Below are 57129 nucleotides of genomic sequence, written 5' to 3'. Positions count from 1 at the left end.
GGCGCCCGTGGTGCTCACGCCCAGATTGCTGTCCGTATAGGTGGTCGTGCCGGCGGGCAGTGTCGCGATCTGCTGGCCGTCGCGCAGCACCGTGATCGCGCCAGACGTGGGCGCGCTCCAGGTGAGAACGGTGCTGACGTTATCGCTGCCCGTCACGCCGTTCAGTTGCGAGACTGGCTGCTGGCCCGTCAGCTCGCCGCCGTCGAGTGCATACGACGCCGCGCCCGGTAGCGCGCCTTGCCATGCAAGCAGCGTGGGGGCGATATCGGCGATGCTCGCACGCGTATAAAGGTCCGCGAGCGAGGTGGGCGCGGCGCTACTGCCAAGGCGTCCATTGCTCTGCACGTTGAGGCCGACAAAGCTCGTCGATTCCGGCGCGAGCGGCAGGCCATCGGTGCCGCCGGCTGCGTTCAGGCCGTGGCTTGCGCTCACCATCACGAGCCAGTTTTCGCCGCTGCGCTGGGCCGTTTCGGCGATCAGCGTGCCCACGGCGCTGTCGAGTTGCGCGAGCGTGCTGGCGTAGTTCGACGAATTGAGGCCCCAGTTGAGCGCGGCGTCCTGCGCCGAGTGATATTGCGTGACGACGAGCGCATAGCCCTTGTCGATCATGCTCAGGCCTTGCTTCGTCACGCAGCTGTCCACGGACGCGCAATTGACGACGCTGTCGAGATAGCCCGCGTTCTGATCGGGGGCGAGGATCGCGGCGTAACCCGGCGAATCGACGGCTGCGCCGAGTGTGCCGGCGCCTGCCGCCTTGAGCATCGAAAAGACCGTGGGGGCGTGCAGCGCCTGGCCCGATGCATCGGAATTGACTTGATGACGATCGGCCCATGTGCCGGTGACGAGCGTGGCCCAACCCGGCGTATCGAGATTCGGCTGCTGGCTGAGCGTGCTGTTGACGCCGCCGCTATAGGCCGGTGCGATGTTGAGCTTTGCGAGATTCGGCAGCTTGCCTGCTGCGATGGCAGTCGTGAGCGCGTTGTAGGTGACGCCGTCCAGCTCGATCACGAGCATCTTGTTGACAGGCGCGGCGGTGCCCGTGCTTGAGCTTCCGCTGGCGTTGGAATTCGAGCTTGAGTTTGCGCTTGAACTCGCGCTTGTACCCGCATTCGTCGCGCTCGAATTGACCTGAGCGCCCGACGGTTGCGTCGCCTCTCCGCCGCATCCCGCGAGCGCGCCAGCTAGAGCGAGTCCGCATAGCGCCTGCACGGCTGCCTGTCTTGTCATCGTTTGTCCCCTGCTGATCGTGGCGCCGGACTGTCCGGCGAGTGCAGGGGATCTTAGGGGGCAGCCAAGACGCAGGTATTTCGTTTTACCAAAGATTACCTATGGGCGTATCGGCATTTTTTGGGGCGACGTTGAGCGAGTGATCGCGCGTGCCCGCGAGCGTGTCGTTGAGCGTCGCCATGAACGCGAGGATGAGCCGTGTGTTCGCGCGGCTGCGCAGATGGTAGAGATACTCGTGAACCACGGGGCCCTCGGGCGCGATCGGCACCGCCACGAGCGACGCGCCACGCGGCACCTCGCCCGAAGGCATGAGCGCGCAGCCCAGGCCATGACGGATCGCCTCGCAGATCGCCTCGCGGCCACCGATCTCGATGATCGCAGCGGGTTCGATGCCGTGTCGCGCGAGCGCGGCTTCGGTGGCATCGCGCGTGCGCGAGCCGGGTTCGCGCAGCAGCAGCGTTTCACTCCTGAGCGCGACGAGTTCGACTTGCTGCTTGCCCGCAAGCGCGTGTTCCGGCGCGACCACCAGCACGAGTTTGTCGTCGGCGATGCGATGGCACACGAGATTCGGATCGTCCACGGCATTCGACGACACAGCCACGTCGACGCGAAACTCCATGAGCGCATCGAGCACGCCTTGCGAGTTGTCGATCTCGATGCCGAGCTGAACGTGCGGATAGCGGCGGCGAAACGCGGCGATGGTGGGGAGGATGTAGTAGGGACCCGTCGCGCCGAGCCTGAAGCTGCCCGCAAAGAGTTCACGCTCGTTGCGCAGCGCGAAGTCGATGTCGTGCTCGGTCTGCATCATCCGGTCGATGAGAGGCATGAGCGCCACACCGGTCTGCGTGAGATCCAGACGGCTGCCGCGCCGATAGAACAACTCGACGCCGTATTGCTTTTCGAGTTGCTGGATGCGCGAGGTGACGGTGGGCTGGCTGACGTCGAGGCGCCGGGCGGCAGCGGTGATGCTGCCCTGCCGGACGGTCTCGTAAAAGGCCGCGAGTAACGAGGCAAGCATGTCGGGGTGTAAAAAGGCCGACACTCTACTGGGTTATTGCGACGGTTTTGTTACGGTGGGGATGGCGGTTGCGGCGGGCTGTGTTCGATGAAAGCCATGAGCGCCCCAGCTTCATTGATGAGTTGGGGCGCTACATTGCCATACTGTTTGCAGGCACAGGCCGATACTGCGATCACTCGGCAGGCAGAAACCCGATGATCGCATTTGCGATTTCCTGCGCGTGCGTTTCGAGCGCGAAGTGGCCAGTATCGAGGAACCGCACATCGGCGTTCGGCAGATCGCGCTTGTAGGCTTCGGCGCCCGGCGGCAGGAAGAACGGATCGTTCTTGCCCCAGATCGCCAGCAGCGCAGGCTGGTGTTCGCGGAAGTACGCCTGGAAGGCTGGATACAGTTCGACGTTGCTGGCGTAGTCGAGGAACAGGTCGAGCTGTACCTCATCGCGTTCCGGCCGCGCAATATAGAGCGCGTCCAGACCGTAGCCGTCGGGCGCAACCTGCGTCGTATCGGCCACGCCGTGCTCGTATTGCCAGCGGATCGACGCAGGCGTGAGCAACTCGCGCAATGCCTGGCGGTTCGCGTCGCTCGGGTCTTGCCAGTAACGCTGGATCGGATTCCAGCCTTCGCTCAAGCCTTCCTCGTACGCGTTGCCGTTCTGCGAAATGATTGCCGTGACACGCTCCGGATGCGACATCGCCACACGGAAGCCGGTCGGCGCGCCGTAGTCGAACACATACAGCGCGTAATGTTCCAGACCGATCACTTCGGTGAAGCGTCCGATCACCTTCGCCAGGTTGTCGAACGTGTACGCGAATTCCGTGCGCGAAGGCTGCGCCGAAGAGCCGAAGCCAGGCAGATCCGGTGCGACCACATGAAACCGGTCGGCCAGCAACGGGATCAGATCGCGATACATGTGGCTGGAACTCGGGAAACCGTGCAGCAGAAGCAGCGTGGGCCGCGAGCGGTCACCGGCTTCACGATAGAACACTTCGAAACCGTCGACGTCTGCGGTGCGATAGGTGGTGCGGGTCATGGTCATTCTCCTGAATGGCTTGCGCTGCGTTATTGAGCGGTGTAGCCGCCATCGACAGCGATGGACTGGCCAGTGAGGTAGCGGGCCTTGTCGCTGGCGAGGAACAGGATGGTTTCCGCGATTTCATCGGGCGCGGCGGCGCGGCGTGCCGGAACCGTCGCGAGGAAGCCCGCCTTGTTTTCGTCACTGCCACCGACGAAGCGGTCAAGCATGTTGGTCGCGACCGGGCCGGGGGCAACGGCGTTGACGCGCACGCCGCCTGCTGCGCCTTCGAGCGCCGCGCTTTTCGTGATGCCGTCGACCGCATGCTTGCTGGCGGCGTACACCGAGGCACCGGCGATGCCAATCTGCCCTGCAATCGACGACAGATTGATGATCGAGCCCGAGCCTTGCTCCAGCATCACGCGCATTTCGTGCTTCACCGACAGCAGGGTGCCGAGCACGTTCACCGAGAACGTCTCCTCATAATTCGCCGCCGATTGTTCGACGATTGGCGCAAGCTGGCCTTCGGTCCCGGCGTTATTGACAGCAACGTCGAGGCGGCCAAAGCGCTGCACGGTCTGTTCGACGAGATGGCGGACATCGGTCTCATAGCGCACGTCGGCGCGGACGAATTCCGCTTCGGCGCCCAGGTTGCGTAGTTCGGCGGCGAGCGCATGACCTTCTTCTTCGCGGCGGCCGCTGACGACAATGCGGGCGCCTTCGCGAGCGAAAGCCAGGGCAGTGGCGCGGCCGATGCCGGTGAGTGCGCCGGTGATGAGGACGACGGGCTGGTTCATGGTGGTGCTCCTTGAGGTGGGTTTCAATCGCGTTGGCGATGGAGCTACTTTGATTGATTCCGTCTCATTGCAGTAGATGGCCAGCGCGCCTATCATCTAGTCCAATCTGGAATAAATAAGCGGAAAAATGGACAAACTGCAAGCGATGGCAACCTTCGTTCGTGTGGTCGAGGCGGGGAGTTTTTCCGCGGTTGCGCACGAGTCGGATAGCACGCAGAGCGCGATCAGCAAGCAGGTCGCCGCGCTGGAGCGGGCGCTGGACGTCAAGCTGCTGACACGCACCACGCGCTCGCTCGCGCTGACCGAGGAGGGCGAGCGCTATTTCGAGCAGGCACGACGCCTCGTGGCGGAGATCGCGGAGGCCGAAAGCGCGTTAAAGCGCGGCGAGCAGCAACTGACCGGCTGGTTGCGGATCGCGGCGTCGGTGGGGTTCGGGCGGCTCAAGCTCATGCCGATCATCCAGTCGTTCCTGGCCGCCCATCCGACGGTGAAGATCGACCTGCGCCTGCACGACAGCTTTGTCGATCTCGTCGAGCAGGGCATCGACGCGGCCGTGCGCATCGGCGATCTTGCAGATAGCAGCCTGGTGGCGCGGCGCATCGGGACGTCTCACCGCCAGATCGTGGCGCATCGGCGCTATTTGCGCTCGCTACCGAAGGGGCTGTCGATGCCGCGCAAGCCTGAGGATTTGCCGTTGCACAACTGCATCGTCTATACGGAGCTGGCGATGCGCAACAACTGGCCATTTACAGCAGGCGCGGGCGCGCCGGAGCCTGAAGGGACGACGCGAATCGTGCGCGTCGAGGGCAATTTGCAAACCAACAGCAGCGAGGTGATTCGTGCAGCGACGCTCTCGGGGATGGGGATTGCCTACGCGCCAGACTGGCTGTTCGACGACGAAATCGCCAGTGGCGAGGTCCAGCCGCTCTTGACGGACTGGCAGCCGCCGCCCATTCCGGTTCACCTCGTCAGTCCGCGCGAGCGGCGCAATTCGGCGAAAGTGAAAGCCTTCGCGCAGCACGTTGCCGCGGCGATGGCCGAAGACGAGTCATCGCGCTGACCCCGCATCTACACCCCGCACCCTCGCCGGAAAGCATTCCATCAACCAGTCGATAAACACCCGCAGCCGATGCGTCACATAACGGTTCTGGGGATAAACGACATGAAACGGATAGGCTGGCGGCCGCCACTTCGCGAGGATTTCGACGAGCGCGCCATCGCGCAGCGCGGGGCCGGCTGTATGCATGAAGGTCTGCACGATGCCAAGCCCCGCCATGCCGGCAGCAAAATGCCCATTACTTTCATTTACGCCGATGCGGTGTTCGACCTTGATCTCAATACTGGCGCCGTCCTGCTCGAAGCGAAACGGCATGGCCCGGCCGCTTTGCGACAACAGATAGCTGACGAGGCGGTGTCCGTTCTTCAATTCGTCCGGATACGCGGGCACGCCATATTGCTTCAAATAGGCTGGCGTGGCGCAGGTGATCATCCCGGCATCGCCGATGTGGCGCGCGATGAGCGACGAGTTGTCCAGCGCCCCCCCGCGAATCACACAGTCCACGTTATCGCTGATCAGGTCGACCGAACGATCCGCCACGCCCAGGTCGATCCGGATGTCCGGGTACCGCGCCATGAAGTCGGGTAGCAGTGGAATCAGCACATCGCGCGCCGTCAGGCCGCCCACGTCGATGCGCAGATTGCCGCGCGGCCGGCTGCGCGCGACGTTGAACGACGAATCGATATCTTCGAGGTCGTTGAGGATGCGCGTGGCCTTCGCGTAGTAGTCCTGGCCCTCGGGCGTCACGGTGACCTTGCGGGTCGTGCGCTGCAATAGCCGCACGCCCAGGTGCGCTTCGAGCTCCTGGACCAGCTTGCTCATGGTGGCGTTAGGCATTTCCAGTGAATCGGCCGCGCGTGTGAAGCTGCCTGCTTCCACTACGCGGGTAAAGGCGCGCATTGCCAGCAACTGGTCCATTCAGCCCATGCTCCCCTGCATAAAGTTCGGTCCGATTATACACATGCGTGGATAGTCATTTCGTATTTGAGATATTTATCAACAATCGACCGGTCAGTAAAGTGACGTTCATGCACTGCACGACGGCGGCACGAAAGACGAAAGCAGCACGCGAATGCAGGCATTTTCCGATTCATTCACTCAAGAACTGGAGCAAGCCATGAACAAGCAACTCGAAGGGAAGATCGCACTCGTCACCGGCGGCACCACGGGCATTGGCCTCGCCGCGGCGGAAGAACTCGCCGCCCAGGGCGCGCGCGTTTTCATCACGGGCCGCCGTCAGGCGGAACTGGACGCGGCCGTTGAGGCAATCGGCTCGGCAGCCACGGGTATTCGCGCCGACGCATCCGTGCTGTCGGAACTCGACGAGGTCTACGCGCAGATCGCCAGGAAGGCGGGCAAGCTGGACATTCTGTTCGCCAATGCCGGCGGCGGAGACATGCTGCCGCTCGGCGCGATTACGGAAGAACACTTCGACCGCATCTTCGGCACCAACGTGCGCGGTGTGCTGTTCACGGTTCAGAAGGCGCTGCCGCTGTTGACCGATGGCGCTTCGGTGATCCTGACTTCGTCGATTACGTCGATCACGGGCACGCCCAATTTCAGCGTCTACAGCGCGAGTAAGGCAGCAGTCCGAAACTTTGCGCGTTCGTGGGCACTGGACCTGAAGGATCGCGGCATTCGCGTCAATGCGGTGAGCCCCGGCCCGATCCGCACGCCGGGTCTTGGCGGCCTCGTGCCTGAGGAAGCCCGCCAGGGCTTGTTCGATGCGCTCGCCTCGCAGGTGCCGCTCGGCCGTCTGGGCGAAGCTTCGGAAATCGGCAAGGTCGTTGCCTTCCTCGCCTCTGATGCGGCCAGCTACATCAACGGCACCGAACTGTTCGTGGACGGCGGCATGGCCCAGGTGTGACCGGAGCGTTCAGCGACTCGCGCCGAGCTGATCGGCGGAGTCGAGATCGCGCGCGTAACGGCGCGGCGGCAAGCCTGCCCAGCGGTGAAACGCGCGCGCGAACGACTTCTCCGAGGTGTAGCCGACTTTCTCGGCGATCTCGATCAGCGTGCAGCGTCCGCGCTTGAGTTCGCCGCTCGCGAGATACATGCGATAGGCGGTGAGGTGGCCGATGGGTGTGTCGCCGACGACGTCCATGAAACGCTCGCTGAAACGCGAGCGCGACATGCCCGAGGCCGCCGCGAGTCCCGCCACGGTCCAGTTCGTGCGCGGCTCGCGGTGCATCAGCGCGAGTGCGCGGCCGATCTGCGGGTCGGCGAGGCCGCGCAGCCAGCCGGGATCGTTGGCGGTCGATTGTAGATGCGCGCGCAACAATTGCACGAACAGCACGTCCGCGAGTCGCGAAGCCGCCACGGCCCAGCCGGGCTGACACGACATCGACTCCTCGATAAAGCTTTGCAGCGTGCTCACGAGCCACGGCGCGACGGCCGGATCGTTGGCGCGCACGTGAATGAGCGGCGGCAGCACGGAAAAAAGCGGGCTGCGCAGGCGGTCGCGATGCATGACGATGCCGGTATAGAGTTCGGTCGTCGCGCCGCCGCCGCCCGCCGCGAATTCGAGCGGCGTATCGAAGCGCGGCCGGATGCCTTTGTCGGCCATGAGATCGTCGAAGGGCACGGGCGCTTCGTTCATCGACGAGGCCATCACGTGTTCGTGGCCGTGCGGCATCAGCACGAAGTCGCCGGGTTCCACGCGCACGGGCGCTTCACCCGCCACGGTGATCCAGAAGGGGCTCCCCGCGGCCGTGCGAAACGTTGCGCCCGTGACGGCCGGTTTGCGGATGGCCCACGGCGCGCTGAGCGTGAAGCGTCCGGTGACGACGGCATCCGCGCGCAGGTCCGCGAGAATGTCGCTCAGTAGATCGGTGGCCATCGTATTCTCCGTGTATTGCCTTGTTGCGCGACGGTCTGCGCCGTCTGCGGGGGTGTTCGAAGCGGCGTTGCGCGCTCGTTCATTCATCATCACGAGCGCGCTATTGCACGTGCGCCTAGAAACGCTGCTGGATGCCCGCCATTACACCCAACTGATCCGAACCCGTGGCGACCGAGCCACCCGCCGCTACCGCCGCCGTGCCGCGCGAGCTGTTCGTGACGTAGCCGATCGAGCTGTAAATCAGGGTGCGTTTCGTGAGCTGATAATTTACGCGGCCAACAAAAAGGTTCGAATCCGAAGTAGAGCGCAGGATGTAGCGCAGCGCCTGTGCATCGAATGATAAGGCGGGCGTGGCGTAATACGTCGCACCGAGAAAATAAATGTCCGACTGGCTGTGCGTTGCCGCTGCCGTATTGCGGCGAATCCAGCCGCCGCCGACCTTCGCCTGACCAAACTTCACATAACCGTCGACGATCGTGCGCGTGTCCGTGTAAGCAGGATTCGAGAGCGGCGCGGAAGCTCCCGTACCACCGCGCATCACGTCGTACGATGCGGCCACGCCGTATTGCGCGGCGTCGTAGGCGAGCATCATGGTGTACTGGCGGCAGGCCACCGGGTCGCCCGCCACGTTGCCGCCGCAGTTGGTGGCCGAGGGGCCGGCCGGGCCTGCCGCGTCGCGCCCGGTGCTATACGTGCCGCCAACCGTCAAGCCGCCGAACTTGCCGAGATAGCCTGCTGCGTTGTCGCTGCGCGCGTTGGGCAGATAGCTGTCGAAGCTCGCCATCGAATGAATCGACGGGCCGATCACGTCGGCGTTGAGCAGCACGTACATCGACATGTTCATCTGGCGGCCCAGCGTGAGCGCGCCATACGGTGAACTGATGCCGAGATTGGCCTGGCGTCCGAACAGACGGCCGCCGTAATTGAGGGCGCCGCTATTCATCGCGAAGCCGTTTTCCAGCACGAAGAAGGCCTTGTAGCCGTTGCCGAGGTCCTCGTTGCCGCGCAGCCCGAAGCGCGACGGCACCTCGCCCGTGAGCGTGGGCATGCCCACGAACGAGCCGCCGTTCGAGGCGTGGTTGTAGTACTCGACGCCGGTATCCACGATGCCGTAGAGCGTCACGCTGCTCTGCGCATGGGCGCCGCCGCTCGCAAGCGCACCGAGGGCGGCGAGCGCGGCCGCCGTCGTCCTGATCTTTCGTACCTTGCCTGCCGTGCGTTTGACCTTCATGTTCTCCGAACCTCTGCTGGGGATTTATATTGGATGCCTAAGTATTCGTTCGCGTGAGCCACGCGCGCGCCCGGGGAGCATCGGGCGTCAGGCTTGCTCGGGTGCAACGCTCACTGCTGCGTCTCGCTCGTCGCGCGGGTTGCGGTGCGGTGAGCGGACGGTTTGATTCTTGGCGACCCAAAAAAGCGCGCCAAGGACCACGCTTCCCGGAAAAGTTGCCGATCGTCCCAAGTTCGATGGCGTTTCACGGGTGGATTGGAGCGAACGGGGGCAGGCTGGAGAACGGGGCTACTGGCGACCTAGAAACTCGCGCGGGAGAGCGTGTCGGCGGCGGCCTTCACGCTGGCTTCCACGCGCGCGCGCAAGGTTTCGTCGGAAGAAAAAGCGCTATTGGGCCCGGCGACGCTGAGCGCCGCGAGCACCTCGCCGCGCGCGTCGCAGACCGCCGCGGCGCAGGAGTCGATCCCCGCTTCGAGTCCCGAAAAGCTCCACGCACAACCATTCGTGCGCACGGCATCAAGCGTGGCGGCGAGCGCCGCCCAGTCGGCTGGGCGTTCGCTGGCGGGATGCTGGGCGTAGCGTGCGTGCAGCGCATCGTCGGGTAGCTGCGCGAGCATCGCGAGGCCCGGCGTCGCGCGATGCGCGGGCAAGCGGCTGCCTGTGCGGATGCGCGTGACGAGCGGCGTGTCGGGCGTCTCGCAAAGCAGATAGACGATCTCGGCGCCTTCGAGCACGGCGAGAAAGGCCGAGAGCCCGGTGCGCGCGACGAGGTCCGGCAGGACCTGGCGCGCGCGCGCCGTGAGATCCGATGCCCCCAGCGCGCTCGCCGCGAGCGTGAGGAACGGCAATGCCAGCCGATGCGCGCCGCCGCCCGGCTGCGGCTCGATCAGTTGCGCCGCCTCGAGCGATTCGAGCAGGCGCATCAGCGTCACGCGGTTTACGCCGATCTGGCGCGCGACGTCGCTGAGGTTGGCGGTCGAGCCGCCTTCAGCAACGTAACGCAGCAGACGGAACGCACGCTCGACGGGCGAGGTGGCGTCGGAGGCTTTCGCCGATTTCGCGGTGTGCGCGGGGTTTGCAGTGTCGTCGATCATCGGTTCTCGTTTTCGGGCCGCGTCCGCTTCAGGCGAGCGGCACGGTCCACGCATCGTAGCCATAGACCCAGTCGGCGTTGCCGCCGCTCTTGAGCCAGTTGTTGCCGCGCGAGCCGATCTGGATGCGCGCCGTGCGCTCCTGACGCGCCTGCGTGTAGCGCGCGAGCGCGGTCTGCAGCGCTGCGGGCGCGTCGGCTTTCACGTCGGCGAGCGCGCGGGCGAGCACGACCGCATCTTCGATCGCCATGCCCGCGCCCTGCGCCATGAACGGCATCATCGGGTGGCAGGCGTCGCCCAGCAGCGCCATGCGCGCGCCGGTCCATTGCGGCAACGGATCGCGAATATACAACGCCGAGGCCAGCACCGTGTCACAGGCATCGAGCAGCGCCCGCGCCTCAGGATGGAACGCGGCATAGGCGCGGCGCAGCGCGTCGGGGTCGCCGGGCATCGTCCAGGACTCGTGGGTCCAGTCGCTTTGCGCCGTGGTCGCGAAGATGAATACGTCGCGGCCGCGATTGAGCGGGAAGGTGACGATCTGCAAATCGTCGGTCGGTCCCCACCATTTGACGAATGCGCCGGTGTCCCCGCTGAGCACGCGCTCGACCGGCACCACCGCGCGATACGACACGATGCCCGTGAACTGCGGATGCTCCGCGCCGAACAGATGGCGTCGCACGCCCGAGTGAATGCCATCGGAGCCGATCAGCAGATCGAACGCATGCGCGCTGCCATCGGCGAGCGTGACGGTCGCGGCCTGTTCGTCCTGCGTGAACGCCTCGGTACGCTTGCCCAGTTGCAGTACGCCCGGCGCGAGTGCGGTTTCAAGCGCGCTCATCACGTCGGCGCGATGCATCGTCAGTTGCGGCGCGCCGTACTTGCGCTCGGCCTCGGCGGACATCGCGAGCCGCGAGGTTTCCTCGCCGGTGTCCCACATGCGGCTCACGCGTGCGCTCGGCCGCGCCGCCGTCTCGCGCAGCAATTCGCCGATGCCCAGACCGTCGAGCGCGCGCACCGCGTTGGGCGTGAGGTTGATATCCGCGCCCACACGCCCGAACCGCTCCGCCTGCTCGAACACCGTGACTTCGTGTCCCGTGCGGCCCAGCGCGATCGCCGCTGCCAGTCCGCCAATCCCGCCACCGATCACACCAATTTTCAGCATCGCTGTCTTGCCTCTCGTCAACAAGGTTGAATCGCCGCTTCGTTTAACTGAATGTTCAAAAATGAACACAACGTACGAAAATGAACTTAAATTGTGAGGCCGGTTTATTTTGACGGCAAGCCCTAAACGATCCGAACCGCATCGGTTGAAACCCGCATAGGCGCCAGACGAGGGCTGTGCGCAGGCAGAACGACGTGGACGATCGGCGACTTTTTTGGATTTTGAGGCGGTTGTGCACGGGGGAGGCGTCGCCAAAAATGTGCTCCATCGACGGCCGTGCCGCAGCCCGTGCACGACGCCGCGTTTCCAGACTGCGAGGACACACACCATGCTGAGCCATGAAAAAAACCGCTTGCTGACCGAGGTTGGCCCCGGCACCCAGATGGGCGACTATCTGCGCCGTTATTGGCACCCGATCGCGGGCGTCGCCGAATTCGATGACAAGGCCGTCCGGCCGATCCGCCTCTTCGGCGAGGATCTGGTGCTGTACAAGGACTTGAGCGGAAACTTTGGACTGGTGCAGCGCCGCTGCCCGCATCGCAACGCCGACCTCGCGTTCGGCTTCGTCGAGCAGTGCGGCCTGCGCTGCGCGTATCACGGCTGGGAATTCGACAAGAGCGGTCAATGCACGCATCAGCCCTTTGAGGAAATCGTCGATGTCGAGGCGCGGCTGCGTCAGAAGACGAAAATCACTGCCTATCCGGTGCGTGCGAAGGCGGGCATGTTGTGGGCCTATATGGGTCCCGCACCCGCGCCGGAATTGCCCGACTGGGAACCGTTCAGTTATGCGAATGGTTTCGCACAGGTGGTGATGGCCGAGATTCCCTGCAACTGGTTCCAGTGCCAGGAAAATTCGATCGACCCGATTCACTTCGAGTGGACCCACAACAACTGGACCGGGCGTCAGCAGGACAGCCACGCCGAACACGTACCCACGCACCTGCGCACGCTCTACGAAGAGTTCGAATTTGGCTTCGTCTACAAGCGCCTGCGCGCGCATGAGAGCGAAGAGAATCCGATGTGGACCACCGGCCGCGTGACGCTCTGGCCGAACGGCTTCTATCTGGGCCACCACTTCGAATGGCGCGTGCCTATCGACGATCACCACACGCTCAGCATCCTGTGGGTCTTGAACAAGGTGCCGAAGGAGCGCGAGCCCTACGTGCAGGAGCATATTCCGGCATGGTACGGGCCGCTGCGCGACGAAAACGGCGAATGGATCACGACGCATGTGGCGAACCAGGATTTCGCCGCGTGGGTCGGGCAGGGCACCATCACCGACCGCACGAAAGAGACGCTCGGCGCGAGCGATCGCGGCATCGTCATGTTGCGCCGGCGCTTTTTCGAGGAACTCGAAGCGGTCGCGGCGGGCAAGACGCCCAAGGGGCTCATCACCGACGCCGAAGCGAATCGCAACGTGTTCCTGCCTTCAGCGTGCCGCGACGAGATGATGCACGGGCTCACGCTCGATGAATTGGCGGCGCATCCGCTGCTCGGCGCGTATCTGCGCGACTTCTTTGGCCAATATGGCCAGCCTGACGATGTGCGCGCGGCCTATGAGGCGGCGATTGGGCAGAAGACCGAGGGCGCGCGTTTCTTCTCGGTACACGGCGGGCGTCCCACGGACGATGCCGAGAGCGAAGCGGCGTGAGGCGCGCATGAACGAGCCTAACAACCCGTCGGGCGGCACGCGCTTGCAGGCGCGCGTGCGCACGCTGCGCCACGAAGCGGAGCGCATCGCGAGTATCGAACTCGTGCCGCTGGACGGCGTGATGTTTCCGGCCTTCACGCCGGGTGCGCATCTCGATGTGCATCTTCCGAATGGCCTCGTGCGCAGCTATTCGCTCGTCAATGCGCCCGAGGAAAGCGGGCGCTACGTGATCGGCGTGCTCAACGATCCGAATAGCCGGGGCGGCTCGAGCTGGCTGCACGAGCAGTTGCGCTGCGGCGCGGCGCTGACGATCGGCGCGCCGCGCAACAACTTCGCGCTCGACGAGACGGCGGCCGCGACGTTGCTGGTGGCGGGCGGCATTGGCGTGACGCCCATGCTCTGCATGTATCGCCGACTGCGCGAGCAAGGACGCGCGGTGCAATTCGTGTATTGCGCGCGCAGCCGTGCGCAGGCCGCGTTTCTCGACGAACTCGCGGCGCTGGGCGGCGATGTCGTGCTGCATTTCGACGATGAGAACGGCGGTCGACCTTTCGATCTGGCGGCCTGTCTCGCGCGCCAACCGCACGACGTACACGCGTACTGTTGCGGGCCGGGCGCGATGCTGGCCGCGTTCGAGACGGCGTGCGCGAACGCGGGCGTGCGTCACGTTCACATCGAGCGCTTCGCGGCCAGCACACCGGCCGCGCCGGTCGAGCACGCGGGCTACACGGTGGAGCTTGCACGTAGCGGTCGCGCGCTGTTCGTGCCGGCGGGCAAGGCGTTGCTCGATACGCTCATCGAAGCGGGCGTCGACGTCGAATATAGCTGCCGAGAAGGTCTGTGCGGCGCGTGCCAGACACGCGTGCTCGGCGGTTGTGTGGAGCATCGCGACGAGGTGCTCACGCAATCGGAGCGCGACGCCAATGACGCGATGATGATCTGCGTGTCCGGCGCGAAGAGCGGCACGCTGGTGCTCGATCTCGCCTGAGATGGGCTGCCGCGCCAACGCGGCGGCCCAACTTCTTCAATCAATATTTTGCATTCCAAACTAAAAATCACGCGAAGCCTACGCTTCATCCCCACAGCCTTCCTTTCGAGGACACGATGGAACTGACCCGCCAGGCGCAAGACTACGAGGCGAGCAGCGTTGCGCGCGCCGCCGACCGACACGAAGCCGCGCTGATCTCGGCGCGAATCGAGCGACTGCCGTTCACGCGCTGGCACGCGCGCGTGCTGGGCATCGTCGGCTTCGTTCATATGACCGATGCGTTCGACGCGCTCACGATCGCCTTTGTGATGCCGGTGCTGATCGGCCTCTGGCATCTCACGCCCACCGAAGCAGGCTTGCTGGTGTCGGGCGGCTATGTCGGGCAGACGCTCGGCGCCTTGTTCTTCAGCGCGGCCGCCGAACGTTTCGGCCGGTTGCGCGTGTTGCGCTGGCTGCTCGTTGTGCTCGCCCTGGGCAGCGTGGCGTCGGCGTATGCGAGCGCGTATGCGGTGTTCATCGCGCTGCGCTTCCTGCAAGGCATAGGTCTGGGCGGCGAGTCGCCGGTGTCGGCCACCTATATGAACGAAGTGTGCCCCGCGCGCATTCGCGGACGCGTGATCTTCGTGCTGCAATCGACTTTCGCGCTCGGCAATCTGGTGGCCGCCGTCACCGCGCTGTGGTTGATCCCGGCCTTCGGCTGGCAGGCGATGTTCCTCGTCGGCGGCTTGCCGATCGTGCTGGCGGCACTCTTGCCGTATGCCGCGCCGGAATCGCCGCGCTGGCTCGCGATCAACGGACGCGCCGACGAAGCCCACGCCATTGTCGAGACGATGGAGCGCAGCGCAGGCGGGTCGCAATGGGGCGAGGCTAACGTGCCTGAGCTTGCCACCACCGCTTTGCACGAGCCGCGCAAGGAGTCGTTTCGCGCGCTGTTTGCACGCGGCTTCGCGCTACGCACGCTGGTTGTCTGGGTGATGGCTGGCTGCGGCAGCCTCACGACATACGGCATCCTCGTGTGGCTGCCGTCGCTCTATCGCACCGTCTACCATCTGCCGCTCCAGACCGCGCTGCGCTACGGCACCGTGAGCATGATCGCAACGCTGATCGGCACCATCGCAGGAACCTTTGCGATCGACTGGCTCGGTCGCCGCAAGACCTTCACGCTCGCCTTTCTCGGCGCGGCGCTGCCGATGCTCTGGCTGGCGGCAAGCGGCACGCGCGTGAGCGCGGAACACGTGCTCGTGCTCGCGTCGATCAGCGTGGCGATGATCGCCATCGTTCAATGCGGCATCTACGTCTATGCGCCCGAGGTGTATCCCACGCGCATACGCGCAACCGGCGCGGGCGCGGCTTCGGCGATCACGCGTGTTGCGTCCGTGGTCGGGCCGCTTGTGATCGGCACCTTGCTGACGTGGTGGCGTGTGGAGGCGGTGTTCGCGTACTTTGCGATCGTCTCGCTGCTGGGTGCAATCGTGATCGGCGTGTTCGCGATGGAGACGCGTGGCCGCACGCTCGATGAAATCGCGCGATAAGCGCGCGGTCGTTGCATGTTTTGTGACCCCGGCCTGGACGGGGCGTTGCGCGGATCGACGGTCGCCAGACGACCGCGACGATCCGCGCTTTGACAGGGAGGGGGCAATCCGGTGGGCTACGGGCAACTACACCTTTCGCGCCAGCATGTCCGCAGCGAAAGACTTCGCGTGCGCCACGGCCTCCTGGGCGTCGAGGAAAAGACCGAGCTGATCCCAGTGCTCTTCAACCGCGTACGTGCCTTTTGTGGGCAGGGCACGCTGAACGCGCAATTGCGCTGCGTACCGGCCGTCTTCCAATGGGCGGGCCGTGGCAATGACCTTGTGGGGCGGCTCGGGGCTTTCTGGCTGAATCAACTCGAGAGGACCGCCGGCCATGCTGACGTCTTTCAGCGCGTTCCTGGCCTGGCAGTCCGGGCAGTAAAAGCACCACCCTCCGTCCTCGTGCCGGGACCTGACCTGACCGCGAGCCAGCACGGCACGACATTCAACGTTTTCGCAGATGAACGGCATAGCAGTCTCCGAAGTTGTTTGAAGGAGAGCCTAGCACGCCGGTCGACGGCCAACCAACGGCATGTTGCTGTGCCTGACGCTATGGAAAACCCTTAAGTACTACCTGGTCTCTGACCCGATAAGGCGTGTTGGTCGAGTGGATTGAGCCAGGCGAGAGGCAGCCGCGCGGCGTTTTCAGGGCGGTTTCAGCGCGCCCAACGAGGCATGGACGATCTCATACGCCATCATTTGCGGCTGGAAAACGCATCGCCGATCTGCCGGGCTCGCTTGACCTCGTCGCTGTGCAGATAGATCGACGTCGTCGAAACTGATGCATGACGCAAGTTGTCGCGCACGGTCGTGAGTTCCGCGCCGCGCCCAAGCGCATGGGTGGCATGCGTGTGCCGCATCCAGTGCGGGCTCGCGCGCCGAAGCTTTTCCGCAAGGGGCGCGTGATCCGATTCGATCGCACCCGCGGCAAGCAGGAAGAACCGCCGCATCACCATCCATAGGCGCACGCTGCTGATGCTTGTGCCCGCTGCACCGGCGCTGTCTGCCTCCAGACTGCCGATGACCGGCGTTTCGGGGCGCCAATGCAATTGCGTGACTGGCAGGCCGCGTTCGGCGAGATAGCGCGCGAGCGCATCCCATGCGAGCGGCGGCAATGCCACACGCGCCAGTTTTTTCCCCTTGCCGGTCACGCGCAACCAGTAGTCGCCGCGTGGATCGGTTTCGACTTGCCCGAGCGTTGCCCCGACCAGTTCGCTTGCGCGCAGCCCGGTCGCATAGCCGAAATCCAGCAGGAAGCGCACGCGCTGCGCGGCCGCGACGGACCAGCCGTGCGACCACTCCAGCCCATCCGCGAGCGTGCGCACGAGTGCCCATTCGCCCTCGGTAAAGGCATGCGAGACATCGAGCACATTGCCGCCATTGGCCTCGCGCACTTTCACACCCGCGAATGGATTGGCCAGCACGTAGCGCTGCTCGATGAGCCAGCGGAACAGCGCGCCGAGGATCGACAGCGCATGGGCGACGGAGCGCGGGGAGAGGCTGCCGTTGAAGGGCCGCCAGTCCGGCGAGGTGCGCGCTCGCACCGGTCCGACCCAGCGTCCGTGCGGCGACGGATGGCGCAGGAAGGCGCGGTAGGCGATCGCATCCTCCGTCGTGAGCGACGAGAGCGCGCGGCCGCGCTCCACGATCGCCCACAGGATCAGGCGCTCGGCTTCCTTGCGGTAAGTGCGTTGCGTGGCGGGCGACTCGTGCAACGAAAGCCACGTACGCACGGCCTCGTAGTCGTTATTGGCATCGAGCGAGCAGGTGGCGGATGGCGCCCGGAAGGTGCCTTCGGAGCCATCGACCTCGTGCGGCAGCCGGATGGACTCCCACGGGACGATTTCGCTGCGCTGGCTGGCGACGACGAGCGCCCGCGCCTTTTCCGTGAGCGCGGGCCAGGCGGCGAAGAACGCCTCGATGGCGCGCGCGCTTGCCGCACCGAGTCCCGGCACGGCTTTCCACCATTGCCGCCGACGCGGGACGCGCACGGTCAGGTCGGCAAGCGTCGTGATGCCGTGCGCCTGGAGCACGCGCACCGCGCGTGGTGCAAACCATTGCGCGATGTCGTCGGCGATGCGCGGCTCGGGGGGACGCGCAGTGCGCAGGACGTCGATGGCGTGGGCAACGGCCTTCGCGTATTGCTCGCGTTCTTCGGCAGGGTGCGATAGCACGGCGGCCAGGTCGTCGCGATGCGCCGCGCGGGCACGTTCCAGCAAGCGTCGGCGGATGGCTCCCAGCACGCCGCGCGCGGATTTTCCTTCGCTCAGCGTGGCGGGCAGGTAGCGCTCGACAGCGGGACGCACGGCAACGCCTGCGTACCACGCGCGCAGCATGGCGAGTTCATTGGCATCCGGGAAACCGGGCGCATCGGAAGGGGCGGGGGCGGGCACCGTGGTGTGACGCGTTTTCATACTGTCTAGTTTACATAGAAAATCGATGTCTTACGATAAGAATAGTTATCTAAATAGTCACATCGTGTGCCGCTTTTTGGGAAAAACTTCAGCGCCACACCTCAGGAAGCCAATGGTCAACGCGGCTGTACAACGCCCGGGGCGTGATGCCATGCGGTTTGCTCAAATTCCGCCTCCGATGCGCCTGGGCCAAGCCAGTTTTTGACGTGGCGGTCACGCAAGGTCAGGTAAGACAATTAAGTGGCTTAACCCACATACGCGAAATGGCATTCGTCGCACGATATCACCCACTCACCGCGTAACAGGTTGCTGCCGCAACGTTCTTGCACGACGGACGGCCGCGCCTCCTGCGCAGTACACCCTTGTCAGGAGACGGATTTGAAATACATGCGTCTGGCTATAGTGGGCTTTGCTTCGGTTGTGACCGCACTCCCTGTTTATGCGCAGGATACTTTGGGCACGGACTGGTATGTTGCGCCCACCGCGAGTCTTACGATCAACGATAGCGCTCGGGCGCACAGCACGGGCGTAGCGGGCGGATTAGCGCTAGGCAAGGTGTTGAACGACAGCTGGAACGTCGAACTGGCCGGGCAATACGCCGATTTCGGCTCGCAGGATGGGGCGCAGGACAACCAGGCGAGCATCGTGGTCGACGCACTGTACTTTCTGAAGCGCAGCGAGAAGTTTTCCCCTTACATCACATTGGGCATCGGCGGTGTGCATGAGGGGCCGCTCCCGAATCAGGACAGGAATGAGGATCTGCTCCTCAGAGGCGGTATTGGCTTTACGACGCGTTTGACGAAGTACGTCGATTTCCGCGTGGACGCCCGTTATCAATGGCATGGCAGCACAGGAGGCGCGCCGAACCTCGGTGATTGCTTCATCTCTGCGGGGCTGAATATCTATTTCAGGTGACGGTGGCGCCCCGATTGGGAAGCGGGGCGGGCGCAACGTCAGGAATCAAGCCTGGCTGAAACAGTCCATTTCGTCGTGATTTGAGCGCAAGCGCTGGCTCTTGCGGCACCGATCGCTCGTAAAGCGACCCGACGCGGTGACGATGAAGCATCGGCGCACCGGCGTGGTGATCGGCGGCGATTGGCAACCCGATGGCGAGGATCTTCCTTTTACTTTCAGCCAGGTCGAGGCCCGCGTGAATCCCACGTGGGCGGCCGAACGTGCCGCTCAAGGGGACGCCTTTGCGCAAGGGCGGCGTATTCAGGTCGCCAAACGGACTCCGCAAAAAAGCGGCGCTGCCGGGGTGTTGAAAGTGGAAAGTGGAAAGGGCGCGCCACGCAAGCGAGGTTCTGCGTCTGCGAACGGTTAAGTTTTTATCAGCGCGATGGCCTCTCAAACAGCCATCCGCTTCCACGCCTGCGGTTCGGTAGCGGCGACTTGCACCCGGTTGCGCCCAGCATGCTTGGCGGCATAGAGCGCCGTATCGGCAGCGCCTATCAGTGCTTCGGGCGTCTTCAGCCCCTCGCGCGCGGCAATACCGATGCTGATGGTGACGCTCACCTGCTGGTCCTGTACCTCGAAGCGCAGATTCTGCACGGCTTCACGCAGCCTTTGCGCAGTGCGCGCCGCTTCGTCGAGCATCGTTTCCGGCAACAGCACGGCGAACTCTTCGCCGCCGAAGCGCGCAAGCAGGTCGAAACTGCGTAAATGCGACGACAGGCATTGCGCCACGTGGCACAAACAGGCGTCGCCTGCAAGATGACCGTAGCGGTCGTTGAATGCCTTGAACCTGTCGATATCGATCAGCAACAAGGCGCCCGTCGAGGCGGGTGCCGCGATGAGTTCGGCGAGCGCTTCGTCGAGCCGCCGACGATTGGCGATGCTGGTCAGCGGATCGGTATACGACAGGTCGGTGAGAGCGGCATTCTGTGCCGCGAGTTTTTCGTTGCGCAAACGGTCGAGCAGTCGGTGCAGATAAAGCCGGCGCAAGGCGCGCTCGAATGCATGCGATCCGATCAACGCGGGAGACAGCAGGGTCGTCATGAAACCGATCAGGAACATGGCGTCGCTGTGATTGATTTCCGGCCGGTCGAGCAGGACCAATGCATAAACGCTGAGGTTCGCCAGAAAGAACGCCACTGCCTGGTGAAAGCGTAGCCGCACGAAGATCAGGACAAAACTGGCCGGTGGAATCGCCAGCAGGAAATCGCGCAAATTGGCGGGCGTCGGCTTGGCCGCGACAACCAGTATTGCCGCGAGGCTGCAAATCAGGCAGCAGGCGAGGAGTGCGATTTCGCGTGTGGCCGTGGCGACTTTCTCGCGTAGCCCAAGCTGGATGATGGCGAAGACGGTGAGACTGGAACCCACTAACTGGATCGCGACGCTCTTCCAGTCGGGATTCAGAATAACGATCAGGTTCAGCAAGATGCCGAAAATGAAATACCCTGTGACGCCGCACAGGCCAATGAAGCGAAGCTCCTGCAACCGTTCGGCGGCGATGTCGCGCCAGTATCGGGTTTCCAGCGCCTGAGGAAACGCCAGGCGAAATCCGGAATGGCGTAGCTCAGACTCGGCCAATATGTCCAGGCGAGCTATCTGGTCCTCGTGAATAGCAGCGGAATGCTCCATTCCATTTACCGTCTTGTACGCTGGTCGTCAGAATACCGCAGCGGAATCCCGTGATCTTCGCTATCGTACGCGGTGGGCCGCTTTTGCAACAAGCGGTAAGAATCTGGAGAGATCGGCAGGTGATGCGCTGGAGGGCGGCGAGGGAATAGGGAAATCGCCGCGCGCAGCATGGCGAGGCGAACAGGCAATCCAGCCAGACAAGGTGACGTGAGCGCGCCGTGCAGAAGCTTGGCGCGAATCCTGCGGCGGCGCGCGCGAAGGCGCTTAAAGCGCGCGTTGCACCGTGCGGGCCGAGTCGGTGATGTCCTGACCGAAGCCGGCAACCGTGTTACAGCCCGACAGGCCAATCGTGATGGCGGCGACCATGAGTATCGCCAGAGTGCGAATGTACATATAAACCCCGAGTTTCAATCGACCATCGGCTTTGTGCTTTAGCGCGTTCTTTCTGCCGATGTGGTCGCCAGTTTATCAGCACCCGGCGGATCGGTCCCTTACATAAGCTTGTCGATAGCGCGCATGGGGCTATCTGCGCAACCAAACGGACTCCGAACTAAATAATCCGGAGCGTCCTGGATTGATTGCGCTCTAGCCACGGCGACCGTGAAAAAGACCCAGACCTTTGAGGTCTGGGCGAAACCAGCGGGGACGGGGTGCCCCCGTGGTGGAGGTTTCAACGAATTCCAGCGGGTTCGGGCCGTTTCCAGCAGCAAAACGGGCTCGCTGCGGGTTTAACCCCGGAGCGAGCCCTTGATTCAGGCAGGCGGTGCGTGTCTGCGGCGCTGCCCTTGGCCGTGGGCCCGGGCCAAATTACTGACCGAAATAAACCGGCTTCATGCCGTCATAGGCAGGGCGGGCTGCGGCGGTAGCGGCGACGGCTGCAACCGGAGCGGCAACGCGGCCACCCGATGCGCTCGAACCATCCGCGACGCCGCCCACTGCGCTGTTTTGTGCGGCAACCTTGGCTTCAGCGGCAAGCAGGTCGTCGGGGTAATGCGGGTCGTTGCCGCGCGCCGGGCTGTAGCCGGCCTTTTCGAGTTGCACGAGTTCGGCGCGAACCTGCGCGCGGGTGACCGGCGCATTCGACTGGGCGAACGAGGCAACCGGAACGACGAGGGCAACAGCAACTGCGACGGCTTGAATAAGGGACTTCATGATGACAACCTCCATTGTGCTTTGATGTTCGGTGTGGCCTCTTGCCGCAACCGATGAAGCACAGTCTAGGAGTTTCCATCTCCAGGGTTAACCACTATTCCGGGAAGGTACTCTTGCCGCAGATGAGAAGATCCTGGCACGCACGGCGGCGGGGCGCTGCGCTGGCGGTTGCAGAAACCGCGCCAGATCACGCTGAAAACACCGCCACCGCCCCTTGCAGACGCATCGCCTGTTCGTCTAGCGCATGCGCGGCCGCTGCGGCTTCTTCCACGAGCGCGGCGTTCTGCTGCGTGACCTCATCCATCTGCGCGATCGCCTGATTGACCTGTTCGAGGCCGCGGCTCTGCTCGTTCGAGGCCTGCGCGATGGCCTCGAACACCTGCTTCGCCGAGGCGATATCGGCGCGCAGACGCACCATCGTCGCGCCGACATCGTGCGCGCGCGTCACGCCGCCCGTGATCGACGTGGTCGAATGCTCGATCAGATCCTTGATCTCTTTCGCGGCCGTCGACGAACGCTGCGCGAGCGAGCGCACTTCCGAGGCGACCACGGCGAAACCGCGCCCTTCGGTGCCCGCGCGCGCGGCTTCGACTGCCGCATTGAGCGCGAGAATGTTGGTCTGGAACGCGATGCCTTCGATGATCGCCGTGATCGACGCGATCTTTTCTGCGCTGCCCGAGGCCTCGTTCATGGTCTCGATCATTTGCGCCGATGTCGTATTGCCCGCGTTCACGGCGTCCATCGCGCGCACGATCACCTCGCAGGCGTGGCGCGCGTTATCGGCGTTCTGGCGCACGGCTTCGGTCAACTCATGGGTGGTCGCCGAGGTCTCTTCGAGCGCGGCGGCCTGTTGCTCCGTGCGCGACGAAAGGTCCGTGTTGCCCGCTGCGATCTGTGCGGCCCCCACCTTGACCGCCTCCACGCCGCGCGTGACCGAGCCGACGATCGTTTGCAACGACGTCTGCATCGCATCCATGGCCGCGAGCAGGCGGCCGGTTTCGTCGGTACGGTCGCGCTCGATACGGCTGTCGAGGCGTCCGGCGGCGATGGCCTGCGCGGTTTCGACGGCGCGCGCGAGCGGGTCGCGGATCGCCTTCACGAGCCAGCGTCCGGCAAGACCCGCGCACAACACGGCGAGGGCAGCGGCCAGCGCGACGCTCGTGTAGATCGTGTGTTGCAGCGTGGCGAGTTCGGCGGTGCGCGCGTCGATGTGCTCGCGCTCGGCCTTGTCGAGCGCATCGACGGCGGCAATCATGTCGCCCGTGCCCAGATAACTGCCGAAGCCCTCGGTCAGCGCGCTCAATTGCGCGATCGTGGCGCTGCCATCGTTGACGTGCGTGCGCATCGCGAGCATCGGATCGACGACTGTGGATTCCCAGGCGTTGTATTGCGCAACGGCCGTATCGACCATTCGATTACGCGCGGTGTCGGCCGGATCGAGTGCCTTGATGGCCGCCATGCGCTGGCGGAAATCGTCGATGTGATCGACTTTCCACTTCATGTGGCCGGGCTGGCCGTCGAGGTTATAGGCCAGCAGCGCCCAGATGATGTTCAGGTAATCGGCGCTCGCATCCTTGACGAGTCGTTGCGCCTGCACCGATACGGCGTTTTGCTGCTGCTTCTGGGCGATGGCGTTGAGGCCGTACCAGCACACGGCCGAACTCACGAGAAAAACGGCGATGACAACGCAGAACGCAGTGGTCAACTTCTTGCCGATCGAAAGGTTCTGCATCTTCATGTTCAAGGTGGATATCGAGGGAAAACGGCGCGTGGTTGTCCACGGAAAATGTCAGGATAATACGGTATACCAACATAGGTCGCTGGACAAGCGGTTTAAAAATAGGGAATCCCACGATGGTCGGGAGTTTGAAAATCAGGCGGGTTAAGATGCGCGCTCAAGTTTCCGCGCCTCCACGCCCAACCGCAGATCATCCCCACGCCATGACCCGATATCTCGACGCCGCCGCGCTAACCGAACTCGCCCAACGCGCGGAGCGAATCGATGCGCCACCGTGCGCCTGCACGAAAACGCCGCTGGACGGCTGGCAATCGCAGCCGCTTTCGCTCGATGAGCGGCAACTGGAACAGGTCGGCACGCTCATGCGCGAAGACGAAGCGGAGCCGACCTTCGCCGAACATCTGCCCGATGGCATCGGCTACTGGTCGGAGCAGGCGCCGATTTCCCCCAGGCACTTTCCGTATAACCGCTGCGGCGTGTGGGCGTGCTCGTCGTGCGGACGGCTCTACCTGCGCTATACCGAAGGCGGCGGCTACTTTGTCGATCAACGTATCCGCGCGTTGAAGGCGAACCTGATCGACGACGCACCGCTTTGAGTGCGGCCAGGCACCTGAATTGCGGCTCGACAGCGATCCATCGCTCACTTATCGTTTTGCTGTTTTGCACCGGGCCAGCCCGGACTGATTCCATCTACGACCAGACCAGCGCATGGGCATTCGGGAACTCGCCAAGGAACTGAAGCTATCCGTTTCGACCGTGTCGCGCGCCTTGAACGACAGCGACGAGGTGAGCGCCGACACGCGCGAGCGCGTGCGGGCCGCGGCGCTCGCGCATAGCTATGCGCCGAGCCGGTCCGCCGCGAGTCTGCGCAAAGGGCGGCTCGATATCGTCGGGCTGATGCTGCCGGTGCGTCGCGACGAAGAGACCTATACGCACGGTATTTTCATGAGATTGGCCGACGGTCTTCAGTCGGTTCTTTCGCGGCACGGCATGGACCTCGTGATGTACTCCAGCGCATCCTGGGACGACGAGTTCGCGCGGCTGCGTCGTATCGTCGATCGCCGCCACGTCGACGGCGTGATACTCGCCGGTACGCGGCGGCACGATGAGCGGCTCGACTATGTCGCAAGCCGCCAGTTTCCGTTTGTCGCGTTGGGCCGCAGCGAGTCGGGCGGCGAGCATGCGTGGGTCGATCTCGACTTCGAAGCGGCTGTTGCGGCCTGTGTCACGCAGTTCGTGGCGCGCGGGCATCGGCGCATCGCGCTCGCCATTCCCGGCGGCGACGCGATGCAGGCGCATATCTGCCTGCGGGCGTGGAAGCGGGCGATGAAGCAACATGGGCTGGCGGTGCCCGAGGGCTTCGTGCAGCGCAACGAGCTTTCCGAGCGCGGCGGCTATCTGGCCACGGCGGCGCTACTTGACCTCGCCGATCCGCCGGATGCGCTCATGTTCCAGAGCGACTGCATGGCGATTGGCGCGTACCGCAAGCTGCACGAAGTGGGCATGACGCCAGGCCGCGATCTGGCGATCTCGGGCGGCGTGCTGGCGGGCGAGATTTCGGAATATCTCGCGCCGCGCCTGTCTGGCTTCACGCTCGACGCCTATGGCCTGGGTGAGCGCCTCGCGCAGGCCTTGCTCGCCCAGATGCCCGAGTTTGCACAAACGTATCGCGCCGCGCGCGAGCCGCTGCTCTGGCCGCTCACGCTGCGCGATCGCGACGACGACGCCCCTTCAACGACGGCCGCCCAGCGCTAGCCGTCACGCCGCGCGAAGCCATTCGGCAGCGCGCCATCGACATTGTGGTTTCCGCGAATCGCCATTGCGATTTTCGCAGCCGGCTTGACAGCGTCTGGCCCAGACGCAACTATTGGCCTGTTTTCCGGAAACGTTTCCGGAAAACAGGGTTGCCTCGGTGCGCCGCATCAGGAAGCCGCAAAGACAGCGCGATCCTCACGCGCGAAAACGGAGACAGCATGAAGAAGCTACTTGCCGCGTCCGCGGCGATGGGTCTGGCATTCTCGCTTTCCTGTACGCCGCTGCTCGCGGCGTCACTGTCGGTCTGGGCCGTGGACGAGCCCGATAACTACACCGCGAAGATGGCGCAGGAATTCGCGAAACTGCACCCCGACGTCCACGTGCAGATCCGCAAGGTAGGGTTCGCCGCGCTCAACGACGAAACGATGCGCGCCGTCATGTCCGGCAACATGCCGGACGTCGTGCCGGTCGACAACCCGAATACGGCGATGTTCGCCTCGAAGAATGCGCTGCTCGATCTCGGGCCGTACCTCGCGAAATCGAAGGTCATCGACGCGAAGCAGATCTTTCCCGGCCCGCTGAAGAACGCCACCTGGAGCGGCAAGGTGTACGCCATCCCGCGCGGCACGAACACGCTGGCGCTGTACTACAACAAGGACCTGTTCAAGGCCGCCGGACTCGATCCGGAACATGCGCCGCAAAGCTGGGACGAACTCTATACCGACGCCCAGAAGCTGACCGACGCGAAGAAGGGCGTCTACGGTCTCGCGTTTTCCGCCATCAATACGGAAGAGGGCGTGTTCCAGTTCTTGCCGTTCGTGCAGGCGGCGGGCGCCGACTGGGATCGCATGAGCGATCCGGGCGCGGTGCGCGCGGCGGCGTTCTGGCAGAAGCTGCTGGACAGCAAGGTGGCGTCGCCCGACACGCTCACGCATAGCCAGTCGGAAGCGGCGGCCACGTTCATCAACGGCAATGCCGCAATGGCCATCGACGGTCCATGGGAACTCGGCGCGGTCGACCACGGCGCGAAGTTCAAATGGGGCGTGGCGCTCCTGCCGGCCGAGAAGGCGGGTGGTCCGCGCGCATCGGCGCTTGGCGAGCAGAATCACGCGATCCTGCGCGGCGCGAAAGACCCGGACACGGCCTTCCAGTTCATCGAGTACATGTACGCGCAGCGCGCCCGCAACTGGAACGAGTTCGGCATGCTGCCGCCTTCGAAGGACACCAGCACGCCCAGCCCGAAATGGCCGCAGGCGTATCAGGTCTTCAACGAGCAGATGCAGTACGCGCGTCCGCGCGGCCCGAATCCGCAGTGGCCGAAAGTCTCGAAGTCGATTTCCAATGCGGTCCAGTCGGTGTTGACGCACCAGGCGACGCCGCAAGAGGCGATGGCCGCGAACGCGCAGACTGTGCAGGCCTCGATCAAGTAAGTTATCCGAAATAATGGGCCGAAGGCACGCGACCGGAGGATGTAGCACGCCCTTCGGTCGCCGTTCCGCCCTGGTGCGAAAAACGTCATGAACACACTCTTGCGCCGTGCGCCGCATGACCCGGCTTTGGGGTTGCTGCGCCGCTTTCCGCGTGCCCATGCCTTCGAGCTCTCGCTGGCGGTGTTCGCGCTGCTGTATCTGCTGGTGTTTGCCGGTCTGCCGCTCGTCTACAACATCGTGCTGTCGTTTCAGCAGGTCGACCTGATGGCGCCTGCCACGCTGCTGCGCCCATTCGCCGGGCTCGCGAATTACCGCGATGTGTTCAGTCGCCCGGAAATGCATCAGGTGATCGTGAACACGGTGCTGTTTGTCGGCCTTTCACTCGCGTTTCAGGTCGTGATCGGCTTTCTGCTGGCGCTGCTGTTCGCGCAGGATTTTCCGTTCGCGAGCCTCATGCGCGGCCTGTTCCTCGCGGGCTGGATCATGCCGGGGCTGGTGGTGGGCGTGATCTGGAAGCTGATCTTCGCAGGCGACTACGGCGTGCTCAACCACGTGCTGCTGCAATTGCACGTGCTGCACGAGAAGATCTTCTGGCTTTCCGATCCGCACTGGTCGCTCTATGCCGTGATCGCTGCCAACGTCTGGCTGGGCGTGCCGTTCAACATGCTGCTGCTGTCCGTGGGCCTCGCAGCCATTCCGGCGGACCTGTACGAAGCGGCCGAACTCGATGGCGCGAACGCGCTGCAACGCTTTATCGGCATCACCTTGCCGATGATGAAGGCGCCGCTCGGCGCGGTGATCGCGCTGGGCGCGATCATGACGATGCAGCAGTTCGATCTGATCGCGGCGCTCACGCAGGGCGGTCCCGCCAATTCGTCGCTGGTCGCGCAGTACTGGTCGTGGCAGCTTTCGTTGCAGACCTTCGAGGTGTCGGCCGGCTCGGCGGTGGCTACGGTGATGCTGGTGCTCGTGCTGATCGTTGCGGTGATCTACGTGCGTTCAACGCGCAACGAAAGGATGGCTTGAGATGAAAAAGCCCCTGCGCTGGCTGCTATTCGTCATCGCCCTGTGTGTCACGGTGGTCTATCTGTTCCCGCTGTACTGGATGTACATCACCGCGTTCAAGAGCGCGAGTGAGATGTTCCAGTACCCGCCCACGTTCTGGCCGCAGCATCTGCAATCGCACTTGTGGCAGGTGTTTAGCGAAAGCGGCATGGGCAACTTCCTCTGGAACTCGTTCGTGACCGCCTGCGGCACCGTGGCGGTGACCGTGTTCGTCGGCACGGGCGCGGCTTACGCGCTCGCCTTCGTGCAGAACCGCTGGACCAGTTTCGCGATCTTCGCGGTGCTGGTGTTGCAAGCCTTGCCTTCGAGCCTGATGGTCACGCCGATTTTCACGGCCTTCAAGAGCCTCGGCCTGCTCGACTCGCCGCGCCTTGCCGTGGTGCTCGCGCAGATCACCAAGACGCTGCCGTTCTATATCGTGCTATGCCGCCCGAGCTTCGTGCAGGTGCCGCGCGAGTTGCGCGACGCGGCGCTCGTGGACGGCGCATCGCCCGCCCGCGCGTTCTTCGGCGTGATCCTGCCGCTCGCGGTCAACGGCATTCTCGTTTCGGCGATCCTGGTGTTCCTGCAATCGTTCGGCGAGTACGTGTACGCCCGCTCGCTGATTCTCGACGACCGCTATCAGACCGCTACGGTGGGCCTTTCCGCCTTCGTCGGCGCGACCAGGGTCGACTGGATCGGCATCATGACTTACTCGGCCATTTTCGTCACACCCATCCTCGTGGCCTTCATGCTGCTGCAACGCAGGATCGTCGCCGGACTCACCGCCGGCGCGCTCAAGTAACGCATACGGAGAATCGTTGTGGATCGCATACAGATCGAGCGCCTGAGCAAGAGCTACGGCGCCGTGCAGATCTTGAAGGACATCGACATCAGCGTGCCCGAAGGCTGCTTCGTCGCGCTGGTCGGGCCATCGGGCTGCGGCAAGTCCACCTTGCTGCGCACCATCGCCGGGCTCGAACCCATCACGGGCGGCACGCTGCGTATCGACGGACAGATCGTCAACGACGTGCCGCCGCGCAAGCGCGACGTTGCGATGGTGTTCCAGAGTTACGCGCTCTATCCGCACATGAACATCGAGAAGAACATGTCGTACTCGTTGCGCCTGCGCCGCGCAGCGCCACAGGCGATTCGCGCGAGCATCGACGGCGTGGCGCGAACCCTCGGGCTCGAACCGCTGCTCGCGCGCATGCCGCGCCAGCTTTCCGGCGGACAGCGCCAGCGCGTGGCGATGGGGCGCGCGATCGTGCGCAATCCCAAGGTGTTTCTGTTCGACGAGCCGTTGTCCAATCTCGATGCCGCCCTGCGTGTGCATATGCGCACGGAAATCCGCAAGCTGCATCAACGCCTTGGCGCGACTTCGGTGTATGTCACGCATGACCAGATCGAGGCGATGACGATGGCCGATCATGTGGTCGTGCTGCGAGCCGGGCAAGTGGAGCAGCAGGGCGCGCCGCTCACGCTGTATCACCGGCCGGCTAACCGTTTTGTTGCAGGCTTCATCGGTTCGCCCGCGATGAATTTCGTCGAAGCTGTGATCGGAGCGGATGGATGTAGCGCACGTTTTGGCGGCGCGGATGGCGCAAACACGCAGACGCTGGATCTGGGCCGCACGCTGCCGGTTGGCGCGCAAGTCTGGATCGGCTTGCGTCCCGAGCATCTGCGATTGCATCGCGACGCCCACGGCATGCGCGGCGCGATCGACACCGTCGAATCCACGGGTTCGATGAACTTTATCGCGGTGAAGCTCGACGGTGTGGCCGCGCCCGTCATGGTGGCGCAATCGACGGTTTGCAGCCTGCACAGCGGCGAAGCGATGAGCCTCGAAATCGCGAGCGAGCATATCCACGTGTTCGACATGAAGACTGAACGAGCGCTATAGAACGTGTTTCGCCTCCAAAAGAACGGGTTATCCGATTAGCTTTGAGTACATCTAAATGAAAATCAGCGATGGCAACTGGTTGATCCGCGAGGGCCTGAGCGTCACGTATTCGGCTGCGCCGCATAGCGTTGAGATCGTCGGCGACGAACTGCTCGTGCATGTCGCGCCCCGTGACGTCTCGAACCGGGAACGGCAACTCGATACGGGGCTCTTCACGTGGCGCTTCTTTTCGCCGCAAAGCGGTGTGATTGGCGTGCGTGTCGAGCACTTCTCAGGCGTGCTGGATCGCGGCCCGCATTTCGCGCTCAACCGCGAGACGGCGGACATCGTCACCTATAACGGCGAGGATGAAGCGAGCCTCACTAGCGGCTCGCTGACGGTTCGCATCGTCAAGTCTGGCGACTGGCAGGTGGATTTTCTTCGCGAGGGCGAACGTATTACGGGCAGCGGCCTGCGCGCGAGTGGCCAGGTTCACGACGCTACGCAGCGAGGCGCCGCGTTCATGTTCGAACGGCTCGATCTGGGTGTCGGCGAAAACGTCTATGGGCTGGGCGAGCGCTTTACCGCGTTCGTGAAGAACGGCCAGGTGGTGGAAAGCTGGAACCGCGATGGGGGTACGGGCACCGAACAGGCCTACAAGAACGTGCCGTTCTATCTGACCAACCGTGGCTACGGCGTGCTGGTGAATCACCCGGAGAACGTTTCGTTCGAAGTGGCCAGCGAGAAGGTGGCGAAGGTGCAGTTCAGCGTGGCGGGCGAGCGGCTCGAATACTACGTGATCGACGGACCCACGCCGAAAGCCGTGCTGGAGCGCTTCACGCAGTTGACCGGGCGTCCCGCGCTGCCGCCCGCGTGGTCGTTCGGCCTGTGGCTCACCACGTCGTTCACGACCAATTACGACGAAGCCACGGTGAACCACTTCATCGACGGCATGGCCGAACGCGGTATTCCGCTGCACGTGTTCCATTTCGACTGCTTCTGGATGAAGGCCTTCCACTGGTGCGACTTCGAATGGAACCGTGACACCTTTCCCGATCCGCAAGGGATGCTGGCGCGGCTCAAGGCGCGTGGGCTGAAGATCTGCGTGTGGATCAATCCGTATATCGCGCAGCCGTCGCCGCTGTTTGCCGAGGGCATGGAGAAAGGCTATCTGCTGCGCAAGCCCAATGGCGATGTGTGGCAGTGGGACCGTTGGCAACCCGGCCAGGGCATCGTCGATTTCACGAATCCCGCTGCGGCGCAATGGTATGCGGGCCATTTGCGGCGTCTGCTGGAGATGGGCGTCGACTGCTTCAAGACGGATTTCGGCGAGCGCATTCCTACCGACGTGATCTACCACGACGGCTCCGATCCGCAGAAGATGCACAACTACTACAGCTACCTCTACAACAAGGTGGTGTTCGATGTGCTGCGCGAAGTGCGGGGCGAGGGCGAAGCGGTGGTGTTCGCGCGCTCCGGGACCGTGGGCAGCCAGCAGTTGCCCGTGCATTGGGGCGGCGACTGCAGCGCAACCTATGAATCGATGGCCGAATCGTTGCGCGGGGGACTGTCGCTCGGCCTGAGCGGCTTTGGCTTCTGGAGCCACGACATCGGCGGATTCGAGCATACCGCGCCCGCCGATGTGTACAAGCGCTGGTGCGCATTCGGGCTGCTGTCGAGCCATAGCCGCCTGCATGGCAGCAAGTCGTATCGCGTTCCCTGGCTGTTCGACGACGAAGCGGTGGACGTGGTGCGCCATTTCACCGAGTGGAAGTCGCGGCTCATGCCGTACCTGTTCGACGCCGCGCGCCAGGCGGTCGATCATGGCACGCCGGTGTTGCGCGCGATGCTGCTGGAGTTTCCCAACGATCCGACCTGCGACTATCTGGACCGCCAGTACATGCTCGGCGATGCGTTGCTGGTTGCGCCGGTGTTCAATGCCGCGGGCGACGTGGACTTCTGGCTGCCGCAAGGGCGCTGGACGCATCTGTTCACCGGCAGGCCGGTGGAGGGTGGGCGATGGGTGCGCGAGCGGCACGGCTTCTTGAGCCTGCCGTTGTACGTGCGCCCGAATACGCTGCTCGCGATGGGTACGGAGGACCAGCGTCCCGATTACGACTACGCATCGCGCAGCGAACTGCATCTGTTCGAACTGGCCGATGGCGCAAGCGCCGCGGCCACGTTGCGCGACGAGCAAGGCACGCGCGTAACGCAGGTCGGCGTGACGCGGCGCGGCGAGACGCTGCACGTGCGATACGAAGGCGTGAAGGCCGCGTTGCCCTTGACGCTGCGCCAATGGCCCGAACTGCGCGATGCCGGTGGCCTGGCGATGCAGGCAAGCGAGTCCGGCATGGTCGTCAAGCTACCGGCGGGGGAGGGTGAAGTCGTGCTGCGGGCGTAAGCGAACTCAGTTGCGCGCGAACAGACACAGCATCTCGTACATCAGCGTCGCGGCCACGAACGCCGTATTGCCCGAGGGATCATAGGGCGGCGACACTTCCACGACGTCGCCGCCTGTTTTTGACCGCAAGGAAAGATACTTGAGACGCCGTGAACTCCGCCCGGAGAACAATTTACTGCAACCCTACCGAAGGCGTCAGCAAGGCTGTCCAACGCGCTCTATCAACCACGCTGGAGGATTCTGGAGTGCAACAGGTCGAAGGAAGCGATCCATGGCTGCGTAACCCACGGAGGTGCTAAATGGCTGTGTTGATGCAGGCCACGGGCCGCCGTGCTGCTGACTGGCCGTCACGGCGACGCCAGTAGGCACACCGCCGAAGAGAACACGTCCAGCAATCTGCGTGGCACAACGCGTGATTCGCCGCACGTCGGGGGAGTCAACTTCGGCGCCCCAAAGGGTTACGGTCAGGCTACCACCGACAGCGTTCAAAACTTCGACAATTTCGTCAATTGACTGAACGCGCACGAGAAGGCAGGCTGGACCGAAAACCTCTTCATGCAATGCGTGTTCGGATATAAAGTTTTGCGCGCTCGTGCGCGCAATCACAGGTCGCGGCGATGCATGATCATCATTAGTAGACTCGCCAGCGAGGACGGTTTGCACACCTGGGGTAGCAACAAGACGTGCAATGCCTGCGTCAAAATTGTGTTTCATGCTGGGCGTCAACATCGTGTGAGTTTTGGCGCTTTGCAAAGCATCTCGTAGCGCACTTTCAAACCTGTCTGCGTCGGCGCTCTCAAACAACACGACAAGACCGGGACTTGTGCAGATCTGTCCGCAACCGAACTCCATGGACGCTGCCAGAGTCCTCGCCAACTCCTCGGCATTTCCGGTCAAAGCAGACGGCAACGCAACTACGGGATTGGTCGATCCAAGTTCACCATAAAATGGAATCGGCCTTGGACGCGAATTCGCGTGTGACCACAACGCCGTACCGCCTTTGAACGAACCAGTAAACGCGACTGCTGCGATACCAGGATGACGTACAAGTCCAACACCCACTTCGATCCCTGCACCTTCCACCATTCCAATGAGACCTTCTGGCAATCCTTGCTGCGTCAGGACTGCCTTCGTCAACTCAAAAACTTCGCGCGACAACTGCGGATGGCCGGGGTGAGCCTTCACCACCACGGGACAACCCGCTGCAAGCGCCGATGCCGTATCACCACCGAGGACCGAGAAGGCAATTGGAAAATTGCTCGCTGAAAACATGGCGACCGGTCCCAGCGGAACGCGCACGCGGGTTAGGTGAGGCCGACCAAGTGGGGGAGCGCCGGCAATAGCCGGATCGTCGGATACCGCGAAAGCATTGCCATCTTCGACATGCTCGGCAAATCCGCGAAGTTGAAAGATAGTCCGATCCAGTTCGCTGTTCAATCGGACCGATCCCAGTGAGGTTTCATCGTCCCCAACGCAAACCAACTTGTCGCGACGCGCCTGCAAAACATCTGCGAGTCCACGCAAAAGCCTTGCGCGCGTCTCCCGGGACGATTGCGCCCAGTCGTTGGCTATATTCTCAGCCGCTGAAACGGCCGCATCTATTTGATCCGATGTGTAATCATTAATTTTCATTTTCTTTATTTTATAAGTGAAATTTTAATCAGATGTCGATCGTCTGTTTTGCAAGCAACGTGGATCAACTCCACATCGCTTGACATGCACGCCCGAGCTTTCCCATCTAACGTGGTGGGCACTTACTCGTCCGCGATCCGAAACTGTCCGACGACGAGATTTGCGCGATGTACTGAGAGGTTATCAACGTTGTACGTCTTGATTAGCCAGCGAATTCGATGGGCGTTCATATCGGTGATGTCAAGAACCTCCCGGCAGTGTATGGCGTGGTTGTTGCTAACTACTGCGAGGTCACCGGGCTCTAGTACGAGATGGCGTTTGGTACGGTGAAGAATTTCGTTAAGCCTGGAGATCGCTGCCGAACCGTTGGCATCGTCCGTGACCGTACGGCCTTCGAAATACTCGAACTTCCACGGTTTATCAGGGAAATACACCGGTTTCAACGGTGATGATTTGTTCGTTTCTCCTCCGACCAGAGACACGACTTCTGGCGGAGTCGAGTAGATCGGAAAACTGAGCATCGCAAGGTCAGACGGGCTCAACTCAGCAAGGATATCGATGTTGCGGCAAACCGAAGTCGAGACATAATTTTCGGCTGAACTTCTCAGGCATGCAAGATTAGCCCAGTCGGGCCTCACCTTCTTGAATCCCATGTCATAGTGGAATCCAAACGATACCATCGACTTTTGTGAGGCGGTATTTTTCAAGGATTCTTTCAAATACACATCATGAAACATATCGCCATTGTTAATCGTTCGATACCCAACAATGGGTGTGTTTGCCGCGGAGGCGAATAGCTCCAACAATGCCTCCGTGACAAATGTTGTCTTCATTGCATATTTGTCGCGAACTGGATCATCGTGCCCAAACACCGGTAGATCGGGATCAATCGGAAGATTCTTGATGTACAGCACCGGATTCTGAGCCAGGTTGGCCTGCTGCCGAAGGCGGATCACGGTTTCCGAGAACGCCCGCATTACCGGGTCATCCTGCTGAACCTCCTGTACAAACCGGTCAAGATTCCGATATGGACTGGCCGTAATCCGCAGGAAGACCTCCAGCAGGTCGTCGCGCTCTTTGTCCGTGAGGCGCCAGACGGGCTTCAGCGGATTGATGGATAGATGCGTTTTCATGGTGTGTGACACACGAGGTATTCGGGGGCTGACCGCCGGATATCGACGTGCCAGAGCGCACTTGAGGAATCGCCATTGATATCTGACGTCTAGCGTGCGCGGAGAGCTTTCACCTCTCGTTCCGGGCGACTGCCGCTCGTCCCGGAAAAGATGATGCATAGCCCGGCACCGATTAGGGTCATGCCAATCGCATGAAATGTCCGGAACGATTCTCCGAGAAAAACAATAGCCAGCAGTGAACCGAATGCAGGCATCAAATGGGCGAACATTCCAAGATGAGAGGCCGGGAATTTCGTTGCACCATAGTTCCATGCCAGAAACGCAAAGACCGCAGCGAACAGCGCAACGTATCCCACAGACAACCAGTTCGGCATCGTATTGGGGAACGGACCGTGCCTGGCCAGATCGAGGAAAAACGCCGGTGTGAGCAACAACGTCCCGATGAAACTGAGACACCACAAGAAGCGCATACCAGCTATCGTTGATGGTTTCCGAGAAAGTAGAAGCGTATATATTGCCCAGATCATCGCAGCGATCACCATCAGAAAATCTCCTGTCGCTAGGTGCAGATTTCGAAGCTGTTCGATTCTTCCCTGCGTGACAACCACCGCTACGCCGAGTGTCGAGAGGGCAATGGCAATCCAGTGTTTGGGAGCCAGACGCTGTCTAAATGCGATAAACGCGAACAGAGGAATAAACATTGGGACGAGCGAGTTGATCAGCGTGGCATTGATAGCGCTCGTGCTCTTTAGAGCGTAGTAGACCAGGCAGTGGTATACCGCAATACCCATCAATGACTGTGCGATCAGGATCGGCAGATGCTCTAACATGTCCCTGACCAATTGCCGTAAATCTCGCGCGACGAACGGTGTTAGAACCAGACAAGCAAGAAACCATCGCCAGAAATTGAGCTGGATAGCTGTGATCTCGCTCTGCAGATGCTTGGCCAGAACAAAATTGCCTGCCCAACATAACGGAGCAAGCATTACGATGAGTACGTCTCCTAGATACGCGTGGCTTTTCATGCAGCGACATCCGCACGCGCCCGATCGGCGGACGCATCAATCTTTTTCAATCGATTGAGCAATTCATCCCAGTAGTCCTTCGCGGTGTTTAGCCGTTGATGGACGCCAGAAAGCACGTGAACTGAAGCTTCGGGATATCGCTCTAGTTGTGGTCTGATCACATTTTGCAGCCAGCCGTCGCCATGGATCACGTCGATCGAAATATGTTCCTCGTAGTAGGCCAGTCCGACCGGGTTCATGTTTCCGACGCCGACACGGCGACATCCTTCGACGAACTTCTTATACTGCTCGGGATCTGCAAGTTCCGTTACCGCAAGCGACCCGAGCGATTCGAAATAGCGGCTTCTATGCAACCCATGTCTCATCATCAGGTTGTAGCCTGCCAGACCTTGCCACGACAAGTGTTGGATAAGTGCATCCGTGCATGGATCAATGCCTTCACTTCGAAGTAAATCGCGATATAGCTGAACGTGTGTTTTCTCCGGATCACCTTGGCCAACTTCGTCCCATAAATTATGAGCTACGTCGAATCGAACCCGTTCATCAATGCCAATCAGGGAGTATACGACCAGATCGTAGAAGCGAATATTGAGCAAATAGTCGCTTCGCAGATACTACAAAATGGATTCCCGACCGGCAGTGGTTCTGACGTACTCGAAAATCGGATGATTAGCTGAGCTGTGCGTCTTCCAAATCCGAAGAATTTCTGCCAGAGTATCGCTTGCAGAAAGATTGATAGGTAGATCAGCAGGCGTGCGTTGAAGTTCATATCGATCGGCCCAGCTCTCCAGTTTGGTCCGGATGGCAAGAAATGTCGGATCGAATTGGGTTCGCTGTCCACTTGGGTTCGGCGTCGAAACGCCCATCTCATTGAGCGCGAAAAGCGCTTCGTGCAGTTCGTACAAGGCACGCTGGTCACCCAGCAACACGTCGCTACCGATATGATCGATACGGTCGAGCAACTGCGTAAGTGCGACTACATCGTAGAGATTGTGCTGGCGATTCGCCGAGAAGGAAAGAAGACCTTCGACTGCGTGGCGAAGGTTTGTAGAGGCGTTGGCAGTGGACGATTTTGAAGTGTGCATAGTGATTTTGTTAAATATTGTCAATATGTCTGATGCTCAGCCGAAACCATTAGCCACTTGCAAAGTGGCGGCTATCGCAGAAACGTGAGAACAATAATCACGATGGGCCGTCTCGAAAATAGAAATGAAGTTATCACCCTATAACGACCGATGCCTGATCAACCAGTCACTGCGGCACCCAACGCCGCACTTGCTTCCGTCCGGATGAAGCAATTCATCCTCCTGCTCGCACTGGGCAACCACGGATCTATACGCAAGGCAGCCGACGAAATGTCAGTTTCACAGCCTGCGGCGAGCAAATCCCTGCTGGAGATGGAATCGATGCTGGGAATGCGGTTGTTCGAACGCACCTATAGCGGACTCATCCCGACAGTCGCCGGACGTTGTGCGATTGAACACGCGAAGAACATGATCGGCTCATTGCGACGTATGAAGTACGATCTGGATGTCATTCAGCACAATCGACAGGGAATTCTCAGGATTGGACTCATCATGGGTGCTGTCACAGGCGCTTTCTGCGATGTTGTACGCCGTGCGTGCGAGTCGGAGCACGGACTTTTGGTCGATGCACAGGAAGGTACATCCACGGAGCTGATGCTAAAATTGCAATCAGGCGAACTAGATGTCGTCTTTGCAAGGTCGGGGGAATTCGATCAGCAATCGGATATTGAAAGCCGTTTGCTCGACGATGAGCCGGTATGTGTCGTAGCCGGCGTTCAGCACGAATTGGAGACAGGCCGGCTCTACGAGTGTGCGGAGTTGATCGGCTATCCGTGGGTAGGATACGAAGCGAAGTCGCCGCTGGCTGCATTGCTGGTCAACTGGTTTGTAGATCACACTGGGCGAACACCGGTTGTCAAGCTCCGTACGACGTCAGCATTGATCACTGTTGCCACGCTTTGCAATACCAATTGCCTCGCGATGCTCCCGAGTTCTGTTTTCAAGCACGTCGCTTCCTCAGAGCGTATCAAGAAGATCAAGACATCATCCAGTCTGTCATTGGGAGAATACAAAGCCTACTGGCATAAACAGTCGCTGCGAATGGACATCATCGAATCGGTTTTGGGTGTTCGGACGGGCCCAGTGTGATGGGGGAACGCGTGACTTGGCTGCGCTGATGAGGCGGTCGCGTAGAATCAAAAAAAGAAGGACTCCAGATTGAATAGCATGTCAGGCGCGAACCGAAAACGCTTTTGCATTAGGTTCGCGCTACTGTCGTAGTCTGCATTAAACTCGCTGGGCAGCGAGTATTAGACGGCTTCCCCCTCGCACACCGTATCGCGCGTTTGCAACCACTGCGCGAGTGCCTCGTGCGGCAAGGGCTTCGCATAGAGAAACCCTTGCAGCTCATCGCAGCCAAGGCGCCGGAGCGCGTCCGCTTCGTGCGCCTGCTCGACGCCTTCGGCCACCACGCGCAAGCCCAGTTCGTGCCCCAGCTCAACGATGGCGCGAATCACGGCAATATCCGCGCTCGCTTCGAGCCGGCCGTTCACGAACGCGCGATCGATCTTGAGTCGGTCAAGCGGAAAGCGGTGCAAATAGCTGAGGCTCGAATAGCCCGTGCCGAAATCGTCGAGCGAGAGCTTCACGCCAAGCGCGCGAATCGCGTTGACCGCGCCCAGATAGCGATCGACGCTCTCCATCAACACCGTTTCCGTGATTTCGAGTTCGAGGCTGCCCGCGCTTACGTTATGGGCCGCGAGGCTATCGCGCAGCCGGTTGACGAGTTGCGCATCGTCGCGCAATTGCACCGCCGAAAGATTGATCGACACGCGCATCTCCGGCAGACCCGCCGCACGCCAACGCGCGATCTGGCGGCACGCTTCGTCGATTACCCACGCACCGATCGGCACGATGAGCCGCGTTTCTTCGGCGATCGGAATGAACTTCGCGGGCGGCACCAGCCCCAGATGCGGATGCTCCCAGCGCAGCAGCGCTTCCACGCTCATCAGTTCGCCCGTCGCCGCATGCACGCAGGGCTGATACGCGAGCCATAGCTCGCCGCGCTCCACCGAGGTGCGCAAATGCGCTTCCAGCTCCAGACGGTGGCGCGTGCTTTCCGCCATCTCCGGCGAGAAGAACTTGACGAGATTGCGCCCACTCGATTTCGCGCGGTACATGGCGGCATCGGCGTTCTGCATCAAGGTTTCGATGTCCTCGCCATCGTCGGGATACAGGGCGATGCCGATACTGCACGCCACTTGCAAGGTCATGCCGCCGATCGAGTGCGGTTCGCGCATGAGCGGCAGCAGGCGTTCGTCGATGAGGTGCGCCACATCCGCCGCGTTGCCCGCGCCGCAGAGCAGCACCGTGAATTCGTCGCCGCCGAGCCGGCTGACCGTGTCGCCCGCGCGCACCGATTGCAAAAGGCGGCGCGAGACCGAGCGCAGCAGGCCGTCGCCCGCATGATGGCCGAGCGTGTCGTTGATGTCCTTGAAACGGTCGAGGTCGATGAAGAGCACGGCCACGCGCCCGCATGTGAGCTTCGCCTGCTCGATGGCCGAGCCCAGGCGGCGGGTGAAGAGTGCGCGATTCGGCAATTCGGTCAGCACGTCGTGCTCGGCCAGAAACTGGATGCGCGCTTCGCTCTTCTTGCGGTCGGTGATGTCGATCAGCGTGCAGATATAGTGCGAGACGCTGCCGTGCTTGTCGCGCACGGCGCTGATCATGAGCCACGCGGGGTAGTCGCCGCCCGCGCGTCGGCGCACCACGGCTTCGCCATTCCAGACGCTGGAAATATCCACGAGCGCAGTCAGTTGCGCGAGCAACGGTTTGCCGCTGGCGCTCGCCACGATGAATTCGGGCAGCGTGCCGCTGACTTTCTCGGCGCGATAGCCTGTTGCGCGATAGAACGAGGCGTTCGCGGTCAGCAAGCGGCGTTCATTGTCGAGAATGAGGATGGCTTCCGAGGAGGCCTCGAACACCTTCGCCCAGAGTTCGAGGCGCTGCTCCATCAGCTTGATCTGGTTGATCGGCGTGAAGGCGGTGAGCACCGCGTCGCGGCCCTGGAAGGTCAGGCGGCGCGCCGAGAGCATGGCCCAGGTGGGCTCTTCGCTCGCCATCCAGCGCACTTCGAATTCGTCGATGGCGTCGCGGTCGGAAAGTTGCTGGAAGAAACGCGCCCGCACGGCCGAATCGAGCCCGAAGGCCCACGGGTCGGAGGTGCAGCCATTGAGCCAGTAGAGCGCGGGGTGATTGGCGTGCAGCACTTCGTGGCCCGGCACGGCTGTGACCATCATCGGCACGGGTGTCGCTTCCACGAGCGCGTGCTGCGCCTGCGAGGCGCGCGCCGTGGCCGCGAGTTCCTTTTGCACGTCGCGTTCGTGATCGAGTTGCTCCAGCATGTCGTTGAAGCCTGTGACGAGCTGGCCGATCTCATCCTGGCTATGCCACGTGGCGCGCAGCCGATGATCGCCCGTGCGCCGCACGGTATCCATCACGCGCGCGAGCTGACGCAGCGGCCGCGAGATCTGCTGGGCCACCAGATAGACCATCGAGAGAATGCCGCACAGCAGGAACAGCGCGGTCCCCAGATGCAGCCACATGCGCGAGAACAGGCCGCTTACGCGCGCGTGCAGCAGCGTGTCGAGTTCGGCGCCGGTCGCGCGCCAGGCGTCGCCCACACGCGCGACGAGCGCTTGCTGGGCGGCATCGGCCGCCGCGCGCGAGACATCGTCCGCGCCGCCGTGCGCTACGGCCATGCGCGCGGCGTCACGATAGGCCTCGATAGCAGCGAGCAACTGTCCAACGGGCGCGGCGAGTGCGCGTTGCACGTCGTCGTTGGCCGCGCCCGCTTCGGCGAAGTCGGAGCGCAAGCCTTGTGCCACGGCGTCGAGCTGGCCCTCCAGCACGAGGTAGCGCGTGCTCAGTTCGCTGCGCGTCTGCGCATTGCTCGCGCCTTCGTGCAGGCGATGGCCGATCCCGTCCACGGCGTCGAGCAGGGCGGGATAGCGCAGGATGGACAGCGACATCGAGTAATAGCTGTCGAGGTCGGGGTCCAGAATGAGGTTCGACTGATTGCCCACGCGGGTGATCAGATCGCGGCAGGCCATGAGCGCATCGCGCACCGCCTTGGACCCGGCGGCACGCGGTGCGTGCGAGAGGCCGTCGAGCGCGCCGCGCACGCGCGCGTTCAGGTCGCCGCTCTGCATGTTCGCGCCGTATTGCTGCTCGGCGGCCAGCAGCGCCGAATCGGTCTGGGCGATCTGCTGTGCGTCGAAGGTTCCGCCCGCGCCGCGCAGGGCGACATCGACAAGCGCTTCGCGCACGGTGGCCAGATAGGCATTGCCGACGATTTCCTTTTGCGAGAAATCGATCGACATATATTTCTCGTGAATCAGGATGCTGCTGATATAGACCACCGCGCTCAGGTCGAGCAGATAAATCAGCAGCAGCTTGCGGCCCACGCGCAAGCGCCCGAGCAGTCGAGTAAACGGATTGTGTTTCATCGCACGCGCCTGGATCACATCGAAGTCCACGCCGCATTCTGAACTGAAAATGCGACGCGCTAATATTCAGCGCGGCGTTTTTGCGCGCGCTTTATCACTGCGTAACGGCAGTGCCTGGCGTGTGCTTTAGCGTAAAGCTTTCAATTCCCTGCGCTGGCGCGTAAATACTTTGGCGTGGTGCGAACATGCACTACGCTGGCGCGGAATAAAGGTCGTAAATCGAGCATAAAAAACGCCGCCAAGGTTAAACCGGGCGGCGTCGATGGCGAGGCCAGTTGAACTGGCCTTTGCCTGATGCTCAGAAAATCACATAAATCTTGCGCAGCGTTTCATCGATTTGCCAGAGCCCTTCGGTATTGGCTTCGAAGAACAGCGTATCGCCGCCCTTGAAGCGGATCGTTTCTTCGCCGTCCGGCGTGAAGCTGCCCGTGCCCGTGAGGAAGTGCATGACTTCGGCTTCTTTTACCGAGCGGCGATAGGTGCCCGGCGAGCATTCGAACACGCCGGTGTCGACGGCTTCCGCGCCCGGAATCACGATCTGGCGGCCCGTGACGCGCGCGGGTTCCGTGCCGGGCAGGCCTGCCGTGCCCCAATCTTCGAGTCCCGCGACTTGCGCGGCTTGCTGGATCTGCTGAACTTTCACTGAACGAATTCCTGTTGACGTGAGGTGTGGTCGAGGCGTTGTTCGATGCGGCCGAGCCGCACCACGGTCACGCCGGGCCGCAACTGGCGCAGCGAAGGCATGACAAGCATGCAATCGTCGTAAGGCGTGCGCACCGGTTCGCCGTTCGACCAGCCAATCACGGTGCCCGCCGTGTCGAAGGTTTCGAGTCCCGTGTAGGGTCCGGCGAAACGGAAATCCATGCTGCTCGCGACCACGGGTTCCGTCACCCGCACGACCGTCATTTGCGCGGGCAGGGGCGCAATCCAGCCAGCGGGCAGATCGTTCACGTCGATCACTCCCGCGACGAGCAGAAAGCGTGCGGTACTGTCGCGCGCGACGTCCACGGCGCGCTTTTCCCAGTGCTGTCCGCATTCGATCAGCAATGCATTCTTCGCGCTGAGCGCGTCGCCGAAGCCTTCGTAATCGCGCATGCGGCGGCCTTCGGGATGGCCTTCGTCGCAGATCACGGTGGCGGGCGAGCCGAGTTGTGCGGACAGCGCGATGCCTTTGTCGAGCGGTCCCGCGACGATCAGCGGCGCACTCTTCTCGTGCATCGAATGCAGGTCGAGCAACAGATCGACGCTGTCGATCACGGGCCGCATCGCGCGGGCGCGATCGAGTTCGACCGAGCGCTTCGCTTGGTCGTCGAGCGCGGCGGCGGTCCATACGCGGTTGAAGTCCTGATCGACGAAACGCGCCTTGTCGGGCTGCGCCGGATCGAAGCGCGCATAGGCGTCGACGTTCGCGAAGGCCAGCGTGAGCCGGCCGCGCCGCGGTCGAAGTTGCGAGCGCAACAATTCATCGACGACGATCGCACCGCACACTTCGTTGCCATGCGTGAGCGCGTTCACCATCACATGCGGGCCCGGCACGCCCGAATCGAATGTGTGCACATAGGCGATGCCGGTGTTGCCTTCGGCATGCGCGGAAATATCGGGGAACGCGACCTCGATTGGATAGGCGTCCATGCTCATGCGAGACCTCCCTGGCAGAGATATTTGATCGACAGATAATCGTCGAGGCCGTATTTCGAGCCTTCACGGCCGTAGCCCGATTCCTTGACCCCGCCGAACGGCGCGGCTTCCGATGCGAGCGCGCCTTCGTTGATGCCGACGATACCCGCTTCCAGCGCCGTGCTCACGCGCTCGATGCGGCGCAGATCCTGGGTGTAGAAATAGGCGGCGAGACCGAAGGGCGTGTCGTTTGCCGCCTCGACGGCTTCGTATTCCTGATCGAAAACGAACAACGGCGCGACCGGCCCGAAGGTTTCCTCGCCGCACAGCGCCATCTCGCGCGAGGCGTGGCCGAGCACGGTCGGCGCGTAATAGTGCGGGCCAAGCGCATCCAGGCGCTTGCCGCCGACCAGCACCGTCGCGCCGTGTTCGACCGCATCGTCCACGTGCCGCGCGATCTTGTCGACGGCGCGCGCGTTGATCATCGGGCCGATCTGCGAAGCAGGATCGCTCGCCGGTCCCACGCGCAATTCGGCGACGCGGGCACACAAGCGCGCCGCGAACGTGTCGTAGACGCCACGTTGCACGTAGACGCGATTCGGGCAGACGCAGGTCTGGCCGCCGTTGCGAAACTTCGCGGCGAGCAGGCCTTCGACGGCGGCATCCAGATCGGCGTCGTCGAACACGATGAAGGGCGCGTTGCCGCCGAGTTCGAGCGAGAGTTTCTTGAGCGTGCCTGCCGATTCGCGCGCGAGATGCTTGCCCACCGGCGTCGAGCCCGTGAAGGTGATCTTGCGCACGCGAGGGTCGGCAAGCCAGGCATCGACGGTGTCAGGCGTGGCGTCGCGCGAGGCGGTTACGAGATTGAGCACGCCGGGCGGCACGCCCGCATCATGGGCGAGTTGCGCGAGCGCGAGCGCGGTGAGCGGCGTATCCTCGGCGGGCTTGCCGACCACCGTGCAGCCCGCGGCGAGCGCGGGCGCGATCTTGCGGGCGATCATCGCGAGTGGAAAATTCCACGGCGTGATTGCCGCGACCACGCCCACGGGTTCCTTCACCGCGCTCATGCGTTTGCCGCGCTGCTGGGTGGGGATCACGTCGCCGTAGATGCGCGTGGCTTCGTCGGCGAACCACGCAACGTACGACGCGCCATAGGCGACCTCGCCGCGCGCCTCAGCCAGCGGCTTGCCCTGCTCCAGCGAGATCAGCGCCCCGAGCGCGGCTTCGTTCGCGACGATGGCGGCGTGCCAGCGGCGCAGGATCGCGGCGCGTTCCTTCTGCAGCGTTGCGCGCCACGCGGGGAACGCGCGCGACGCGGCGTCGGCGGCGGCGCGTGCATCGGCAGCCCCGCTTTGCGCGACTTCGGCGATTGAGCGGCCCGTGGCGGGATCGGTGACGGCGAAGCGTTCGCCGCCTTGCGCGGCGACCCATTGGCCGCCGATGAAATTGTCCGTGCGTATCAACGCGCGGGCGGATGTTTCCAGATCGAGACTCATGCGGCGCGGTTTCCGTGTGCAGTCGGTGGAGAGATGGTCAGGATGCCTAGTAACCTAGCTGACGATTGATCAGCCCGATCATCGGCTCGCCAGCGCGATGGCGGCGCAGGTTGTCGAGGAGGCTATCCACGGCGGTGTCGGGGCGCGTGGCGCTGGCGATATGCGGCGTGATGCGCACACGCGGTTGCGTCCACAACGGATGGTCGGGCGGCAGCGGCTCGGGGTCGCTCACATCGAGCACGGCGTTGCGAAGCTGGCCACGTGAGAGCGCGTCGAGCAGATCGTCGGCGACGAGTTGCGGGCCGCGCCCCACATGCACGAGCGAGGCGCCTGCGGGCAGGGCGTCGAACACACGGCGCGAGAGCAGGCCGCGCGTGGCGTCGGTAAGTGGCAGCAGGCAGACGAGCACGTCGGTGCGCGCGAGAAACGCGTCGAATTCAGCGGCGCCCGCGTAGCAGCGAACGCCGTCGAGCGTATGCGCGGAGCGGCTCCATCCTGCGCAATCGAAACCGAAAATACACAGCCTCTCCAGCACGGAAGTGCCGAGCATGCCGAGCCCGAGCACACCCACGCGGCGCGCGCTTGCGGGCGTGAGCGGCAACGGCTTCCATTCGCGCGCCTGCTGCGCGAGGGCGTAATCGAACAGATCGCGATGGATCGCGAGCACGGCCTCGCTCACGTATTCGACCATGCCTTCGACAATGCCCGGCTCGATCATGCGCACCACGGGCAAATGCGCGGGCACGCTTGCGAGATCGAGTTGATCGACGCCCGCGCCCACGGAGAATACGGCTTCCAGATTGGGCAACGTGTGGGCGAGGTCGCCGGGTTGCCACGCAATCAGATAGCGAATCTGAGCCGGGTCGCCGATATCGGGCCACACGCGAAATGGCACATCGGGCGCACGCTGCGCAAACAGCGTCGCCCATTGCGCGCCGCGCACGGGGTCGGCCTTGTAGAGCACGCTCATGGCACGTCAGGCCATCGCCTGATTGATGATGCCGTAGGCACGCCAGGCCGCGTCGGGCTCGACGCTATGTTGCGCGGCCTCTGCGTTGCGCACCATCTTGACGACCGAATCCACAGGCACGAGACCCACCGTCGGCAACCACGCTTCAATGCCTGCGCCGCCCGGCACATCGATGCGCACGAAGTTGCCCACGTGTTGCGTGAGCCAGTGCGAGACAAGGGCTTTCGCGCGCTCATTGTCTGCCGAAGGCGCGGCGACCACCGGTCCGATGGCGTAGCCGCGGCCAAACTGGCGCGCGAGCGCGAAGCCCGTGATCTCGCCGTCGCGTTCGAGCACGACGCCGCCTTGCGCCACGCCGAGCAGAGCGGGCAGCGTGGCGCTGCGATCGAGGCCGCTGCCGCGCGAAGCCAGTTCGATCAGCACCGGCAGATCGGTAGGCGTGATCGCGCGCAGCGTTTCGCCTTGCGGCAGGACGACGGGCGGCGCCTGCTCGACGGTGCCTTGATGTTGCGTGAGCGCGCCGCAGGCTGCGAAACCGAGCTTTTCGTAGAGCGGCTGGCCAGCAGGCGTGGCGTGCAGAAAGGTGACCCGTTCGTCCAGTTCGTCCAGCACGAGTTCCATGAGCTTGCGCCCGATGCCGCGTCCTTGTTGATCGGGCGAGACGATCACCATGCCGAGCGTGCCGCGTGCCGCGCCGAACTTCCAGCACAGTGCCGTGCCGATCACGGCGCCGTTTTCCTCGGCGACGAAACCGGTGCCCGCATCGAAGGCGAAGCGCCAGTCTTCGGGCCGATGCGGCCAGCGCACCGCGACGGAGAGGCCGTGCGCGGCGGTGATGTCGTCGGTGGTGAAGCGGCGATAGTGAAGGTCGGGCTTGACGGTGGTTTCAGACACAGCGGACTCCTATAAGACGACACGGGACGGCAAGGGACAACATAGGACAGCATGTTCAGATTCGACTGTCGCACGCGGCTCGCAGCCTTCATAGGACGATCTTCCTGTCTTGCGCGAGCGCAAGCGGCAACGCCGCGTGGCTTTTTGATTGTTCATCGCATTCAGAAAAGTTTCAATATAATGTGTGGCATCGTGCGTGCTTTCATTGCAGCGCACTGGGCGCGCCGCGCCGTCGTCATGCACCGAAACCGTGCGATGACGATGGGGCACGAACCGCTTTCGCGCGTCCGGCACCGAATTCAACAGGAATCTCATGCGAACCCAGTCCAGCAAGAAAGTCGCCGCGCTGCCAAGCCATGCCGATGTCGGCGCGCGTCTGCGCGCGCTGCGCACGGCGCGCGGCCTGTCCGTCAACGAACTCGCGTTGCGCGCGGGCGTGTCGGTCGGCACCGTGAGCCAGGTCGAGCGCAACAAGGCCAATCCCTCCGTGCGTATTCTGGAGCGCCTGCGTCAGGCGCTCGACGTGCCTTTGAGCGCGCTGCTGGAAGAGGACGACGCGCCCACTGATCCGCTCACCGGCGATTTCGTGCGCCGCGCGGCGGAGCGCCCGCTGTTCGAGGTCGGCAAGAACGGCATGCAGAAGGAATTGCTGTCGCCGCACGGCGAACACGATCTACAGATGATGGTCATCCTGCTGCCGGCGGGTTCGGGGTCGGAAGAAGTGCTGGTGGGCGTAGGCGAGAAGTGCGGCCTCGTGATGGAAGGCTCGGTGATCCTGAACGTGGGCGATCAGCGCTGTGAATTGCGGGCCGGCGACAGCTTCCAGTTCAAGAGCACGGTTCCGCACAGTGTGCGCAATGAAAGCGGCAAGACGGCACGGCTGCTATGGATAATGAACACGCGCCCGCCCGTCATTCATCTTTGAGTCTTCATCTGCGTCTTCAACCGGCGCCGGTTTTCAGTGTTACCGGCGCCGCGTCATAGCGGTTCTTCTGCTCATTTCCTCCTCGCCCGCGGCGCGCCTCACGCGCTGTCTCCAGACGACTCCCCTTTGTCCACGTTCGATGCAAGCGTGTATCGAGCGCACGCACGTCTGGCGGCCTGCATTCCCCTGTTTGTGGTGATTTGTACTGGATGGTTAAGAGCTGGCCCGATTCTCGCGTAAGCAATACGCATGAAGAAAGGTTTCACAGATTTATTTTTGATCACTAGCCAGGCAGCGTCTGTTCACTATAATGAACTTCATCGCGTGGTTGTTCATTTTGCCGCTCAGGCAGAGAGCCACCACTTGCTGAAGCGGCCAGCTGCGTTCGCCCTGTATCGCGAACGTACCTGCGCCGACGTAACCGGGTTTTCGAACAGGCCGAGCATGACTACTCCGTCTCTGGATTTCGATCCTTCCGCCATCGCGCTGCCGCAAGGCCATTTCATTGGCGGTGCGTACTATCAGACCGATGAAGCGCCGATCGCCGTGCATCGTCCCTCGGATGGGCGCCTGCTGGGCTACGTGCCCGACGCCACGGCGCAGACGGTCGATTACGCTGTGTCCAACGCGCTGCAGGCATGGAAAACGAGCGGCTGGGGCACGCGCTCGCCGCGCGACCGCGCACGGGTCCTCACGCGCTGGGCGCAATTGATCGACGAGAACGTCGTCGCGCTGGCGCAGCTCGAAGCGGTCAGCTCCACGCGCCCCGTCGCTGAGGCCTATGCCTCGGACGTGCCGTTCACGGCCGAAGCGATCCGCTTTTTCGCGGAACTCGCCGACAAGCTGGGCGGCGACATCGCGGCCACGCGTCAAGGCAGTCTCGGTTTCGTGGCTTCGGAGCCGTACGGTGTAATCGGTGCGATTACGCCGTGGAATTTCCCGCTCTCCATGTGTTCATGGAAGTGCGGTCCCGCGCTCGCGGCCGGCAACGCCGTCGTGCTGAAAGCCTCGGAAATGACGCCGTTCTCCACGCTGCGTCTAGCCGAACTGGCGATCGAGGCGGGCATGCCGCCCGGCATTTTCAACGTCGTGAACGGGCGCGGCGCGACCACGGGTTCCGCCATCACGCGTCACCCCGATATTGCGAAGGTCAGTTTCACGGGATCGACGCGCACGGGCGCTGCGATCATGAGCGAAGCGGCCTTTCACGGCACCAAGCCGGTCACGCTCGAACTGGGCGGCAAGAGCCCGCAACTCGTGTTCGCCCAGGTGCCGGACCTTGCGCATACGGCGCGCTGCGTGGCGCGCGGCTTCACCGCCAACGGTGGCCAGGCTTGCGTCGCGGGTACGCGCCTGATCGTTCACAAGCAGATCGCCGGACCGCTGATCGAAGCCGTGCAACGCGAACTCGCGGGTATCGTGCCAGGACCGCTCTGGTCGAGCGCGACGCGCTATTCGCCGATCATCAGCGGCGCGCAGGCGCAGCGCATCGAAACGCTGATCGAGGAGAGCCGGGCGCAGGGCGCGGAAGTGCTGTGCGGCGGCGGCTTCTTCGAAGGCACCGACGACGGCTGGTTCCATCGCCCGACACTGCTCGCCAACGTCACCGAAGAGACGGCCGCCGTGCGCGAGGAACTGTTCGGCCCGGTGCTCACGGTGCAGACCTTCGAGGACGAGGAGGAGGGCATCGCGCTCGCGGCGCACCCGACTTACGGTCTCGCGGCGGGCGTGCATACGAGCGACATCGGCCAGGCGATGCGCGCGATGCGACGCATCGCGGCGGGCACGGTCTGGATCAACCGCTATGGCCGCAGCGGCGACATGATCATTCCGACCGGCGGCTTCAAGCAGTCGGGCATCGGCAAGGATCTCGGGCGCCAGGCGCTGGAGGCCAGCATGCGCCACAAGAGCGTGCTGATCGACTTCGACACAGTCTGATTTCACTCAGTTTCGTTTTCATTTCGCTTCATTGGCGCACGATCCGTACCGGGTTCATTTCACTGAACACGGGTTGAGCGCAGCGCTTCACCGAAACCCCGGGTCGCGATGATTTCGTCAGCATGACTGATTAACTGACGGGCATGCGCAGCTCGCCGCTCTCACTTGAACTGAACCTCAAGCCAGGTTCGCCACGACGACAGGATGCAGACCATGATCGATTTCGAGCCGAAGTACATCACCTTCGACTGCTACGGCACGCTGACCAATTTCCAGATGGGCGAGACCGCGCGCCAGCTTTACGGCGACAAGCTCGATCCCGCGAAAATGGACGAATTCGTGGAGTTCTTCCGCGGCTATCGCCTTGACGAAATTCTCGGCGCATGGAAGCCGTATCGCGACGTGGTCGTGAATTCGATCCGCCGTACCTGCGAGCGCACCGGCGTGCCGTTCGAGGAAGCGACTGCACTGAAGATCTACGACGCGGTGCCCACGTGGGGCCCGCACGCCGACGTGCCGGAAGGTCTTGCTCGCCTCGCGACGAAGTACAAGCTCGTGATCCTCTCGAACGCCGCGGACGAGCAGATCGACAGCAACGTCGCCAAGCTCGGCGCGCCGTTCCACAAGGTCTATACGGCCCAGCAGGCGCAGGCCTACAAGCCGCTGCGCAAAGCCTTCGAATACATGTTCGACCAGCTCGACTGCAACCCGGAAGACGTGCTGCATGTGTCGTCGAGCTTCCGCTACGACCTCATGAGCGCGTACGACATGGGCATCAAGCACAAGGCCTTCGTGAATCGCGGCCACGAACCGCTCACGCCGTACTACCAGGTCAACGAAGTGAAGAGCCTGCCGCATCTCGCGGAACAGCTCGGTCTGTAAGTCCTGTCTCTGACCGCTATCGTCACCGCAAACACGCCCGCTACTCAGGAACGCAACACGATGAAGCTCGATTCGTACTGGCTCGATACCGCGCCGCGCTTTACGAAGCCCGCCCAGGGGCCGCTTGCCGGCCGCGTGGACGTGGCGGTGGTGGGCGGTGGCTTTACCGGGCTGTCGGCTGCGTTGGCGCTTGCCAAACGCGGCGTCTCGGTGACCGTGCTGGAAGCGGGGCGCATCGCGGGTCAGGCGTCGGGCCGCAACGGCGGGCATTGCAATACGGGCGTCGCGCAGGACTACGCGGCGCTCTGCGCGAAACTCGGCAAGGAACGTGCGTCGCTGTTTTATCGCGCCTATGCCGAAGCCGTGAAGTCGGTGGCGCAGATCGTCGAGGAAGAGCAGATTGCCTGCGACCTGCGCAAGAGCGGCAAGATCAAGCTCGCTGCCAAGCCGCATCACTACGACTCGCTGGCGAAGACGTATGACGCGCTGCGTCGCGATGTCGATGAGGACGTCAAACTGATCCCGCCGGAGCGCATTCGCGACGAGATCGCATCCGATGGTTTTTATGGCGGCCTCGTGCAGCACAACGGCATGCAAATGCACATGGGCAAGTTCGGCGTAGGTCTGGCCGAAGCGGCGGCGCGTCATGGCGCGCAGATCTTCGAGGAAACCCCTGTCGTCGGCCTCAAGCCGCTGGGCGGTCACGCCTTCGAAGTGCAGTGCGAGCGCGGCACGCTGCGCGCGGATCGTGTGCTGCTCGCCACCGGCGCTTCGCAGACCGGCCCGCTGCAATGGTTCCGCCGCCGCATCGCCCCGGTAGGCAGTTTCATCGTCGTGACGGAGCCGCTTGGCAAGGAACGGCTCGATGCGCTCCTGCCCACGCGCCGCTCGTATGTCACCACGCGCCAGATCGGCAACTACTTCCGGCCGACGCACGACGATCGCTTGCTGTTTGGCGGCCGCGCGCGCTTCGCGATGTCGAACCCGCGCTCCGACGAAAAGAGCGGCCGCATTTTGCGCGACGGCATGCTCCAGTATTTTCCTCAACTCGCCGACGTGCGCGTCGACTATTGCTGGGGCGGTCTCGTCGACATGACAGCCGACCGGCTGCCGCGCGCGGGCGAGCATGAAGGCATGTTTTATTCGATGGGCTACAGCGGCCACGGTGTACAGATGTCGGTGCACATGGGCCGCGTGATGGCCGAAGTGATGTTCGGCGCCGCCTCGCGCAACCCGTGGCGAACGCTTGAATGGCCTGCGATTCCCGGACATTTCGGGCGCGCTTGGTTTCTGCCGCTCGTCGGCGCGTATTACCGGTTGCAGGATGTGCTTCATTGAGCCGATGCCGCGCGCCGTGGCCCTCACGGCGCGACCGCAGTAATAGTCAAGACTCTCCACAAGGAAACCAGACCATGTCGCGTATCACCTTCGCATTCGCCGCCGCTTCTGTTACCGCTACCGTTGCCCTCTCGCTGCTGAGCGGTGCAGTCCACGCCGCTACCGTGACCGCAGGCTCGCCGCCGTCCAGCGCGCCGACCACCTTCCTCGACGTCAAGACGCAAAAGATCGAAGGCATCATGCCCGACGTTGTGCGCGAGATCGGCAAGCGCGAAGGCTTTGACGTTTCGTATCAGGCCGTGCCGTTCTCGGCGCTGATCCCGTCCGTGGTCTCGGGCAAGATCGACATCATCGTCGCCGGCATGACGCCCACGCCCAAGCGCGCCGAAGTGGTGGACTTCTCGCAGCCGGTCACGGCCTTCGGTGAAGGCATCATCGTGAAGGAGTCGAACAAGACGAATTACAAATCGGTGCAGGACATGAAGGGCATGTCGGTGGGCGCGCCCACGGGCACGGACTACGGCGACCAGCTCGTCAAGCTCGGTATCTTCAAGGAAGTGAAGATGTACGACAGCCCCGCCGACATGACGCGCGACGTCGCCATCGGCCGCATCGTCGCGGGCTTCAACGACTATCCGATTCTCAAGGCGCAGGAAGCCGCGGGCGCGATGGCCGGCACGCGCGTGGACGACGATTACGTGCCGATGGAGAAGTTCGACATCGCCGTGGGCGTGAAGAAGGGCAACACGGCGCTGCTCGCGAAAGTGAACGACGCGCTCACGAAAATGAAGGCCGACGGCACGCTCGACAAGATCCTGAAGAAGTGGCACCTCGCGGGCTGATCCGCGACTGAACGACCGGGATGCGGCACGGCAGACACGTCCCCGCTGCCGCCGCATTCCGGCCCGGCCCGCCCCTGGGGCGCGGCGTACGACACGCGGGCACACGCGGCTCGCGAACGAAAGCATAAGGCACACCATGCGTTGGCACGACATAGTCGATTTTGTACCGATCCTGCTGCAAGGCGCCGTGATGAGCATCATCATCACGATTGGCTGCCTGCTGCTGAGCACAGCCCTGGGACTCGTGTGGGCGCTGCTCAAGATGTCGCGCTATCCGGCAGTGGTGACGGCCGTGAGCGCGATGATCAATGTGGTGCGCGGCCTGCCGATGATCGTCCTGCTGTTCTATATCTATTTCGTCTTGCCGGACTTTCATATCGAAGTGTCCGCGCTGCAGGCGAGCATTATCGGCTTGAGCTTCGGTTACTCGACCTATGTGGCGGAAATCATTCGCTCGGGCATCGAGGCCGTCGATCCGGGCCAGTACGAAGCGGCGCAGTCGATCGGCATGGGTCGCATCAAGACGATGATGCGCGTGATCCTGCCGCAGGCGGTGAAGGTTGCGCTGCCGCCCTACAGCAATACGCTGGTGATGATGCTCAAGGACTCGTCGCTCGCATCGACCATCACAGTCGCGGAAATGACGCGGCAAGGTCAGTTGATCGCCGCATCGACGTTCCAGAACATCACCGTCTATACGCTCGTGGCGATCGGCTACCTGCTGATGAGCCTGCCGCTCATGAGCATGACGCGGCATCTCGAGCGCCGTTTCGGCAAGCACAAGGCGAAGAAGTGAGGTTGCGATGATCGAAATTACCGATGTCCACAAAAGCTTCGGCACGACTCCCGTGCTCAACGGCATCTCGCTCAAGATCCAGCAGGGCGAGGTGGTGTGTCTGATCGGCGCGTCCGGTTCCGGCAAGTCGACGCTGCTGCGTTGTATCAATGCGCTCGAATCCTACGATGCGGGCGAGATCAAGCTGCTCGATCAGCGCGTGGAGCAGCGCTCGCGCCACATCAATCATCTGCGCACGCAGGTGGGCATGGTGTTCCAGCGCTTCAACCTGTTTCCGCATCGCACCGCGCTCGAAAACGTGATGGAAGGGCCCGTGCATGTGAAGAAGGAGCCGTTGCACGTCGCCAAGCGCGAGGCCGAGGAATTGCTCAACAAGGTTGGGCTCGGGCACAAGCTGCACTATTACCCGCATCAACTCTCGGGCGGACAGCAGCAGCGCGTGGCGATCGCTCGATCGCTCGCCATGAAGCCGAAGGCGATTCTGTTCGACGAGCCGACTTCCGCACTCGATCCGGAACTCGTCGGTGAAGTGCTCAACGTGATGCGTACGCTCGCGAAGGAAGGCATGACGATGCTGGTGGTCACGCACGAAATGGGCTTTGCGCGCGAAGTCGCGGATCGCGTGTGCTTCCTGCACGGCGGCCACATCATCGAAGAGGGCAGCGCGCAACAGGTGCTGTGCTCGCCCCGCGAAGCGCGTACGCGCGAATTCCTGCGCCACGTGCTCGGCAATCGTATCGAAGCGCATAGCGCGCCCGAAGGCGCAGCGGGAGCGGCGGCATGAACGGACGATTCGTGCGCCTTGGCGAAACCGGACGCGCCAAAGTGGCCATCGTCATCGACGGCCAACCTGTCGACGCGCTCGAAGGCGACACGCTGCTCACCGCGATGCTGTGCAGCGTGCGCCACGTGCGCCAGTCGGAATTCGGCGAAGAAAAGCGCGCCGGCTATTGCCTCATGGGCGCGTGCCAGGACTGCTGGGTCTGGACCGACGAGGGCGAGCGCCTGCGCGCTTGCACGACCGTCGTCGAAGCGGGCATGCGCCTTGTCACCACTCAACCGGAGGCGCAATGGGCGAACCTCGCATTGTGATCGTCGGCGCGGGGCCGGCGGGCGTGCGCTGCGCGCAGACGCTGCTGGCCGCGGGCATCCGCCCCACGCTGATCGACGAAGGCCGCCGCGATGGCGGGCAGATCTACCGACGCCAGCCCGAAGGCTTCACGCGCCCCTACGCGAAGCTCTATGGCACCGAAGCGGCACGCGCGCAGGATCTGCACGAAACCTTCGCGCGCCTGCGCGCGCAGATCGACTATCGCCCGCAGACGCTGGCGTGGAACGTGTGGGATCACCAGTTGCATATCGTGCGCGACGGTCACGCGAGCGCGCTCGATTACGATGCGCTGATCCTGTGCCCCGGTGCGACCGACCGACTGATGCCGGTGAAGGGTTGGCAATTCGCCGGCACGTACAGTTTGGGCGCCGCGCAGATCGCCCTGAAATCGCAGGCCTGTTCGATCGGGCGGCGTGTGGTGTTCATGGGCACGGGGCCGCTGCTGTATCTCGTCGCGAGCCAGTATGTGCAGGCGGGCGCGCAAGTTGCGGCCGTGCTCGACACCTCGCCCGCGAACGCACGGATTCGCGCGCTGCCGAAACTGCTCGCGCGTTTCGACGTCTTGCGCAAAGGGCGCACGCTCGTCGCGTCGCTCAAGAAAGCGGGCGTGCAGACGCGCAATGGCATCGAGCCGGTGGAGATCGTCGGCTCGCCGGACGAGGGCGTGCAAGCCGTGCGCTTTCGCAACGCGAGCGGCGTAATCGAGCAGATCGAATGCGATGCGATCGGTATGGGCTATCACCTGCGGCCCGAGACACAGCTTGCCGATCTCGCGCGCTGCGCATTCCGCTTCGACGCGCCCACGCGCCAATGGCTGCCGAAAATAGACGAACTGGGCCGCAGCAGCGAACCTGGCGTCTATCTCGCGGGCGATGGCGTGCGCGTGCTGGGTGCGGACGGCGCGGAAAACGCGGGACGTCTCGCGGCGCATGCCGCGCTGATCGATCTGGGACGCGAAGTGCAGGCGGGCACGCTCGACGCGCTCAAGCGCGAGCAACGCCGCATGGACCGCTTTCGCGAAGGGCTCGCGCAAGCCTTCGTCTGGCCTGCGCAACAAGCGGCGAAGCTGCCCGACGACACCATTGTGTGCCGCTGCGAAGGCATCACGGCAGGCGAATTGCGCCGCGTGATTCGCGACGAAGGCGCGCAGGAAGCCAATCGTGCGAAGGCCTTGAGCCGCGTGGGCATGGGCCGCTGCCAGGGCCGCTATTGCGGCCACGCGGGCGCGGAAATCATCGCGGCCGCCGCGTGCGTGCCGCTCGAACAGGTTGGCCGCCTGCGCGGACAGGCGCCGGTCAAGCCGCTGGCCATTGCGACTGTGGAGGAAACCGAGTGAAACGCGCGCAAGCCGATGTATTGATTGTGGGGGGCGGCTTCATGGGCGCCGCCGCTGCGTTTTTCCTGCGTCGCCGTGGCAAGTCGGTGATCCTGCTCGAACGCCAGTTGATCGGCCAGCAGGCGAGCGGCACCAACTTCGGCAATGTACGGAGACAAGGTCGCTTGCTCGCGCAACTGCCGCTCGCCAATCGCTCGCGAGAAATCTGGCTGCGCATGCCCGAGCTGATTGGCCACGATGGCGAGTTTCTGATGTCGGGGCATTTGCGCGTGGGTTATGGCTCCGAACAGGCCGATATGTTCGAGGCTTACGCACGCGACGCGAAACACTACGGGCTGGATCTGGAATTGCTGCACGGCGACGCCTTGCGCAAGCGCTTTCCATTTATCGGCCCAGAAGTGCATGTGGGTTCCTATGCACCGATCGACGGCCATGCCAATCCGCGACTTGCCGCGCCCGCGTTCGGACGCGCTGCCGCGAAACTCGGTGCGCAAATTTTCGAGAATACGGATATCGTTGCCGTCGAAAAAGAGGGCAATGAGTTTCGCGCGACGAGCGCGGATGGACGCACCTTTCATGCGCCGGTGTTGCTGATTACCGCTGGCGCGTGGGGTAGCACACTGAGCGAGCAATTTGGCGAACCCGTGCCGATTGCGGTGCATGGCCCGCAAATGGCGGTGACCGAGCCGGTGCCGTATAGCATCGCGCCGGCCGTGGGCGTGTCGTCGCCGCGGATTGCCGAGGTCGTCTATTTCCGCCAGGTTGCGCGGGGCAATATCGTGATTGGCGGCTGCGCGCGCGGACCTGCGTTTCTCGACGCGCGGCGGGCGAAAGTGCTTCCGCAAAGCACGTTGCTGCAATTTCAGCAGGCTCAGCGGGTGGCGCCTGCGCTTAAGCGGCTCAATATCATTCGCGTTTGGAGCGGCGTGGAAGGGTATATGCCCGACGATCGGCCCATCATGGGGGCGAGCGGCACGACCAGTGGTTTGTTCTATGCGTTTGGATTTTGCGGGCATGGGTTTCAGCTTGGGCCGGGCGTGGGGGATACGATGGCCGAACTGATCGATACGGGCGCGACTTCTACGCCGATCGAGCTGTTCGATATTCGCCGTTTTGCGACGTTTCAAGCGCCTGAAGGTGGCCCGCAAGCGATGCCGCAATCTGTGCCGGCGGCCTGATTCGTATGCAGGCCATGCTGACTTCAAGTTCTATGCCGGGTGGGCGGCGTGCAGATGAGCGGCGCGATGAATCGCCTGCGGCTGATGGGCATGCTGCTGGCGCAACGCGTGCCGTGCAGAAGGTGCTCGATTTTATCGACGCTGGTTTTGCTGAGCCGATTAGTCTTGCCGATCTTGCTGATGTTGCAGGGCTTAGTGTTTCTCGCTTCGCCGCTCGGTTTAGTCGCGAGGTGGGGGTCTCGCCGCAGCAATATGTGCGGCTGGTCAGGGTGAGGCATGCGCAGTGCTTGTTGCAACGTGGGCTTTCGCCTTCACTCGTCGCTGCCGAAGTGGGGTTCTTCGATCAAAGTCATCTCTGTCGGCATTTTAAACGGGTGCTTGGGCGGACGCCCGTTCAATGGCTTAATGCTGGCGATTGAGGCGGTTGCTTTTTTTGCGCT

General features: G+C 63.0%; 52 protein-coding genes and 1 pseudogene (1 of these 53 only partly in view). 26 read left to right on the top strand and 27 right to left on the bottom strand.

Features of this window, described 5'->3' with window-relative positions; translation table 11 throughout:
- The 4 genes from U5782_RS39230 to U5782_RS39215 form a co-directional block, all read right to left on the bottom strand.
- Nucleotides 1-1227, bottom strand: partial view of an alkaline phosphatase family protein gene (locus tag U5782_RS39230; protein WP_322049237.1) — the 5' portion only. It extends 891 nt beyond the left edge of the window; only the first 1227 of its 2118 coding nucleotides appear in the window; the start codon lies at nucleotides 1225-1227; its stop codon lies off the left edge, out of view.
- 85 nt (nucleotides 1228-1312) lie between these two features.
- Nucleotides 1313-2245 carry a LysR substrate-binding domain-containing protein gene (locus U5782_RS39225; protein WP_322049236.1) on the bottom strand — a complete coding sequence of 311 codons (933 nt, stop codon included), beginning with the start codon at nucleotides 2243-2245 and terminating at the stop codon, nucleotides 1313-1315.
- Between the two features lie 172 nt (nucleotides 2246-2417).
- Entirely contained in the window at nucleotides 2418-3275 is an 858-nt protein-coding gene (locus U5782_RS39220) for an alpha/beta hydrolase (protein WP_322049235.1), read from the bottom strand.
- A gap of 29 nt (nucleotides 3276-3304) precedes the next feature.
- A complete protein-coding gene (locus U5782_RS39215; protein WP_322049234.1) occupies nucleotides 3305-4054 on the bottom strand; it encodes a glucose 1-dehydrogenase in 750 nt (249 codons plus the stop codon).
- Nucleotides 4055-4181: 127 nt separating this feature from the next.
- Between U5782_RS39215 and U5782_RS39210 the strand changes: the two genes are divergently transcribed.
- Nucleotides 4182-5114 (top strand): LysR family transcriptional regulator, encoded by a 933-nt coding sequence (locus U5782_RS39210; protein ID WP_322049233.1) that lies wholly within the window; start codon nucleotides 4182-4184, stop codon nucleotides 5112-5114.
- On the opposite strand, the gene U5782_RS39205 is transcribed toward U5782_RS39210, so the two are convergent.
- Nucleotides 5103-6029: a LysR family transcriptional regulator gene (locus U5782_RS39205; RefSeq protein WP_322049232.1), complete on the bottom strand. Its 927-nt coding sequence runs from the start codon at nucleotides 6027-6029 to the stop codon at nucleotides 5103-5105. The two genes, U5782_RS39210 and U5782_RS39205, sit on opposite strands and share 12 nt — an antisense overlap.
- A 199-nt stretch (nucleotides 6030-6228) precedes the next feature.
- Here U5782_RS39205 and U5782_RS39200 point away from each other — a divergent pair, with 199 nt between their 5' ends.
- Nucleotides 6229-6978, top strand: coding sequence for an SDR family oxidoreductase (locus U5782_RS39200; protein WP_322049231.1), 750 nt, complete (start codon nucleotides 6229-6231; stop codon nucleotides 6976-6978).
- Nucleotides 6979-6987: 9 nt separating this feature from the next.
- Here U5782_RS39200 and U5782_RS39195 read toward each other — a convergent pair whose 3' ends face one another.
- The 4 genes from U5782_RS39195 to U5782_RS39180 form a co-directional block, all read right to left on the bottom strand.
- Nucleotides 6988-7950 carry an AraC family transcriptional regulator gene (locus U5782_RS39195; protein WP_322049230.1) on the bottom strand — a complete coding sequence of 321 codons (963 nt, stop codon included), beginning with the start codon at nucleotides 7948-7950 and terminating at the stop codon, nucleotides 6988-6990.
- Nucleotides 7951-8065: 115 nt separating this feature from the next.
- Nucleotides 8066-9181, bottom strand: a complete 1116-nt coding sequence (locus tag U5782_RS39190; protein WP_322049229.1) for a porin — start codon at nucleotides 9179-9181, stop codon at nucleotides 8066-8068.
- A 299-nt stretch (nucleotides 9182-9480) separates the two neighbouring features.
- Entirely contained in the window at nucleotides 9481-10275 is a 795-nt protein-coding gene (locus tag U5782_RS39185; RefSeq protein ID WP_322049228.1) for an IclR family transcriptional regulator, read from the bottom strand.
- Between the two features lie 28 nt (nucleotides 10276-10303).
- Nucleotides 10304-11434, bottom strand: coding sequence for an FAD-dependent monooxygenase (locus U5782_RS39180; RefSeq protein WP_322049227.1), 1131 nt, complete (start codon nucleotides 11432-11434; stop codon nucleotides 10304-10306).
- Between the two features lie 328 nt (nucleotides 11435-11762).
- On the opposite strand from U5782_RS39180, the gene U5782_RS39175 reads away from it, so the two are divergent.
- The 3 genes from U5782_RS39175 to U5782_RS39165 all read left to right on the top strand — a co-directional run bounded on the left by U5782_RS39175 (nucleotide 11763) and on the right by U5782_RS39165 (nucleotide 15605).
- The gene (locus U5782_RS39175) at nucleotides 11763-13085 is read left to right on the top strand and encodes an aromatic ring-hydroxylating dioxygenase subunit alpha (protein WP_322049226.1); all 1323 of its coding nucleotides are present in this window, start codon (nucleotides 11763-11765) and stop codon (nucleotides 13083-13085) included.
- 7 nt (nucleotides 13086-13092) lie between these two features.
- Nucleotides 13093-14073 (top strand): PDR/VanB family oxidoreductase, encoded by a 981-nt coding sequence (locus U5782_RS39170; protein WP_322049225.1) that lies wholly within the window; start codon nucleotides 13093-13095, stop codon nucleotides 14071-14073.
- 116 nt (nucleotides 14074-14189) lie between these two features.
- Nucleotides 14190-15605, top strand: coding sequence for an MFS transporter (locus U5782_RS39165; RefSeq protein WP_322049224.1), 1416 nt, complete (start codon nucleotides 14190-14192; stop codon nucleotides 15603-15605).
- 126 nt (nucleotides 15606-15731) lie between these two features.
- Here the strand turns inward: U5782_RS39165 and U5782_RS39160 are convergent, their stop codons facing one another.
- Nucleotides 15732-16115: a hypothetical protein gene (locus U5782_RS39160; protein WP_322049223.1), complete on the bottom strand. Its 384-nt coding sequence runs from the start codon at nucleotides 16113-16115 to the stop codon at nucleotides 15732-15734.
- Between the two features lie 224 nt (nucleotides 16116-16339).
- A complete protein-coding gene (locus U5782_RS39155) occupies nucleotides 16340-18058 on the bottom strand; it encodes a site-specific integrase (protein ID WP_322049222.1) in 1719 nt (572 codons plus the stop codon).
- Between the two features lie 387 nt (nucleotides 18059-18445).
- On the opposite strand from U5782_RS39155, the gene U5782_RS39150 reads away from it, so the two are divergent.
- Together U5782_RS39150 and U5782_RS39145 are read left to right on the top strand one after the other, a co-directional pair.
- Nucleotides 18446-18973, top strand: a complete 528-nt coding sequence (locus U5782_RS39150; RefSeq protein WP_322049249.1) for an outer membrane beta-barrel protein — start codon at nucleotides 18446-18448, stop codon at nucleotides 18971-18973.
- A gap of 142 nt (nucleotides 18974-19115) precedes the next feature.
- Complete coding sequence (locus U5782_RS39145) at nucleotides 19116-19382, top strand: hypothetical protein (protein WP_322049221.1); 267 nt, start codon at nucleotides 19116-19118, stop codon at nucleotides 19380-19382.
- 23 nt (nucleotides 19383-19405) lie between these two features.
- On the opposite strand, the gene U5782_RS39140 is transcribed toward U5782_RS39145, so the two are convergent.
- The 4 genes from U5782_RS39140 to U5782_RS39125 form a co-directional block, all read right to left on the bottom strand.
- Nucleotides 19406-20641: a GGDEF domain-containing protein gene (locus U5782_RS39140; protein ID WP_322049220.1), complete on the bottom strand. Its 1236-nt coding sequence runs from the start codon at nucleotides 20639-20641 to the stop codon at nucleotides 19406-19408.
- Nucleotides 20642-20905: 264 nt separating this feature from the next.
- Entirely contained in the window at nucleotides 20906-21034 is a 129-nt protein-coding gene (locus U5782_RS39135; RefSeq protein WP_322049219.1) for a hypothetical protein, read from the bottom strand.
- Nucleotides 21035-21448: 414 nt separating this feature from the next.
- On the bottom strand, nucleotides 21449-21793 hold the full coding sequence (locus U5782_RS39130; protein WP_322049218.1) for a DUF4148 domain-containing protein: 345 nt from the start codon (nucleotides 21791-21793) through the stop codon (nucleotides 21449-21451).
- A gap of 187 nt (nucleotides 21794-21980) precedes the next feature.
- Complete coding sequence (locus tag U5782_RS39125) at nucleotides 21981-23531, bottom strand: methyl-accepting chemotaxis protein (protein WP_322049217.1); 1551 nt, start codon at nucleotides 23529-23531, stop codon at nucleotides 21981-21983.
- A 203-nt stretch (nucleotides 23532-23734) separates the two neighbouring features.
- Here U5782_RS39125 and U5782_RS39120 point away from each other — a divergent pair, with 203 nt between their 5' ends.
- The 7 genes from U5782_RS39120 to yicI all read left to right on the top strand — a co-directional run bounded on the left by U5782_RS39120 (nucleotide 23735) and on the right by yicI (nucleotide 32043).
- Nucleotides 23735-24127 (top strand): hypothetical protein, encoded by a 393-nt coding sequence (locus tag U5782_RS39120; RefSeq protein ID WP_322049216.1) that lies wholly within the window; start codon nucleotides 23735-23737, stop codon nucleotides 24125-24127.
- Between the two features lie 112 nt (nucleotides 24128-24239).
- Nucleotides 24240-25286 (top strand): substrate-binding domain-containing protein, encoded by a 1047-nt coding sequence (locus U5782_RS39115; protein WP_322049215.1) that lies wholly within the window; start codon nucleotides 24240-24242, stop codon nucleotides 25284-25286.
- Nucleotides 25287-25504: 218 nt separating this feature from the next.
- Nucleotides 25505-26716 carry a sugar ABC transporter substrate-binding protein gene (locus U5782_RS39110; RefSeq protein WP_322049214.1) on the top strand — a complete coding sequence of 404 codons (1212 nt, stop codon included), beginning with the start codon at nucleotides 25505-25507 and terminating at the stop codon, nucleotides 26714-26716.
- A gap of 87 nt (nucleotides 26717-26803) precedes the next feature.
- A complete protein-coding gene (locus tag U5782_RS39105) occupies nucleotides 26804-27742 on the top strand; it encodes a sugar ABC transporter permease (RefSeq protein WP_322049213.1) in 939 nt (312 codons plus the stop codon).
- 1 nt (nucleotide 27743) lies between these two features.
- Nucleotides 27744-28565, top strand: a complete 822-nt coding sequence (locus tag U5782_RS39100) for a carbohydrate ABC transporter permease (protein WP_322049212.1) — start codon at nucleotides 27744-27746, stop codon at nucleotides 28563-28565.
- Between the two features lie 18 nt (nucleotides 28566-28583).
- A complete protein-coding gene (locus U5782_RS39095) occupies nucleotides 28584-29663 on the top strand; it encodes a sn-glycerol-3-phosphate ABC transporter ATP-binding protein UgpC (RefSeq protein WP_322049211.1) in 1080 nt (359 codons plus the stop codon).
- Nucleotides 29664-29718: 55 nt separating this feature from the next.
- Nucleotides 29719-32043, top strand: a complete 2325-nt coding sequence (gene yicI / locus U5782_RS39090; protein WP_322049210.1) for an alpha-xylosidase — start codon at nucleotides 29719-29721, stop codon at nucleotides 32041-32043.
- A gap of 6 nt (nucleotides 32044-32049) precedes the next feature.
- Here the strand turns inward: yicI and U5782_RS39085 are convergent.
- The 6 genes and pseudogenes from U5782_RS39085 to U5782_RS39060 all read right to left on the bottom strand — a co-directional run.
- Nucleotides 32050-32157, bottom strand: a pseudogene (locus tag U5782_RS39085) (arginase family protein); the annotation flags it as partial.
- Between the two features lie 81 nt (nucleotides 32158-32238).
- Complete coding sequence (locus U5782_RS39080) at nucleotides 32239-33675, bottom strand: aldehyde dehydrogenase (NADP(+)) (RefSeq protein WP_322049209.1); 1437 nt, start codon at nucleotides 33673-33675, stop codon at nucleotides 32239-32241.
- Nucleotides 33676-33797: 122 nt separating this feature from the next.
- The gene (locus U5782_RS39075) at nucleotides 33798-34808 is read right to left on the bottom strand and encodes a hypothetical protein (RefSeq protein WP_322049208.1); all 1011 of its coding nucleotides are present in this window, start codon (nucleotides 34806-34808) and stop codon (nucleotides 33798-33800) included.
- A gap of 89 nt (nucleotides 34809-34897) precedes the next feature.
- Nucleotides 34898-35833 (bottom strand): DMT family transporter, encoded by a 936-nt coding sequence (locus tag U5782_RS39070; RefSeq protein ID WP_322049207.1) that lies wholly within the window; start codon nucleotides 35831-35833, stop codon nucleotides 34898-34900.
- The gene (locus tag U5782_RS39065; RefSeq protein WP_322049248.1) at nucleotides 35830-36444 is read right to left on the bottom strand and encodes an iron-containing redox enzyme family protein; all 615 of its coding nucleotides are present in this window, start codon (nucleotides 36442-36444) and stop codon (nucleotides 35830-35832) included. Before U5782_RS39065 ends, U5782_RS39070 begins: the two co-directional genes overlap by 4 nt.
- Before the next feature lie 3 nt (nucleotides 36445-36447).
- The gene (locus tag U5782_RS39060) at nucleotides 36448-36918 is read right to left on the bottom strand and encodes a hypothetical protein (RefSeq protein WP_322049206.1); all 471 of its coding nucleotides are present in this window, start codon (nucleotides 36916-36918) and stop codon (nucleotides 36448-36450) included.
- Between the two features lie 150 nt (nucleotides 36919-37068).
- Here U5782_RS39060 and U5782_RS39055 point away from each other — a divergent pair, with 150 nt between their 5' ends.
- Nucleotides 37069-38007 (top strand): LysR family transcriptional regulator, encoded by a 939-nt coding sequence (locus U5782_RS39055; RefSeq protein WP_322049205.1) that lies wholly within the window; start codon nucleotides 37069-37071, stop codon nucleotides 38005-38007.
- A 161-nt stretch (nucleotides 38008-38168) separates the two neighbouring features.
- On the opposite strand, the gene U5782_RS39050 is transcribed toward U5782_RS39055, so the two are convergent.
- From U5782_RS39050 to U5782_RS39025, 6 genes are all read right to left on the bottom strand, one after another.
- On the bottom strand, nucleotides 38169-41366 hold the full coding sequence (locus tag U5782_RS39050; RefSeq protein WP_322049204.1) for an EAL domain-containing protein: 3198 nt from the start codon (nucleotides 41364-41366) through the stop codon (nucleotides 38169-38171).
- Nucleotides 41367-41664: 298 nt separating this feature from the next.
- Complete coding sequence (locus tag U5782_RS39045) at nucleotides 41665-42009, bottom strand: cupin domain-containing protein (RefSeq protein WP_322049203.1); 345 nt, start codon at nucleotides 42007-42009, stop codon at nucleotides 41665-41667.
- Nucleotides 42006-42998 (bottom strand): M14 family metallopeptidase, encoded by a 993-nt coding sequence (locus U5782_RS39040; RefSeq protein ID WP_322049247.1) that lies wholly within the window; start codon nucleotides 42996-42998, stop codon nucleotides 42006-42008. The genes U5782_RS39045 and U5782_RS39040 overlap by 4 nt, the downstream gene beginning before the upstream one ends.
- 2 nt (nucleotides 42999-43000) lie before the next feature.
- On the bottom strand, nucleotides 43001-44479 hold the full coding sequence (locus U5782_RS39035) for an NAD-dependent succinate-semialdehyde dehydrogenase (protein ID WP_322049202.1): 1479 nt from the start codon (nucleotides 44477-44479) through the stop codon (nucleotides 43001-43003).
- Between the two features lie 46 nt (nucleotides 44480-44525).
- The gene (locus tag U5782_RS39030; RefSeq protein ID WP_322049201.1) at nucleotides 44526-45449 is read right to left on the bottom strand and encodes a glyoxylate/hydroxypyruvate reductase A; all 924 of its coding nucleotides are present in this window, start codon (nucleotides 45447-45449) and stop codon (nucleotides 44526-44528) included.
- Between the two features lie 6 nt (nucleotides 45450-45455).
- A complete protein-coding gene (locus U5782_RS39025) occupies nucleotides 45456-46343 on the bottom strand; it encodes a GNAT family N-acetyltransferase (RefSeq protein WP_322049200.1) in 888 nt (295 codons plus the stop codon).
- Nucleotides 46344-46656: 313 nt separating this feature from the next.
- On the opposite strand from U5782_RS39025, the gene U5782_RS39020 reads away from it, so the two are divergent.
- From U5782_RS39020 to U5782_RS38970, 11 genes are all read left to right on the top strand, one after another.
- On the top strand, nucleotides 46657-47268 hold the full coding sequence (locus U5782_RS39020; RefSeq protein WP_322049199.1) for a helix-turn-helix domain-containing protein: 612 nt from the start codon (nucleotides 46657-46659) through the stop codon (nucleotides 47266-47268).
- Nucleotides 47269-47712: 444 nt separating this feature from the next.
- Nucleotides 47713-49206: an aldehyde dehydrogenase family protein gene (locus tag U5782_RS39015; RefSeq protein ID WP_322049198.1), complete on the top strand. Its 1494-nt coding sequence runs from the start codon at nucleotides 47713-47715 to the stop codon at nucleotides 49204-49206.
- A 213-nt stretch (nucleotides 49207-49419) separates the two neighbouring features.
- Nucleotides 49420-50088 (top strand): haloacid dehalogenase type II, encoded by a 669-nt coding sequence (locus tag U5782_RS39010; RefSeq protein WP_322049197.1) that lies wholly within the window; start codon nucleotides 49420-49422, stop codon nucleotides 50086-50088.
- 60 nt (nucleotides 50089-50148) lie between these two features.
- On the top strand, nucleotides 50149-51426 hold the full coding sequence (locus tag U5782_RS39005) for an FAD-binding oxidoreductase (protein ID WP_322049196.1): 1278 nt from the start codon (nucleotides 50149-50151) through the stop codon (nucleotides 51424-51426).
- Nucleotides 51427-51500: 74 nt separating this feature from the next.
- A complete protein-coding gene (locus U5782_RS39000) occupies nucleotides 51501-52268 on the top strand; it encodes a transporter substrate-binding domain-containing protein (RefSeq protein WP_322049195.1) in 768 nt (255 codons plus the stop codon).
- A 136-nt stretch (nucleotides 52269-52404) separates the two neighbouring features.
- Nucleotides 52405-53064: an amino acid ABC transporter permease gene (locus U5782_RS38995; RefSeq protein WP_322049194.1), complete on the top strand. Its 660-nt coding sequence runs from the start codon at nucleotides 52405-52407 to the stop codon at nucleotides 53062-53064.
- A 7-nt stretch (nucleotides 53065-53071) separates the two neighbouring features.
- A complete protein-coding gene (locus U5782_RS38990; protein ID WP_322049193.1) occupies nucleotides 53072-53848 on the top strand; it encodes an amino acid ABC transporter ATP-binding protein in 777 nt (258 codons plus the stop codon).
- Nucleotides 53845-54156, top strand: coding sequence for a (2Fe-2S)-binding protein (locus U5782_RS38985; protein WP_322049192.1), 312 nt, complete (start codon nucleotides 53845-53847; stop codon nucleotides 54154-54156). Before U5782_RS38990 ends, U5782_RS38985 begins: the two co-directional genes overlap by 4 nt.
- Nucleotides 54135-55511, top strand: coding sequence for an FAD/NAD(P)-binding oxidoreductase (locus tag U5782_RS38980; protein WP_322049191.1), 1377 nt, complete (start codon nucleotides 54135-54137; stop codon nucleotides 55509-55511). The genes U5782_RS38985 and U5782_RS38980 overlap by 22 nt, the downstream gene beginning before the upstream one ends.
- Nucleotides 55508-56689 carry an FAD-binding oxidoreductase gene (locus U5782_RS38975; protein ID WP_322049190.1) on the top strand — a complete coding sequence of 394 codons (1182 nt, stop codon included), beginning with the start codon at nucleotides 55508-55510 and terminating at the stop codon, nucleotides 56687-56689. The genes U5782_RS38980 and U5782_RS38975 overlap by 4 nt, the downstream gene beginning before the upstream one ends.
- 14 nt (nucleotides 56690-56703) lie before the next feature.
- A complete protein-coding gene (locus U5782_RS38970; RefSeq protein WP_415914491.1) occupies nucleotides 56704-57108 on the top strand; it encodes a helix-turn-helix domain-containing protein in 405 nt (134 codons plus the stop codon).
- Nucleotides 57109-57129: the final 21 nt, after the last annotated feature.

It is taken from the genome of Paraburkholderia sp. J67 (assembly GCF_905220265.1).
In the GTDB taxonomy this organism is placed as follows: Bacteria; Pseudomonadota; Gammaproteobacteria; order Burkholderiales; family Burkholderiaceae; genus Paraburkholderia.
The sequence above is the reverse complement of the archived record's forward strand: the minus strand, read 5'-3'. Positions and strand labels throughout refer to the sequence as shown.

Bases quoted from the DNA above. Each gene is read 5' to 3' on its own strand.
- U5782_RS38985 (WP_322049192.1), top strand. From the start codon at position 53,845: ATGAACGGACGATTCGTGCGCCTTGGCGAAACCGGACGCGCCAAAGTG.
- U5782_RS38980 (WP_322049191.1), top strand. From the start codon at position 54,135: ATGGGCGAACCTCGCATTGTGATCGTCGGCGCGGGGCCGGCGGGCGTG.
- U5782_RS39135 (WP_322049219.1), bottom strand. From the start codon at position 21,034: ATGTACATTCGCACTCTGGCGATACTCATGGTCGCCGCCATCACGATT.
- U5782_RS39220 (WP_322049235.1), bottom strand. From the start codon at position 3,275: ATGACCCGCACCACCTATCGCACCGCAGACGTCGACGGTTTCGAAGTG.
- U5782_RS39075 (WP_322049208.1), bottom strand. From the start codon at position 34,808: ATGAAAACGCATCTATCCATCAATCCGCTGAAGCCCGTCTGGCGCCTC.
- U5782_RS39125 (WP_322049217.1), bottom strand. From the start codon at position 23,531: ATGAAGATGCAGAACCTTTCGATCGGCAAGAAGTTGACCACTGCGTTC.
- U5782_RS39105 (WP_322049213.1), top strand. From the start codon at position 26,804: ATGAACACACTCTTGCGCCGTGCGCCGCATGACCCGGCTTTGGGGTTG.
- U5782_RS39210 (WP_322049233.1), top strand. From the start codon at position 4,182: ATGGACAAACTGCAAGCGATGGCAACCTTCGTTCGTGTGGTCGAGGCG.
- U5782_RS38990 (WP_322049193.1), top strand. From the start codon at position 53,072: ATGATCGAAATTACCGATGTCCACAAAAGCTTCGGCACGACTCCCGTG.
- U5782_RS39195 (WP_322049230.1), bottom strand. From the start codon at position 7,950: ATGGCCACCGATCTACTGAGCGACATTCTCGCGGACCTGCGCGCGGAT.
- U5782_RS39115 (WP_322049215.1), top strand. From the start codon at position 24,240: ATGGGCATTCGGGAACTCGCCAAGGAACTGAAGCTATCCGTTTCGACC.
- U5782_RS39190 (WP_322049229.1), bottom strand. From the start codon at position 9,181: ATGAAGGTCAAACGCACGGCAGGCAAGGTACGAAAGATCAGGACGACG.
- U5782_RS39000 (WP_322049195.1), top strand. From the start codon at position 51,501: ATGTCGCGTATCACCTTCGCATTCGCCGCCGCTTCTGTTACCGCTACC.
- U5782_RS39155 (WP_322049222.1), bottom strand. From the start codon at position 18,058: ATGAAAACGCGTCACACCACGGTGCCCGCCCCCGCCCCTTCCGATGCG.
- U5782_RS39050 (WP_322049204.1), bottom strand. From the start codon at position 41,366: ATGAAACACAATCCGTTTACTCGACTGCTCGGGCGCTTGCGCGTGGGC.
- U5782_RS39010 (WP_322049197.1), top strand. From the start codon at position 49,420: ATGATCGATTTCGAGCCGAAGTACATCACCTTCGACTGCTACGGCACG.
- U5782_RS39150 (WP_322049249.1), top strand. From the start codon at position 18,446: ATGCGTCTGGCTATAGTGGGCTTTGCTTCGGTTGTGACCGCACTCCCT.
- U5782_RS39070 (WP_322049207.1), bottom strand. From the start codon at position 35,833: ATGAAAAGCCACGCGTATCTAGGAGACGTACTCATCGTAATGCTTGCT.
- U5782_RS39005 (WP_322049196.1), top strand. From the start codon at position 50,149: ATGAAGCTCGATTCGTACTGGCTCGATACCGCGCCGCGCTTTACGAAG.
- U5782_RS38970 (WP_415914491.1), top strand. From the start codon at position 56,704: ATGCTGACTTCAAGTTCTATGCCGGGTGGGCGGCGTGCAGATGAGCGG.
- U5782_RS39015 (WP_322049198.1), top strand. From the start codon at position 47,713: ATGACTACTCCGTCTCTGGATTTCGATCCTTCCGCCATCGCGCTGCCG.
- U5782_RS39185 (WP_322049228.1), bottom strand. From the start codon at position 10,275: ATGATCGACGACACTGCAAACCCCGCGCACACCGCGAAATCGGCGAAA.
- U5782_RS39200 (WP_322049231.1), top strand. From the start codon at position 6,229: ATGAACAAGCAACTCGAAGGGAAGATCGCACTCGTCACCGGCGGCACC.
- U5782_RS39030 (WP_322049201.1), bottom strand. From the start codon at position 45,449: ATGAGCGTGCTCTACAAGGCCGACCCCGTGCGCGGCGCGCAATGGGCG.
- U5782_RS39060 (WP_322049206.1), bottom strand. From the start codon at position 36,918: ATGCACACTTCAAAATCGTCCACTGCCAACGCCTCTACAAACCTTCGC.
- U5782_RS39225 (WP_322049236.1), bottom strand. From the start codon at position 2,245: ATGCTTGCCTCGTTACTCGCGGCCTTTTACGAGACCGTCCGGCAGGGC.
- U5782_RS39100 (WP_322049212.1), top strand. From the start codon at position 27,744: ATGAAAAAGCCCCTGCGCTGGCTGCTATTCGTCATCGCCCTGTGTGTC.
- U5782_RS39145 (WP_322049221.1), top strand. From the start codon at position 19,116: ATGAAGCATCGGCGCACCGGCGTGGTGATCGGCGGCGATTGGCAACCC.
- U5782_RS39205 (WP_322049232.1), bottom strand. From the start codon at position 6,029: ATGGACCAGTTGCTGGCAATGCGCGCCTTTACCCGCGTAGTGGAAGCA.
- U5782_RS39160 (WP_322049223.1), bottom strand. From the start codon at position 16,115: ATGCCGTTCATCTGCGAAAACGTTGAATGTCGTGCCGTGCTGGCTCGC.
- U5782_RS39175 (WP_322049226.1), top strand. From the start codon at position 11,763: ATGCTGAGCCATGAAAAAAACCGCTTGCTGACCGAGGTTGGCCCCGGC.
- U5782_RS39040 (WP_322049247.1), bottom strand. From the start codon at position 42,998: ATGGACGCCTATCCAATCGAGGTCGCGTTCCCCGATATTTCCGCGCAT.
- U5782_RS39055 (WP_322049205.1), top strand. From the start codon at position 37,069: ATGCCTGATCAACCAGTCACTGCGGCACCCAACGCCGCACTTGCTTCC.
- U5782_RS39180 (WP_322049227.1), bottom strand. From the start codon at position 11,434: ATGCTGAAAATTGGTGTGATCGGTGGCGGGATTGGCGGACTGGCAGCG.
- U5782_RS39215 (WP_322049234.1), bottom strand. From the start codon at position 4,054: ATGAACCAGCCCGTCGTCCTCATCACCGGCGCACTCACCGGCATCGGC.
- U5782_RS39120 (WP_322049216.1), top strand. From the start codon at position 23,735: ATGACCCGATATCTCGACGCCGCCGCGCTAACCGAACTCGCCCAACGC.
- U5782_RS39170 (WP_322049225.1), top strand. From the start codon at position 13,093: ATGAACGAGCCTAACAACCCGTCGGGCGGCACGCGCTTGCAGGCGCGC.
- yicI (WP_322049210.1), top strand. From the start codon at position 29,719: ATGAAAATCAGCGATGGCAACTGGTTGATCCGCGAGGGCCTGAGCGTC.
- U5782_RS39020 (WP_322049199.1), top strand. From the start codon at position 46,657: ATGCGAACCCAGTCCAGCAAGAAAGTCGCCGCGCTGCCAAGCCATGCC.
- U5782_RS39035 (WP_322049202.1), bottom strand. From the start codon at position 44,479: ATGAGTCTCGATCTGGAAACATCCGCCCGCGCGTTGATACGCACGGAC.
- U5782_RS39165 (WP_322049224.1), top strand. From the start codon at position 14,190: ATGGAACTGACCCGCCAGGCGCAAGACTACGAGGCGAGCAGCGTTGCG.
- U5782_RS38995 (WP_322049194.1), top strand. From the start codon at position 52,405: ATGCGTTGGCACGACATAGTCGATTTTGTACCGATCCTGCTGCAAGGC.
- U5782_RS39130 (WP_322049218.1), bottom strand. From the start codon at position 21,793: ATGAAGTCCCTTATTCAAGCCGTCGCAGTTGCTGTTGCCCTCGTCGTT.
- U5782_RS39140 (WP_322049220.1), bottom strand. From the start codon at position 20,641: ATGGAGCATTCCGCTGCTATTCACGAGGACCAGATAGCTCGCCTGGAC.
- U5782_RS39110 (WP_322049214.1), top strand. From the start codon at position 25,505: ATGAAGAAGCTACTTGCCGCGTCCGCGGCGATGGGTCTGGCATTCTCG.
- U5782_RS39080 (WP_322049209.1), bottom strand. From the start codon at position 33,675: ATGAAAATTAATGATTACACATCGGATCAAATAGATGCGGCCGTTTCA.